We start from the raw sequence: 57,671 nt of genomic DNA on the forward strand, positions 1-57,671 counted from the left end.
GTAAATTTTATGAGAACCATTTCGGTATGAAAATAATCAGGCCGATGATTGCGGAGAAAAACGCAAAAATCAAAACAGCTCCTGACGCAAGATCCTTAGCCTGTCCGGCAAGCGGATGAATCTCTTCCGTAACAAGATCGATAGTCCTTTCAATCGCTGTATTGATCAATTCCAACGCGGTGACCCAGCCGAACATAATGAAGATGATGCACCATTCTATCGCAGATAGACCTGTTACTAAACCCGCTGTCGTTACGACGATAATTGCAAGTACATGGAATCTGAAATTCCGTTCAGTCAAAAAGCCATGCCGTATTCCCTTGAATGCATAATAAAAAGACTTCAAGAAAAGATGCATTCCTTCCTTACCTTTCTAGGCCGAAAGATGCAAGGATCTCCTTTTGCCTTCCGAACATCTTCTGTTCATCTTCCTCTGTCATATGGTCATATCCAAGAAGATGGAGGAATCCATGCAATGCCAGAAATCCGATTTCCCGCTTTTCATCATGACCATATTCAGCGGATTGCCGGGCTGCTGTCTCGATAGAAATGAGAATGTCTCCGAGGACGACCGGCATGCCTTCTTCCTGCACTATGGCGACTTCCCCTTCCGCCATCTCCTCTAGTGCAAATGAAATAACATCTGTTGCTTTGTCTTTGCCTCTATATTCGGCATTTATTTTTCTGATTTCCTCATCTGTCATAAAAGTGACGGACACTTCAGGATGATCAGAAAGCCCCTCCATCTGTGCGGCATGGTTCAATAAACTTTCTACAAGCCGGGTAATGTCTTCGGTAACTTTTCCCGTTTCATCATTAAAGTAAATATCAAGCATTCCTTCGCCTTCCTTCTGATCAGTCCGGATATTCAATCCGGCTATGAAAAATGCCGTTCAATGTTTCGCAGATGACATTTTCAATCGTTTTCAGTTCTTTCATCGACAAATCGCATTCATCGAATTGCCCATCATTCAATTTGGAAGTAATGATTGATCTTACTAATTTGGCGATTTTTTCCGGAGTAGGCTCTTTTAATGAACGCACTGCGGCTTCCACACTATCTGCAATTGAAATGATAGCAATTTCTTTCGTCTGCGGTTTTGGACCAGGATATCGGAAATCATCCTCCACTACATCCTTTCCCATTTCCTTGGCCTTTACATAGAAAAATTTTAAAAAACTTGTTCCATGATGCTGTCTTGCAATATTAATGATTTCAATCGGCATTTTATGCTTGGCAAGCAGGTCAGCACCGTCATTGGCATGGGCAATAATGATATCACGGCTTTTTTCCGGCTGCAATTCATCATGAGGGTTTACAGCTCCATGTTGATTCTCAATGAAGAATCCAGGTCTTTTCGTCTTCCCGATATCATGATAATAGCTGCCTACCCGCGCTAGCAATCCATCTGCCCCTACCGATTCACAAGCGGCATCGGCCAAATTCGCAACCATTACACTGTGGTGGTATGTACCTGGCGTCTCGGTTAGCACTTTTTTCAATAAAGGATGATTCGGATTTGATAACTCAATCAGCCTCATGTCCGAAAGCAACCCGAAAGCAGATTCGAAAAAGGGCATCAACCCGATTGTCATAGCACCTGATATAATTCCAGAAGCCAAAGCGGCAATTAAGTAAAATACCAACTCGGACAGTTCATACGAAGACTGGGTCATCAACAAATAGAATCCAATGAACAGAATATTGGAGGCTGCCACAAAGAGGCTTGTCCGTAAAATATTTGACCTTCTCCCATTATTCCCTAAGACATATATACTGATGATTGCGCTGAACAAAATATATAGTGCGATTTCCATCTGCATGATTGCGGCGAAACCTTCCTGCAGCATGATACCAGCAGTCGAAGCCGTGACGATCGTCAACATGAGTGCAAGTCTTTCATTCGTTAGCAGTTTTGCTAAAAGGGGTGCGAGCGCTGTCGGAAATAGAAAAGCGACCTGCACATCGAACTCTTTGTCAATCAAACTGATAATTTTCATCATAATTACGAGAATGAAGAAGATGGAGTAGATAATCAACAATGATTTCTTTTTCTTGTTATTTTCTTCCTGCCACATAATAAAATGTATAAAAATAATGGCTGATATAAAAACCACATACAGGATAAGACCCGCCAAAGGTTTAGCAGTGGATTGATTTTTCAAAAGTCCGGTCAATTCCAACTGTCTATAAATTTCGGAGTCGATGAATTGTCCTTCCCGAACGATGACTTGTCCTTGCAGGATTCTTGTTGGCTCAACCGCATTTTTTTCTTCTTCGATTCTTTTTTCCGTCAATGTTTGGTTGATTGTTTCTGTTTCGACGACTAATGATCTGCCAAGGGTGATCAGCGTCTGCAGTTCCGCAGGAGGAATCGCTTCAGATAATCGAAGCTTCCTTTCCACTTCATAGCGGACTGTGGACAAATCATCTACCCGAACAGGTTTGGACAGCTCTTCGGTTATGATACTCGCAATCTCACTCTGGATTTTCTGCAAGACCGGTATATCCCTAGTCAACAAACTCTCAATTGCATCATCCGTCAGACGAAGGCCCGGCTCCTCTTCTTCCAATTTTAAAAACTTTTCCCTTATTTCCTTGATTTGCTCCGAACGTGTTTTCACTTTTTTATCCGGATCTTCGATATCGGGGGTGTTATGCTGTTTCTCTTCAATGATGAATTCAAATAAGTTAATGGCAATGGCCGCCCTATTCTTTGCAATATCCTCATTGAACTGATAAAACGGTGTCACTTCGGATTCAATTCTCCGTTTTTCCTGCTCAGTCTTCACAGTGTCTTCGACCGTTTTCAATGACCGAATCGTCTTCGGAGATATTTTGAATTCATGGAGCTCATATGTTTCCTGCTTTACATTGCCGTGCATCAGCGAGAATAACGCGATAGCCGCCAAACCAATGATAAATAATGCATAGTATTTGAATTTCAAGGATTTGAAAAGATTTATGATGAGCGTGAACATAAACACTCCCCCCTTCCCTCTTTATCTGATCATCCCATTTGACATGATGAAAGAGCAGTCACTTTAGGATGACTGCTCACTTTCATATGCTTCGATGATTTTCGCAACAATGGGATGTCGGACGACGTCACCTTGTTCCAAGTATTGAAAATGAATTTCAGAGACATTCTTTAAGATCGCTTCAGAGGCGTTCAACCCTGATTCAACTCCACGCGGCAAATCGATTTGAGTCTTGTCACCGGTAATCACCATCTTTGAACCGAATCCGAGGCGTGTTAAAAACATTTTCATTTGAGCCTTCGTTGTATTCTGAGCTTCATCCAGGATGACAAATGCATCATCAAGCGTACGGCCCCTCATATACGCCAGGGGAGCGATTTCGATCACTCCGCGCTCCATTAGCCGTTCTGTATGCTCCGCGCCTAGAACGTCGTGCAGCGCATCATAGAGCGGTCGTAAATAAGGATCGACCTTCTCTTTCAAATCGCCCGGCAGGAAGCCAAGACTTTCTCCAGCCTCGACGGCAGGTCGCGTTAAAATGATTCGTTTGACAGATCCTGATTTCATTGCCTGTACCGCTAGGACGACTGCGAGATATGTCTTTCCAGTACCGGCTGGTCCTATGCAGAAAACAAGGTCATTCTTTCGAATGGCATGGATATATTCACGTTGCCCGATCGTTTTTGCGCGGATTGCCTTCCCTTTTGCAGTCCTGGCAATCTCCTCGTCGTATAACTCGGCAAAGTATTCGATCGTTCCGTTTTTCACCATTTCAATCGCAGTGGAAATATCACGTAAATTGATATTGATGCCTTTACGGATCACTTTTAACAGCTGCTCTAAGAGAAACTTCCCCGCCACGATATCCTGTTCTTCCCCGGCAAGTGAAATGGTATCTCCCCGGGTAAGGATGGAAATGTTCATGGATTCTTCAATCAATTTCATATTTTGGTCGGAAATGCCTAGAAGCATGACAGCCTCATTCGGCTCTTCGATATGAAGTTGTATCAGTTGTTCGCTCAATAGTTTCAGTCTCCTTGGGATAACGGTCTTTTTATCGCTATATTCTCATTGATTAAAAATAATATTGTCCCCTCAACTGTATCATTTCCAAACGTCAAGTGTAAAATGTTTTCATCTTTAATTATCAGATCGGATTGTGTTTCGGTTACTATTTTGTGTTTCAGCAACGGGATGATGACATCTTGCTCCATGCCTTCCTTCAAATCGAACTGCCCCAGACGGTCTTCCCTGTACCTTTCCGTCTGTATGAAGGATCTCAATTTAGGTATTCTTCCATCTCCCCATACAACAGGTGATCGCCATTGAATCATTACATTCTCCTCCCCAAGCAGATGGTAATCAACTGTTTTAGGGATTTTAAAAGAGTATTCCAACCAAAAATCAGCATACACCGAACCTTCCGCTCCTACAATTGTCTTTTTATTTCCCTGCTCTAGTATGCCTGTAGCCAGTAAATCCCCTTTTTTAACAGTTTGATTGATGCGCGCGACCCTTTCCCCCCTGCTCAATTGAAAACCTGTAATGACGCCTCCAGTCCGCGCCACAAGATCTGAAGGAGGGCCGGTTTTTTCAATCCTGTCATTCAATTTCGGGGAGAGCATCGGGATGACAGTCAATGTACTTCCCGATCTTTTAAATCGCACCCAGGAGAGTGACTGATCATCCACCATGAGCGATCTCCGGATTTCCCCTTCATCCGGAATCAAGTGAAGCGGCCGGAACAAGGTAATTGAGGTCTCCTCCAATTTGTTGCCGATCCGTTCAGATACTTCAGGTACGTCGGTTTCAATTTCGATCTTCCATAGAAATAAGGATGCCAGAAGCGGGATGATGCACGCAATTAGAAAACGGAAGGATGTGAATACCCTCTTTTCAACAGTACCGTCATCTGCCGGCTTGATCGTCACTCTCATTTTGTAACGGCGCCTATGTTTCCTTATGACTTGAATGCCTTTTTTATCGGTGCGAAATCGGATTCCTTTTCCGGATTCCATGATCCCGGACATCTTCACGCCGGAGCCTACAAGGAAGGAAAGGAACCGGGCTGGATCCGTTTTGCCGGTGAGGACGACACTATACCTTTTATGAATCATAGAAATCCTGTCCATTTTTCATCTTTTTGATATTCACTGCTGTTATCGTTTCAAATGAGAATACCGCCAGCTCTTCCGACAACGTTTCGACGATGAGATCCTCCCCCGTCGCCTCGATGACATGGTCCCCACTTCGGATCACAGCATAATCAGGTCCAAGTTTCACTAAGGAATACGGGCCGGTGATCCTGACCGAAGCAAATTCTTCAATCGTAACAGATGAGTTCATTTTAAATAATTTCTTCAAGATAAAACCCCCTATCCAAGCCTATGATTTGGATAGGGGGTCAATGATTATTGTTTTGATTTAGGCGGACCTAAAATTTCAGAGAAGATGATGCCTTTGATCAAGTCTTGTTCACTTGTCGGAATCATCTCGTGATGTTCGACGGGCTCTTTGGTAATCAAACTACCTTGATGGACAGTCAATCGGCCGCGATGCGGCTCCCGCTTTGATTTCCTATCATGCCTATTATCTGTGTGAACCTGAACATCTCTCGTCCTGTCTGTTCTCTCAGTTTGCTTCGGGAGAGAAGGTATTGAAACGGCTGGAGCAGGTTTTCGGTCAGGCGTCTGCCTGCTCGGAGGCTCGTCAATCTCAGTTTGAAATTCTCGTTGGATGTCCTTGTACATCTCCTGGGTCATCTCTTTCAACTTCCGCATCGGGTCAGAAGTGCCCGTCTGCACGGTTGGTTGTCTATTCTGCGTCTTCGGTGCATCTTCCGGTTTTTTTCCTTTGAAGAGCATACTGATGATTCCGAGGACGATAAATATCAGTATTTCCATCTGTGCATCCCCTTTCCGGGAATTATACGCTCAAACGTCACTCTTTTGTCGTATCCGGTTTTTGCTGATCCAAACCTATTTTACTGATGGAATCACGCATTCCCGTGTCAGCCTGGATATTTTTGTAGTTCATATAATCCATGATGCCGATATTGCCTGTACGAAGCGCTTCCGCCATGGCTAGAGGAACTTCCGCCTCCGCCCCGACCACTTTCGCGCGCATCTCTTGGACTTTCGCTTTCATTTCCTGTTCATTCGCAACAGCCATCGCACGGCGTTCTTCCGCTTTCGCCTGCGCAATATTCTTATCAGCCATTGCTTGTTCAGTCTGGAGCTCTGCACCGATGTTTTTACCGATATCAACATCCGCAATATCGATGGACAAGATCTCGAAAGCCGTACCGGAGTCAAGACCTTTCGCCAATACCGTTTGAGAAATCAAATCCGGATTTTCCAAAACTTTAGCATGGTCGACGGATGAACCGATTGTTGAAACGATACCTTCCCCGACACGTGCAACTACTGTTTCCTCACCTGCACCACCGACAAGGCGATCGATGTTTGCACGAACAGTGATTCGTGCCTTCGCCTTCACTTCGATACCGTTCATCGCTACACCCGCGATGAATGGCGTTTCAATGACTTTAGGGTTTACAGACATTTGAACCGCTTCCAGAACGTCACGGCCGGCCAGGTCAATCGCCGCTGCACGTTCAAATGACAATTCAATATTTGCACGATGTGCGGCAATCAATGCGTTGACGACTCGGTCAACGTTACCACCAGCCAAATAGTGGCTTTCAAGCTGGTTAATTGAAACGTTCAATCCTGCTTTATGCGCCTTGATCAACGGATTGACGACCCTGCTCGGGATTACCCGGCGAAGCCGCATACCGATCAACGTAAAGATACTTACACGCACACCTGCCGCCAATGCGGAAATCCATAGTGTAACTGGAACAAGTGTGAAAAATACTGACAAAATAATGATGGCTCCGATGACGAGTATAACTGTGAAAATCATACTTCCAGTGCCTAAACCTAAAAGTGCTTCCATTATTCATTTTCCCCCTTTTCTTCGAATTCCCGAACGACTATCCGGGATCCTTCAACCTTCACAATGATAACATGTTTCCCTCTGTCGATGTAGCTTCCTTGGGAAACGACATCGATTCGCTCACCTTCCATATCAATTGTACCGGAAGGGCGTAAAGGTGTAATTGTAATCGCCTGCTTTCCGAGCAATTCGACCCGGTTGATATTTGACACATAACCGCTCTCCGTGTCTGTCGAATCCATCAAGACGACTTTGTTCAGCAAATGCAATTTCCTTCCGAAAAACTTCATAATGATCACCATCCCACTGACGGCCACTGCAATTGCGATCATGACGGAATACGCCATGAACATCGGATTGCCCCCCGCCAAAATGATACTTACAACGACAGCGACCGCCCCGAATACACCGGCGATCCCACCCGCTACGAAAAATTCAAGTACAATGAGCCCTATGCCTATTATGAACAGAATCAATGTTTCATAACCCGCAAGACCCGCTATTAGATGTCCGTAAAAGAACAGCAGCAACGCCGTAAGAGCCATTATTCCAGGCAAGCCGAAGCCAGGTGAATAAAGCTCCACAACGAGGCCAAGACCTGCAATTGATAACAGGATAGGCACTACAATCGGATGTGTAACGAGCCGTGTGATACCTTCAGCGAACGTTACGTTCGTCTTCACAATTTCAGCGTTTTCCAACCCATTCCTGTTTAGAAGGTCCTGGAATGACGAGACAGTCCCCTCACTGTAACCGACGTCAGGTTCCGCTGCCTCGCTTGCTGTCAAAGTCAATAACCGCCCTTTTCCTGCACGGTATCCCTTCATATCGATAGACGGTTCTGCCATTGCTTCCGCATATTCCGGATTACGGCCATGCGATTCGGCAGCACTTATCATTTCGGCCACCCAAAAACTATGCGCTTTAACGTCAACGGCATTTCCTGTAGTTCCTTCGACTGCTTGAGCTGCACCGATCTTGCCGTTCGGGGACATGTAGATCTTGTCAGCATGCAGAGCGATGTATGCCCCAGCAGAAAGTGCTTTGTAATTGATATAGGCAATGATATCAGGTTCCGTCTCATCCATTAATTTTCCTATTTCTCCTGCTGCGTCTATAAAGCCACCATTTGTATTGATTTCAAGGATGATTGCTTTTGCCCCGGCTTCCTCCGCTTCTTTGAAGGATCGTTTCAAATATGCATACAGACCTTTTTCTACTTCCTTGTTCAATTTCACGTGGTATACTTTTTCAGCGGCTGCATCCGTTTGCATAAAGGGGATTGAAACCGCCGATAAGAATAAAATGAACAGGAGAAACTTCCCAATCATATTACGCATTCATTCATTCACCTCTTTCTTACTAACCATTCTACCTTCTATACGTTTTGTATTGTTAAAAGGTTTCAATTTAAACAGTACAAAAACCGGAAGATCCAAAGGATTTTCCGGTTTCATTCATAAACATACTTATTGTTGTTAAATATAATATGGACAGATATTAGAATTTACGCTTACGAGCAGCCTCAGACTTCTTTTTACGTTTGACACTTGGCTTCTCATAGAACTCACGCTTTCTTACCTCTTGTATTGTACCACTTTTTGATACAGTACGTTTGAAGCGGCGAAGAGCATCTTCAAGCGATTCATTTTTGCGAACGACAGTTTTCGTCATATCTCTTGTCCCTCCCTCCGAGCACACTTCGAAACAAGGCGTTACTCCTTGTACTAAGAAATTATATCGTACTATCCTCGAGTGGTCAATAAAAAACTTTCAAAATATCTATGCGAAATAGGAAATTTTATTCACCCTCCGGCAAGAACCCTATTAATATGCAGAATTGCCTTGCAATCCTTGCATAATTTGCACGCCTGAACTTGCACCGATTCTTGTTGCGCCCGCATCAATCATCTTTTTCATATCCTCGAAGCTGCGGACTCCTCCTGACGCTTTAACACCCATTTCAGGTCCGACGACGCCACGCATCAATTTCACATCATCCTCTGTAGCACCGCCAGTTGAGAAACCTGTTGATGTTTTGACGAAATCAGCACCTGCAGCCCGGGATAGTTCGCAAGCTTTTCTTTTCTCCTGATCAGTCAGTAATGAAGTTTCGATGATTACTTTGACAATCGCTTTGCCTTTCGCCGATTCGACAACAGCAGCGATGTCATTTTTCACAAGTTCGTCATCGCCGCTCCGTAGCGCACCAACATTGATGACCATATCGATTTCGCCAGCTCCGTTTTCAATCGCGTCTTTCGTTTCAAACGCTTTGACTGCGCTAGTGGATGCACCTAGAGGGAAGCCGATGACTGTGCACACTTTTACAGTCGACCCGTTCAACACCTCAGCCGCTGTTTTCACCCATGTCGGGTTGACGCATACCGATGCGAAAGAATAGGTCTTTGCTTCTTCGCAAAGTCGGATGATTTCTTCTTTTGTCGCATCCGCTTTCAGTAATGTATGGTCGATGTATGCTGCATATTGTTGATTCAAAATAATTCCTCCTCCAGTTGTACGTACCTCATTCATCATAGCAAATAAAGATTTTTTCCGCATCAAAAAACAGTTCATCCTAGATTGGATAAACCGTTTTTTTCGATTGCATTATGCAAGAACTTCTTCTGTTTCTTCAACACGGACGAATTGACCTTCATTGTAAGGATAGCCAGCCTTCGTAATTTTCACTTTGACGATTTTACCGACCATCGATTCATCAGCCGGGAAAACGATTTTCAAATAGTTGTCCGTATAACCTTCATACAAACCACTTTCCGGATCAAGCTTGTATTTCTCTTCCGGAATTACTTCAAGCACCTCGTTTTCAAATTCGGCAGCATATTGTTTCGCCAATTGATCATTCAACTCGATCAGTCGGTGGACCCGTTCGTTTTTCACTTCTTCATCAATTTGATCTTCCATTCTGGCTGCAGGTGTCCCAGTACGTTTAGAATACGGGAAAACGTGCAATTCAGAAAAACGGTGGTCCCTGATGAAGTTATACGTGTCCATGAATTCCTCTTCCGTCTCGCCAGGGAAACCGACGATGACATCGGATGTGATGGCAAGATGCGGCAATGCTTCCCGTAGACGATCGAGACGTTCTGCGAAGAACTCCATTGTATATTTCCTTCTCATACGCTTCAATACTGTATTGGATCCTGATTGGATCGGAATGTGCAGATGCCTTACAATCTTTGTAGACTCCCGAAGCACTTCAATGACTTCATCAGTCAGTTGACTGGCTTCAATGGAACTGATCCGCAGTCTTTTCAATCCCTTTACTTGTGTTTCGAGATCACGCAGCAGGCGGGCAAGATTATAGTCTTTCAAATCCTCGCCATATCCACCTGTGTGGATTCCCGTCAGGACGATTTCAAGATACCCTGCATCGACCAATTGTTGAGCCTGTCTGATGACTTCTTCAGGGTCCCTGGAACGCATTAAACCGCGGGCCCATGGGATGATACAGAATGTGCAGAAGTTATTGCACCCTTCCTGTATTTTCAATGATGCTCTGGTGCGGTCCGTAAAAGCAGGTACATCAAGTTCTTCATAGACCCGGTTCTTCATAATGTTGCGGACAGCATTGATCGGCTGACGCTCCACCTTGAATTCATCTATCAGTCCGAGCAATTTCGTACGGTCCTGTGTACCGACGACAATATCGACTCCTGGAATAGCCATGATTTCAGCCGGTGATGTCTGTGCATAACAGCCCGTGACACAGATGACCGCATCCGGATTGCGCCTGATGGCTCTCCGGATGACTTGGCGACTTTTCTTATCGCCGGTATTCGTGACCGTACATGTATTAATAACGTAGACGTCTGCATTTCTCTCAAAATCGGAGCGGTCATATCCGGCGTCTTTGAAAAGCTGCCAGATCGCTTCCGTTTCGTAATGATTCACTTTGCAGCCTAATGTATGAAAAGCGACAGAAGACACTAGCTGCTCACCTCTTTCATTCAAATTCGTATGACATAGCGGACAAAAAATAGAGTGGTGCGGTTTCCGTCCTTACTATACGCGGCCCTAAGGAAACTGATAGGAAATCCGCAGCGCGCATCTCCTCCGCTTCCTCTCTTGTTAATCCGCCTTCAGGACCAAAAACGACTAGTACCGTTTGTTTATGATACACGTTTTTCAGCCTGTCTGCAATCCTGTTCGGATCGGTGCCTTTTGCATCCTCTTCATCTGCGAAAAAGCGGATATCGTAGTTGCGTGACGCCTGCAGCAATTGCTTGAAAGACATCGGGGCTGATACATCCGGGATTATCGACCGGTGGCATTGCTCCGCCGCCTCTTTCGCGATCTTTTTAAGCCTCTCCACTTTTTTGCCGCCTTTTTTCGCATCCCATTTGACAATGGAACGTTTCGCTTCGAATGGAACGATTGATGACATGCCTAGTTCCGTGCCTTTTTGAACGATAAGATCGAGCTTATCGCCTTTAGGCAAGCCGCACGCAATTGTCACCCTTACCGGCATTTCATTCGAAGGAAGCGGTCCATCCATCTTTCTAACAGTCACACCTTCAGGGCCGATGTCTGCAATTTCTGAGATGAATGCTTCACCGTCATTTACAGCAATGACGAGGTCACCCGCCTCCATCCTCATCACCTTGGCGATATGCTTGCCGTCTTCCCCTGCAATGAATGCATTACCGACTTCGTCGAATGGGGTTTCAAGGAAATAGCGCTGCAATCGTTACACGCTCCTTTTTTGAGCGATAATTGCCACCCATTCTTCCATTAAAACAGATTCGATAATTTCAAAGCCTTTGCTCTGGAGATCTTCTTTCACAAGGTCCCGCTTTTGGGCAATGATTCCCGATACGATGAACAGCCCATCTTCAGGCAAAATGCTGTATGCATCACCGGAAAACGTCATGATCACTTCCGCCAGGATGTTCGCAACAATTATGGATGCAGGTTCGTTAATGGATTCTAGCAAATTGCCATGTGTCACTTCAACGACACCGTCCACCTTATTCAAACTGATATTTTCCTTTGCTGCCTGCACGGCGACTTCATCCAAATCGAGTGCATGCACATGCGACGCCCCTAAAAGTGCCGCCCCGATAGACAACACTCCCGATCCCGTCCCGACGTCAATGACTGTGTCGCCCTTCTTCACATACTTTTCCAATGCTTGAAGGCACATGACGGTCGTGGGGTGGGTCCCTGTTCCAAAAGCCATGCCAGGGTCAAGTTCAATGATCAGTTCATCGGAATCCACTGGTTCGTATGTTTCCCATGTAGGAACGATCGTGAATCGACCTGAGATCTTTACGGGATGGTAGTATTTCTTCCAAGCCGTCGCCCAATCCTCTTCATCCACTTCGTTCGTCTGAACTTGATTAAGTCCGACATCCAAGCCGTACTCAGCCAGTTCGTTGACGGATTCACTTATTTCCTTCACCGTTTCAATCAAAAAGCTATTGACCGGCAGATAGGCTTTCACGATGACCCCTTCCGCAGGGAAGTCTTCTTTCTTAAGCTCGTAAATTTCGCCGAAACGATCTTCATGAATACGGTCAGGCTCTTCGGAATCCTCAATGATGACTCCACTCGCCCCCGCTTCATGCAAAATATTGGCAACGGCTTCTGTCGCCTCATGTGATGTATGGATGGAGATTTCAGACCATTTCAACTACGTTCATCCCTTTCAGTCGCCTTTTATTGTTCTTTTAATTTTATCAAAAAGTGAGCTAGAATACTCATCCGGCGAGTTCCCTTCGATTGAGGCAAATTCACGGAGAAGCTCTTTTTGTTTTTCTGTCATTTTTTTAGGAGTGATGGCCTTGATGATGACGTGTTGATCACCCACTCCATGTCCATGGACATTTTTGACGCCTTTTCCGCGGAGTCGGAAATTTGTTCCCGTTTGTGTCCCCGCAGGAATTTTCAATTTCACATTCCCTGTAACGGTAGGCACTTCAATTTCGTCACCAAGTGCCAACTGCGGGAAAGTGATTGGCACTTCCAAATAAATATCGTCGCCTTCACGGACAAAGCGGTCATGATCTCTTACTCTGAAGACGATGTACAAGTCTCCTGAAGGACCGCCGTTGATGCCTGCTTCCCCTTGGCCTGTAACACGTAACTGCTGACCATCATCCACTCCTGCAGGAATTGTGACCTTGATTTTCTTCCGTTTTGTCACACGGCCAGCGCCATGGCAAGTTTCGCATTTTTCAGGGATGATCTTACCGGTTCCTTGACAATGCGGACATGTCCGGCGATTCACCATCTGTCCAAGCGGTGTGTTTTGAGTGATTGAAATTTGTCCCGAGCCGCCGCAATGCGAACATGTATTGACCGGTGTACCTTTTTTGGCACCGGTTCCACTGCACGTATCACATGTCTCTTCCCTCGGCAATTCGATTTCTGTCTCTTTCCCGAAAACAGCTTCCATGAAATCAATTGTCATGGAGTACTGAAGATCATCGCCCTTCCTCGGGGCATTCGGATCGCGTCTCCTCGCACCACCACCGAAGAACGTACTGAATATATCTTCAAAACCGAAACCGTCGGCAGAACCGCCGCCAAATCCGCCAAAGCCCTGGTTTGGATCGGCATGGCCGAATTGGTCGTAATTCGCACGTTTCTTCTCATCGCTCAGCGTTTCGAAAGCTTCTGTCACTTCTTTGAATTTGTCTTCCGCTCCCGCTTCCTTGTTTAAATCGGGATGGTATTGTTTCGATAATTTCCGGTAGGCTTTTCTAATTTCCTCTTTGCTCGCCGTTTTCGGCACACCGAGTACTTCATAATAATCTCGCTTGCTCATTATTCCACTCTCCCATGAATCATTGACATCTCATTGTAACACGCACAGAAAAAAAGTGACAAAAGTGCAGTTGGCTATAATTATCGATCACGTAACAAAAGAAAAAGTCAAAGCCGGAATATCGGACTTTGACTTTTCCGTCAATCGATCGTTCAATTAGTTTTTCTTGTCATCTTCGACTTCTTCAAAGTCGGCATCGACTACGCCATCATCCTGCGCTTGGCCGCCAGCTTCAGCTGAGCCACCTTGCGCTTGAGATTCAGCAGCCGCTTGTTCATATAATTTCATTGTCATTTGCTGAACAATTTCTTCTAAAGCTTCTTTCTTAGTACGCATATCATCCAAGTTTCCAGCTTCAATCGCCGATTTCAATTCTTCTTTTGCATCTTCGACTTTTTTCACTTCATCATCGGAAACTTTGCCTTCAAGGTCTTTCAATGTCTTTTCAGCCATGAAGACGAGCTGATCAGCGTCATTTTTCAAGTCCGCTTCTTCTTTACGGCGTTTATCCTCTTCAGCATTCGCTTCAGCATCTTTCACCATGCGATCGATCTCATCGTCGGAAAGGCCTGAGCTTGATTGGATTGTGATGTTTTGCTCTTTTTGCGTTCCAAGGTCTTTCGCTTTTACCGTTACGATACCGTTCTTATCAATATCGAATGTAACTTCGATTTGAGGGATGCCACGTGGAGCCGGCGGAATATCCGTCAATTGGAAACGGCCAAGCGTTTTGTTGTCTGAAGCCATCGGGCGCTCACCTTGCAGCACATGGATGTCAACGGCAGGCTGGTTGTCTGCAGCAGTAGAGAACACTTGTGACTTGCTTGTAGGGATTGTCGTATTTCTTTCAATCAATTTTGTAAATACGCTTCCCATCGTCTCGATTCCTAGGGAAAGAGGCGTTACGTCAAGCAAGACGACATCTTTCACGTCTCCGCGGATGATTGAACCTTGAACAGCGGCTCCCATCGCTACGACTTCGTCAGGGTTTACTCCCTTGAATGGCTCTTTGCCTGTTTCTTTCTTGATAGCTTCCTGTACAGCAGGGATACGAGTGGATCCACCAACTAGGATCACCCGGTCAATTTCAGATGGAGATAGGTCTGCATCTTTCATCGCCTGGCGCGTCGGTACCATAGAACGTTCTACTAGATGCGCTGTAAGCTCATCAAACTTCGCTCGGGATAGGGAAATTTCCAAGTGAAGCGGACCAGCTTCTCCCGCAGTGATGAACGGCAATGAGATTTGAGTTGATGTTACGCCTGAAAGGTCTTTCTTCGCTTTTTCTGCAGCATCTTTCAAACGTTGCATCGCCATTTTGTCTTTAGAAAGGTCGATTGCGTTCTCTTTGCGGAATTCTTGTACTAAGTAATCGATGACGACATCGTCGAAGTCGTCTCCGCCCAATTTATTGTCGCCTGCTGTCGCACGCACTTGGAACACGCCATCGCCGAGCTCAAGGATTGAAACGTCGAATGTACCGCCGCCAAGGTCGTATACTAGAATTGTTTCATCTTCGTCTGTTTTATCCAGACCATAAGCCAATGCGGCAGCTGTAGGCTCGTTGATGATCCGTTCAACTTCAAGACCAGCAATTGTTCCTGCATCCTTCGTCGCTTGACGTTGTGCATCATTGAAATAAGCAGGTACTGTAATGACCGCTTTTGTCACCTTTTCACCTAAGTATTCTTCCGCATAGCCTTTCATGTATTGAAGGATCATTGCAGATACTTCTTGCGGAGTGTATTCCTTATCTTCAACTTTCACTTTATAATCGGATCCCATATGTCTCTTAACGGACATGATCGTATTTGGATTTGTAATGGATTGGCGCTTCGCCACTTCCCCGACTTGACGCTCGCCGTTTTTAAATGCAACTACGGATGGAGTTGTACGGTTGCCTTCCGGGTTAGGAATGACTTTAGCTTCTCCACCTTCATATACTGCTACAACTGAGTTTGTTGTACCCAAGTCGATACCGATAATTTTGCTCATTTGAATTCCTCCTAATTAAGTACGTCTACAATTAATCTATATACTTATTCGTTTACTTTGACCATAGTAGGACGAAGTACACGATCTTTCAACATATACCCTTTTTGAAGCTCCTCAAGCACGATGCCTGACGTCTTTTCGGGATCATTCCCTGTCATGACGGCCTGATGGAAATTAGGGTCGAATTCCTTGTCCAACGCCTCAATTTCGACCAACCCTTCGCCTTTCAGCGCTTCAAACAGGTTGCGGTAGATCATATCCATTCCGGTCATGATCGATTGCGCTTCCTCATTTTTGACTTCGACTGCAAGGGCGCGTTCGAAGTTATCCAATACAGGCAAGATAGCCGTCAACAAACTTTGTGCTTTGTATTTGACAAGCGCTTCCTGATCGAGCGCATTCCTTCTCTTTGCATTTTCAAAGTCCGCCAGAACGCGTAGAAGTTTGTTTTCCTCTTCCTGTAATTTGGACTCCAGCTCGCTGATCCTCTCATCCTTCTGATTTTGCTCAAGTGTGGCTTCTTCAGAAGTTATGTCCTCTTCAACAGTCCCATGAGGATCCATTTCCGCTTCCTTGCTAGCTAAAGCTTCCAATTCTTCTTTTTCAATTTCTTCCTTTTTATCCGTCACTCGTCTTTCCTCCTATCCAATCCGATGGCCGTTTTCAGTAATGCTTCTGATAAGTTTTCACTAAGGATGTCAAGCATCGTAATGACCCTGCCATAATCCATCCGTTTTGGTCCGATGATCGCTATTGAACCGGCCATATTGCCGCCAGCTGAGTAATTGGCCGTAATTACACTGCAATCTTCCATCGCATTATGTTTGTTTTCTGATCCGATCCGGACATGAATGCCTTTTGAGGCGTCTTGGAAAAAGTCAAACGCCGGCGCTCCGTTTTCCATCAGTTCAAAAAACATCTTCATTTTTTGCAGGTCGTTGAATTCCGGCTGTTTCATCATATTCATTTTGCCGCCGAAATACAGGCGTTCTTCAGGTTTGATTGTAATGGCTCTTTGAAAAGAGGCAAACAGTTCCCCAGCATGATGGACATGCTGTTCGAAAACCGTCTTCGTTTCGTCGGCAAGCTTGTTCTGCAGGAAGCTCAATGGCGTTCCGACAAGCCTTTCATTTAAAATATTGACCATCTTTTCAATATCCGAAGCATGCATGCCTGGCGGTACATCGAAAACCCGGTTCTCCACATGTCCATTATCGGTTACAATGATTGCTACCGCTTTCGTGTCATCCAGCGGCACGATTGAAAACCGTTTCACTGAATGCATGGACATGTCAGGCCCTAAAAGTATAGATGTATAGTTCGTCAATTCGGATATGATTTTTGCGGAATTCCGTATCAGTTCCTCCGTCTCCATCACCCGATCCTGAAAAATGGAGCGCAATTGCATGCTGTCCGCCAACGTCAGCTTTTCGGGAGTCAGCAGATGATCGACATAAAAACGGTACCCTTTTTCAGAAGGCACTCTGCCTGATGAAGTATGGGTTTTTTCGAGATAACCCAATTCCTCCAAGTCGGCCATGTCATTCCGTATGGTCGCGGGACTGTATGGAGCTTCCGGTTTTTTAGATAACTGCCTTGATCCGACAGGCTGTGCGGATTCGATGAAATCGTTAACCGTCAGTTGCAGAATTAGCAATTGTCTGTTTGTCAACATAATCATCACTCCTGTTAGCACTCTTTAACAGCGAGTGCTAATACTACTCATAATTTAACAAATCGATTTGCCAGTGTCAATGAATTACCCCTCGTTCATTTGAGAAATTGCTGGAAGACTTCGTTGCCTCGGAAAACACCTTTCCGTGTCAGTTTAATACTACCCTCTGATTCGGAAATCAGTCCTTTTCCGGACAATTCTTCAAGAACAACACCATACACTTCCGTCAGAGTTTTCCCGAACTTGGATTCGAATGAATGAAGGGATACCCCTTCCGATTTCCGCAAGCCTAAAAACATTTCTTCTTCCATCGCTTCGGTAATTGTCACTTCATTCGTTTCCATTACAGGTCGCAATCCTGAACCCATGGAATCCATATACTTTCTGAGCGGACCGAAATTTGCATACCTTCGTCCCTTCAAGTATCCATGGGCGCCCGCACCAATGCCTGCGTATTCGTCATTGTCCCAATAAATGAGATTATGGATTGATTCATTTCCAGGCAGCGCAAAATTGCTTATTTCATATTGCCGTCTTCCCGCTTCAGCCATACGGTCCATGAGCATGGAAAACATCTCCGCCTCGATGTCCTCGCCAGGCAACGGCAGCCTGCCCTTATTCATTAAATTATAAAAAACAGTTTTAGGCTCAACGATAAGCGAGTAGCCAGAGTAATGAGGCAGCTCAAACGATAAAGCTTTATCGAGAGTTTCTTTCCATTGTTTGACCGTCTGCTCCGGCAACCCATAGATCAGATCGATACTTATGTTATCAAAACCTATTTCACGTGCGGCCCGGATAACTCTTGCCGGAGTTTCTGCGCTGTGCGTCCTCCCGATCCTCTTCAATAGTTGCTCGTCGAATGACTGGACGCCTATGCTCAGACGGCCTACTCCGCCGCTTTTCAGGACGGAGAGCTTTCCTCGGGTCAATTCATCTGGATTTGCTTCCGTCGAAAATTCCCGCAGCTCACGGACATTGACATGTTGATGGATGATTTCAAGCAATCGGTCCAGTTGCCTTTCGGATAATGAAGTCGGTGTGCCTCCGCCGAGGAAGACAGTTTCAAGCCCATTGAATGAATGTCCTTCATTTGCCATAATGGCAAGCTCGTTACCGATCGATTCGATATATTCATCAACAGGTTGATTTTTAAAGAACACCTTATTGAAATCGCAGTAATGGCAAATCTGGTGGCAGAAAGGAATATGAATATACATGCCTCGCATTTGGTTGTGTCCCCTTTCTAGTCAGCAATATCAGTCGTGCAAAAAGGAGCCCAGAGCGGACTCCTTTTGCATGATATCACTCTTCATCAAGCTTCGGGCGCCTGAGACTCGCAGGCGTCCTTCGCTTTAGTCTTCATCCAGCTCCGGACGCCAGAGACTCGGGGTCATAAGTCAAAGCTGCTCTGTGGCAAAAACCGCCACTCCGCATCTTCGCCTTATGCCCGTCGTCTCTAGCAGGCGTCCTTCGCTTTAGTCCTCATCCATTTTCAAAACGGCCATGAATGCTTCTTGCGGGACTTCGACGGATCCGACTTGCTTCATCCGCTTCTTCCCTTCTTTTTGCTTCTCAAGCAATTTACGTTTACGCGAGATGTCACCGCCGTAACATTTGGCAAGAACGTTTTTACCAATCGACTTGATTGTTGAACGCGCTACGATCTTTTGACCGATGGCAGCTTGGACAGGCACTTCAAACTGTTGACGCGGAATAAGATTTTTCAGCTTTTCAACAATTGCTTTGCCGCGCTCGTAGCTGAAGTCGCGATGGACGATAAAGCTTAATGCGTCGACTTGCTCGCCATTTAACAGGATGTCCATTTTAACAAGCTTCGAGGTTTTATAGCCGATCAGTTCATAGTCGAATGACGCATAACCTTTCGTGCTTGATTTCAATTGATCGAAAAAGTCATAGACAATTTCTGCCAGCGGCAATTCGTAAATGATATTTACCCGCGACGCATCCAAATAATCCATCGTTTTGAAGTTTCCTCGCTTTTGCTGGCATAATTCCATGACAGAGCCAACATAATCATTCGGCACCATAATCGAAGCTTTTACATAAGGTTCTTCAACATGGTCGATTTTTTGTGCATCAGGCATCATGGAAGGATTGTCAACTTTCAATTCTTTTCCGTCAGTTGTAACAACGTTATAAATAACACTCGGTGCAGTTGTGATCAAGTCAATTTTGAATTCACGTTCAATACGCTCCTGAATGATCTCCATATGGAGCAGTCCTAGGAAACCGCATCGATATCCGAATCCCAAAGCTTGCGACGTCTCCGCTTCATATTCCAAAGCTGAATCGTTCAGCTCAAGCTTCTCGAGCGCTTCACGCAAGTCGACATATTTGGATGAATCAATCGGGTACAGACCACAGAATACCATCGGGTTTAATCTTCGGTAACCAGGGAGCGGTTCGCTTGCCGGGTTTTTCGCATTCGTAATCGTATCCCCGACTCGCGTGTCACCTACATTTTTAATCGCTGCCGAGAGGAAGCCGACATCTCCGACTGATAGTTCATCGCGCATGGAAATATTCGGCGTGAACACACCCGTCTCGATGACTTCGAATTCTTTGCCTGTTGCCATCATGCGGATTTTATCCCCAGGCTTAACAGTTCCTTCGACAATTCGGATATTGACGATGACACCTTTATATTGATCATAATGCGAGTCGAAGATCAATGCTTTCAGCGGCGCCTGTGGGTCGCCAGTCGGTGCAGGCACTTTCTCGACAATTTGTTCAAGGATCTCTTCGATGCCGATGCCGGATTTAGCCGAAGCATGCACTGCTTCGGAAGCATCCAATCCGATAACGTCTTCAATTTCCTGTTTCACTTTATCCGGATCTGCAGCTGGCAAATCAATTTTATTGATAATAGGCAAGATTTCAAGATCATTGTCCAACGCCAAATAAACGTTTGCCAACGTTTGCGCTTCGATACCTTGGGCCGCATCGACAACAAGCAACGCCCCCTCACATGCGGCGAGGCTCCTGGACACTTCGTACGTAAAGTCTACGTGCCCCGGTGTATCAATGAGGTGGAAAGTGTACTCTTCACCATTCTTCGCGGTATACGATAATTGCACTGCATTCAATTTAATTGTGATTCCACGTTCGCGTTCCAAATCCATAGAATCCAGTGTCTGTGATTTCATTTCACGCGAGCTTACCGTTTCCGTCTTTTCCAATAGACGATCGGCCAACGTCGATTTCCCGTGATCAATATGGGCAATAATCGAGAAGTTTCTTATGTTTTTTTGACGTGCCAATCTTTCATCATGATTCATCTGTCAGTTCACTCCTATATAAGCTATTTGCATTATAGCAAATAACTGATAAACATGTTACATTTTCTTATTCCCATAAACTAAATGCCGAAAGCTTTCGTATGACTTATCAATTCTAACAGATTGAAGCGTTTTGATAAAGATTGGATGGATATCCGGCTGAATATAAATAAGCTCCATGACAAATTTGCCATGAAGCTTATCTCTATCACTTTTCTTCTGCTTCACCCATGTTGCTCAACAACTCGCTGATGGATTCTGCAATTACGCCAACAGTACGGTTCAATTCATCCTCTGAATTGCCGATTCCGCCAAGTTCAATAAGGATGATATTCGGATGCAAGTCTTGATTATACTTTCCATCCACGCCCGCTCCGCCTTTAGATATGACATTCCTCGTAATGCCGGGAATCCTTTTCTCCATTTCCATTTTGACTTTATTCGTCATTACTTCATTCTTTTTATAAGATGGATTATCCAATCCAAGTACGAATGCAACTTTCGCGTACCTTTCCCCTTCATGTACAATCGTTGTCTTGTCGGGACCTACAGCATCGCGATGTATGTCTATAATTAAATCATAGTTATTTTCGGTAAGCTGCTTTTTGACAAAAGGCCTAATATCATTATAAGCACGTCCGTGCGGCACAATCTTTTTCAGCGTGTCAGTTTTCACACCGTTCAATTCAAGTAACCCTTTGAGTTTATCTCCCATCTTCATCACATTTTCGGTCTGATGGTTAACCATGATTTTTCCATCTACCGCTTTTGTGATCGGTTTATACGCTTCCGTTGCATGGGTGAAATAAATCAGGACTTTCCCGGCTGCCGTTTGAAGCTCTTCAATGACTTTGGGTTCTTCACGTTCAGTTTCAGGTTCACGTTCAGCTTCCACTTTCTCTTCCTCAACGATGTTGGAAGCGTAGACGATTATTGCGTTTTCCTTGATGATTTTCGAATTAAGGATTTTTGATTCTTCCGGTATGAATTGGATGATTACCGGGAAAAGGAAAAGAACGAATACGATTACAAGCCACATTTGCATATTTTTCTTCAAGCGACATCCCCCCGTCTTCAACTATATGCGCGGGGAGATGGGTCAATGACTTGTTTTTATGTCCTCAATCCAGTCACTGATCGAGTCTGTTAATGTCTCCGCATAAAGGGCGGTCCAGGAGTCGATCTCTTTTGGGGAAATGAATGTATTCAAATCGTGATTCGATAAAACTTCTTCAAATAATTGCACTCGTTCTTCATGAGGCCACGACGTCCAATCGCCAAAGATGGGAATTAACTTTGTCCGATCTGCATCCTTATTAGGAGTATGCAACCAATTCCCAACAGACAGCCTTGAGGATGGATGGCTTTCCTCCTCAATTTTCGAGGCAATATAACCGAAAAGCGTATTAATAGCATCCGCTATCAAAACCGGTCCGTCCACGACTGTCGGGATGCCGATTGCGATAACCGGAATTCCCAACGTTTCTCTCGATAGCTCTTTGCGGCTATTTCCAACACCTGATCCTGGATGTATGCCTGTGTCGGTCATTTGGATTGTTTTGCATAATCTTGAACTGTCCCTGGCGGCCAATGCATCGATGACGATCAACAGATCCGGTTTGATTTCGTTAACCAATGCCTTGACAAAATTGGCAGTTTCAAGCCCCGTCTGGATTGTCACTCCTGGTGCATATACGAATACCTCGCTGCCGTCGTCCGAATAATAGAGCGGCACGATTTCCTTCAGACGATCCATTGTCAGCGGACCGACTGCGTCAGGAGTCACTTCCCGGTTCCCCAAGCCTACGAATAAAATTTTCCCGGTTTTCAGATCCGTTATGCCTTCCGTCATTTCAGTCAGTTTGGACTTGAGCATTTCAGCCATCTCCTGAAGGCCTTCACGATCTGTATGCATGAGCGTCGGATTCGTAAGCGTCAAATAGGTGCCTTTTTTCTTGCCGATCCTCTTCTCGCCCTCGGCATTGATTTTGACCGATGTCACAATCACTCTGCCTTTTCGTTGCTCATCAAATTGTATGCCTTCCGAATCCTTTAGTTTCTGCTTCTCTTTTTCTGTCCGATGGCGAACCATTTCTTCGTTTTCCACGAGGAGGTCCGTTCGGAAAAAATCGTATTTATCCATTGTCATCACCTCAACATGCAGTTTGCACGTTGTGTCAAGGAAATATTCTTTGCATATTTTTATTGCGTTAAAGCTAGGTTTTTGCTAAAATGTTAATGTTGTAAAGAGATATCCGAAAGCTATTATGGAAACACTCTTGCCTTACCTGAAATTGGAGGTGAATGGAATGCCAAACATCAAAGGTGCAATCAAGCGCGTTAAACAAAGTGCCGCAGCAAATGAGCAAAACTCGCAATACAAAGCTGCAATGCGTACTGCTGTACGTAAAGCTGACACTGCGCTCATCAATAAAGAAGAGAACGCTTCTGAACTTTTGAAAGACGCAGTCAAAAAATTGGATACAGCTGCTCGTAAAGGTCTTATCCACAAAAATACAGCTGCTCGTCAAAAAGCACGTCTTACAAAAAAAGCTCAATAAGTATCAAAAGCGGAGGTTTGCAGTTAACTGCGAGCCGAAGTCTGAAAGTAAAAAAGGCTGTCACTTGTGTCGTTCAAACGACAAAGTGGACAGCCTTTTCTATTAAAAAAATGCTTTGACCCGGATTTCCCCTTCAGGCGGACGCTTTCCGGGGGGGTGGGCGGTGAGCCAATCGAACAGCGAAGGGTTCGATTTGCCGTATTTCTGCGTCTTTTGCAGAAATTAAGGCAGCCTACAAGGTGCTCGCAACGCTGCGCTTTTGCTCGCAAACGCCGTTCTTCGTGACGGCGTTCGCTAATCCCCCAGGAGTCGCCGCCTTACGCTTCAATCCTAGCAATAATCTTTGAGTCACTATAATTTATTCAAACCTTCAATGGTTCCATGAAGAAGATTTCTAATACCCTTTCTCTTTTGCCGCTTGTTGATTTCAATTGATGGTCAATCTTTGCCAGTTTTTGCAAAATGAGCAGTAGCCTTTCCATTTTGGGAATGCTTCGATTCTCCATTATCAGCTTGACCCTGTATGGGTGGACATTCAACGTTTTTGCGATTTGCTGTTGTTGATATCCTTTTTTCACTAGTGATGATACGTGGATCATCAAGCGGATCTGACCGGCAATGAGGGATGTGAGCATGATGGGCTCTTCGCCATTCCGTAACAGGTCATGATAAATGGAAATTGTCCCTTTCACATTTCCAGTCATATAGGCATCCGTCAGACGGAAAACATCCATTTCAGGCAGACGGGGTACGAGTATTTCAATGATTTCTCGCGTCACTTCACCAGTACCATTCATATACATACCGATTTTGGCGATTTCATTGGATAAGGTTAAGAGGCTGTCCCCAGCCATCTCTACGAGGAGTTGCGCAGTTTCAGGGCTGATCTTTATGCCATTCGTTCCTGCTTCATTTTGGATCCATGTTGTTAAATCACGGCCCGTTAATGGCATTGCCTCCACTACTACAGCATTTTGCTGCATGACCTTCACTATTTTCTTCCGTCCATCCAGCTTTTCATAGGGCGCAACAAACAGGACGACGGCAGTCGGTGATGGACTTGCCAGCCACGCTTCGAGCAATGTGATCTTATGTACGACTTTCTCTTTCGTTTTATCGGATGCTTTGAGAAAAGAGGCATTATTGGCAACGATCAATTTCCTATCTTCTAAGAAAGGAAGTGTATCCGCCTCTTCAAGAACGGCTTCAACCGGCGTTTCGTCCAAATCGAAACGGACGACCGAAGTTTCATCGATATCCGGCAATGCCTTCTGAATGCGTTTAATTGTCGTATCAATCAAATGCTGTTCTACACCTGTCAATAAATAAACAGGTTCTATTGTTCCTTCATTTATCTTTTTCCATATCGCGTTGACCACTTGCTTCCCTCCAGTCACTCACATTGTCCTATTATACATTATGGAATCATGACTATGAACAATTTGTGTCGATTGTCATAAACCCGGCATATTAAATCGTTTGATATAGATTTTTTTTTCGTTATCATCTATACTATAAAGGAATTAGGAGGTGTAGCAATGAATGAGTTTGAACATGACGTACAGTCTAAACGCAATGATTTAATCGACTCTGGTGTCGGTTTCATTGTAGCTTTCGTTGCCTTTTCTGCAATTTTCGTTATTGCTACAATCGTAGACTTCGTCGCGCACTAATAGCACTCCTGAAAGACGGCTTGTTCAGTCCCCAAGCGGAATGGACAAGGCCGTCTTTTCATTTGCCGTCGTCAAAACGTCATATCCACCGTCTCTTTTCACGGTAACGGATATCGAACCGTACTCCGCAGTCGCCATCGTCGGCAGCCTATATTTTTCAAATGTCTTGACGACTTCTTCATGCGGGTGACCGTACCGATTAACTTTCTTATATGAGAAAATTGTCAGCTCCGGCTGCAAAGTCCTGATGAATTGATCCGAGCTGGAAGTGCGGCTGCCGTGGTGTCCGGCTTTAAGGATCAAAGTCCCCCACTCCAAATCCTTATAACTCTTCAGCAGCTTTCTCTCTCCTTCGATCCCTAAATCACCCGTGAACAGAAACATCGGCCCATCAGTTTCCATGAATAGGACGAGGGAGCTGTCATTTCCTTTATAAGCTCCGGCACTTGGCGCCATATAATAAAATGCAGCCGACTTGTCCGACCAAGTTGCCCCTTCAGTCATTGCAAAAATCGGTATCCGCTTATCTTTAGCTCTCTGCATGACTTCTTCCATCGTCTTTTCCTGCTCGCTGCCAGGGGAAATATGGATCTCATCCACTCCGATCTCTTCCAGTACTTCGTCCGCCCCTTCCATATGATCACTGTCCGCATGAGTTAAAATCAATTTTTCTATTTTCGCAATGCCCTGCCCTTTCAAAAACGGGACCACGATGCTTCTGCCCACTTCGAATTCCTTTTCAGGTGTACGCCAATTGGGCTCTCCAAAATTCACGGTCCCACCTGTATCCATAACGTAAACGCCACGCCGATGCGGAAGTTGGATGACGATGGAATCCCCTTGCCCGACATCCAGGTACGTTACCTTTAGTTTGGAATCTGCATAGGGAGCTATATGAATAATAAGCGCAGGGATCAGTACGAAAGGAATGGCACGAGAAGCCTTCCTTCCCCTTTCAAGCATAATTAGGAATAGGAGGGTACCACCAACGGCAAGCGCAGATGGAATCGCCGCTGGCCGACCTGGCACCCATAGTTGATAAGGCATTGAAGCCAAGTATTCTGTCAAGGCTTCTATCCAGCCTCTTAACGGAACATAAAATGAAAAAACGATCCCTACAATCAGAGGGGAAACGTACGTCAGCACTACTAAAACGATGTTCATCGGCAAAATGATAAAAGAATACAAGGGTACATAGAATAGATTCACAATGAAAGACGATATGGACACCTCATAGAAATGATATAAAAGGACAGGATACAACGCCAATTGAGTTATCGATGTCACCAGGAAAGAAACTTTGAGGGCAGATCTACTCCCCGTGAGAATTCTTGTTGAGTAAATCAATGAGAATGCAGCCAAATAGGAGAGTTGAAATCCAGGCTGGAACACGACGAATGGCTGCAACATGATGAAGCCGGACGCACTCATGGCGAGTGCATCATCCATTCTCATCCGGAATCGCCCCGTTGCGGTAAGTAAGAGTAAAATCGTCACGGATACCGCCCGCCAAACGGATGGCGCACCACCCGCCATTACTGCGTATATAGGCAAAAGGGCGATCAGTAAATTGTCGATTGTCTCAATCCGCACTAACAATCTGATGAGAAGGCTTCGAAATAGAAACGTCAATAAGCCAACATGTAAGCCTGATATTGCAAACAAATGAGTTATCCCAAGAGTCCTGTACCTTGAAGCCACTTCTTCATCCATGCCACTCCGGTCCCCGATGAGCAGTGCTTGCGCTTCTGGTATGAGTGATTCGGGGAAGGTTTCCTGGATATGATGTTTCACCTTCCATCTTTGTCGGGATAAGATAGTCTGCAATCCGGAGTTAACTTCATAGCCTATCAACCTTTCGGACTCGAACATGCCGACGGCGCCATTCATCTTTACATACCGCTTCATATTGAAGGCGTATTGATGTGAAGGGGCGGGAAGTTCCTGGAAGGCACCTTCCAAAGTGAATCGGTATGAAGGGATGTGCAAGTGCTGAAACTGCAATTTCTGAGCCTCGCTGTCGAATTTCAGCAAGGCATAGACGATATCGCCGGCGTCAGTCCTGGCAAAGCCTTTCATTTTACCGCCATCGATTTTAACTTGATCTGTCCATGTCAGGTTTAGGACGGCAAGTTGCCCGCCCGCTTTAAGTTCAGGTAGATGCAATGAAATGAAAAAATAGGAGAGTAATGACGCCGCCACCGCAAGTATCGGAGTGACGGCTTCTTTTCTAAGGAGAAAGATGGGGACAAGCAATAGATTGAGGAGTAAAACGTGAACCGGACCGTATGCAGCAAAAGCGGATACGGCAACCGGCATGCAAATATAAATAATACGGACTTTGCCGATCATTTCCCGAATAGGTCATCCACCCTTCTTTTGAATGGGAGAAGCTCTTCAGTCGGCGCGCCTAACGATTCCATTTCCACAAGCAAGTCATTGATCAGCTGCAGTTTCCCTTCCTTCGTGAAATCCACTTTCCTTTCATCGAAAGGGACGTGTCTGACTTCAACTCCTGATTGCTTGAAGAGCTCAATGGCGTAGTTGTCGTTCTTATAATCCGAAGCATAATTGACTATCTTTATTCCGGACTGGATTATCGCCTTTGAACATTGCAAACAAGGGAAATGGGTTACATACAAAGTAGATCCTTCCACAGGGCTTCCGTATTTCGCGCATTGAAGCAATGCATTCATCTCCGCGTGAATTGTACGGACACAATGATTCCCGACGACATAACATCCATGATCGATGCAATGGTCCCCGCCCGAAATCGAACCGTTATAGCCTCCTGCAATGATCCTGTTGTCCCTGACAATCGTCGCTCCGACTGTCAGTCTCGTGCATGTGCTCCTGACCGCAAGCAAATGGCATTGCGCCATGAAAAACTGATCCCATGTAATCCGCTCCATATGTATGCCTCCAAACAGTGTCATTTATTTTACCGTAATGAAAGACGCTAGCTTATCAAACGTTTTTTGTCCGATTCCGGACACTTCCATTATGGCATCGGGAGAACTGAACGGTCCATGCTCTTCCCGGTATTGAAGAATGGCAGCAGCCTTTGACGGTCCGATACCCGGAATCGTCATCAGCTCCTGCACATCAGCAGTATTGATATTCACTTTTCCGTCATCCTTCACGCTTTCGCCTGTCTGGGGCGGAAATGAGCCTGATGGAGTGGGGAAATCGATTTCTTCGCCTTCCCTCGGGACGTAGATGAAAAATTCATCTGGCAGCTTCATCGCGTGGTTCAACATACGCGAGTCTGCATCGGCTAAATAGCCTCCCGCCGCGTGAATGGCGTCGATCAGACGATCTCCTTCCATAAGTGAATAGACGCCCGGATAATTCACGGCGCCTCGTATGTCAACCATGATTGGCATCACGGCCGCATCAATACGTGCAATAGGCTGCTCTTCTTTAGGTTGCTCTTGTAAAACATCAATAATTGGGGATTGTCCGCCTTCGACTGTCAGTTGACTGCCGGCCTGTCCTCGGGGAAAGAACAGAATTGCGGAAAGTACAGCGATTGCTGCGATAGGGGTGATGATCTTACGCCATTTTTTGGATACAATCGATAGAAACAGCTTTCCCACCCTTTCTACGAGGCATCCATATGGAGTCATCTCCCACTATATATGATAACTTCGAAGAATGGAAGCTTCATTTGCGCACTTGAAAAAATATTCTTTCACTTTCTTCGTGCGGCGGCTCGTCTTCCCAATCGGCAAAAATGCGTTCAATCGTAAAACCGGCTTCCCTCAATACATCCACGTATTCAAAAACAGTAAATGTCCTTTGTTTATGCCTTTCATTAAAACGGCGATAAAGTCCGCTTTCCTCTTTGACAAAAAAGCTGAGTTCCGATAGCACGGAATGCTCTTCGTCTCCTTCTTCCGTATGCCAAATATACGCGATACGGTCGTTATCAAAAGTGAATGGCCCATCCATGAAGATGATATCCGTCTTGAAAGTGGAATGCACATCAAAAATGAGCACTCCACCGCTGTTCAAGACTGAATGGATTCCTTTAAATGTAGCAAGGACGCTTTCGATGTCTGGTAAATAGTTCAACGAATCGATTGCAATGACTGCCGCATCAAACTGCTCTCCGCCCTCTATTTCCTGCATGGGCATTTCCTGAAACTCGATATTCAAGGAATGGTCATTCGAACGTTTTTCCGCAATCATGAGCATGTCCTTTGAAAGATCGATTCCAGTAACAAACGCACCGGATTTCGCTAACTTGACGGATAGCTGCCCCGTCCCGCAGCCGACGTCGATGATCTTCTTCCCTTCAATCCCATCTGTAGCTATGGATATCAAATCCACGTATGCATCGTAAGGGATATCGGTCATCAATTCATCATAGACGAGAGCGAAATCCGAATAGGCTTTCTTATTGCCCATTATCCATCTTCAGCAATGGAGCATCTCCCCATAACTTCTCCAAGTTATAATAGCCGCGCTCATCTTTGTGGAATACATGGACGACGACATCGCCCAAATCGACGAGAACCCATCTCCCATTGTCAAGGCCTTCAACCCTTTTGACTTCATATTCGTATTCAGCAGCCTTATCGGCAACTTCCCTCGCAATCGCTTGCACTTGTCGCTCGGAGTTTGCATGACAGATAATGAATTGGTCCGCAATAAGGGATACTCCCTCCATATTCATTACGACAATATCTTGCCCCTTTTTATCATCTACGGCATTATAAGCTGTTTCAAGTAATGTTGGCATTTTTTCACGTTTCCTTTCGTAGTTGGGTCGTTCAAATTCTTTGCACGTGTTCATTATAGCACTCAAAGGAGTCTGGAAATACGCCAGCCTGCCTATTGATAAGATAAAGCACGGAATGGACGATGCAAGCCCTCATCGCCTCGTCCAAATGAAGATTGGCAGCGTTGCGCAGCTCGGCGATGCCTGGAAAGTCCCTGCCCGGCTCAATAAGATCAGCGATGTAAATGAGTTTCTCCAGATCGGACATACCTGCTCTGCCTGTTGTATGATAGCGGATTGCATTGAGGATATCCTGATCTTCTACGCCAAAATCTTTCTTAGCGATGATACGTCCAGCGGCTGCGTGCCAAAGTTCATGATGGAAGGAAAGCAGTTTTACGTCTTCTCCATTCTCTTCGATCATTCTCCGCATATCCGAAGGCTCCATAAACTTCGCGATGTCATGGAACAATGCCGCCTGTTCCGCTTTATGCGCCGGAATGCCGAAACGCGCAGCCAATTCCTTTGCTGTTTCCGTAACTCTCAGAACATGCTCATAGCGTTTTCTTGGTAATCTCTTTTCAAGCTCCATTTTCAACGTTGCGGATTCCATAAAGCTCCTCCTGTCGGATAAATTCCCCGATATCTTCAGGTACAAGGAATTGGATTGTGCCGCCCGTCTGCAGCCGGTTTCGGATCAACGTCGAAGACAAGTCGATTTCAGGTATCTGGACCATCGTAATCGGATAGCGCGTTTTACCTTCAGTACCCGGCCTGCCCACCCCGACAAACTTCACAATTTTCATCAGTTCATCGATTTTATACCAATTAGGCAGCATATCGATCATATCGCCGCCGATAATAAAGTGGAAATCCACATCCGGCTCCTGTTCCTTCAATGCTTTTATGGTATCGACTGTATAGGAGATCCCGCCTCTGTCAACTTCAAACGAAGAGGCATTCAGTCCGGGTATTCCTGAAACGGCAATCTCCACCATTCTTAACCGCTGCTCCGGCGTTGCATCCGACGGGTCCGCTTTATGGGGCGGAGCCGAGGTGGGCATCAGCCGAACTTCATCCAATTGCAATGCATGCTTCACTTCATTCGCCATAATCAGATGGCCTATATGAGGCGGGTTGAACGTGCCGCCTAACAATCCGACCTTTTTCATGTTTTCCTCCTTATGGGAGAACGATCCGTTTTTTCTCCGTGGATTCTTTGTAAAGGACAAGGATTTTCCCGATTACTTGAGCGACCTCAATTCCTGCTTCTTGCAGTTTTTCAGCAATCGTATTCTTATCTTCCTCACAATTTTGAAGAATACTTACCTTAATCAACTCACGGGCTTCGAGCGCCTCTTCAATTTGTTTGATGATCGCTTCAGTCAAACCGCCCTTTCCGATTTGGAAAATCGGTTGTAGGTGATGCGCTTCGCTTCGTAAATAACTTTTCTGTTTGCCTGTTAACATTTATTTTCCTCCAAGTTGTGTTGTAATTGATTGTATCATTTTCTTCGTATCCGGGTAGATGCCTGTCCAAAGCTCAAAGGCCAATGCTCCTTGGTGAACAAACATACCGACCCCATTCATCGTCTTGCCTCCTGCTTCGCGAGCACATCGCAGAAATACGGTTTCCAGCGGATTGTAGATGATGTCAGCAACCGTTGCACCTTCAGAAATCCCGGATGGCTCGAGCGGAAATCCACTTTGGGCAAAATTCATTCCGAGAGAAGTCGTTTGAATGATCAAATCGTATTTGCCAATTGTAAGTTGCGCTTCTTCCAGTGACAGTGCTGAACTTCCCGGAAGGCTTTCGGACAAATGCCTGGCATTCTCGACTGTCCGGTTCGTTATGTCAATCGGACCGTAACCTGCCGATTGAAGAGCGAATGAAATGCCTGCAGCAGCTCCTCCTGCTCCGATGATCAGCAACTCACCCACGTTCTCCGGATCAGCTCCAAATTCCTGCAAGGAGCGCACAAAACCGCGCCCGTCAGTATTCGTTCCGAATAGAGTACCATCTTCAAGGACCTTCACCGTGTTGACCGCGTTCATCCGTCTAGCTTCCTCGTCAATTTTATCAAGGAAAGGGATGATTGCGCTTTTATGAGGCACGGTGACATTCCAACCACTGCAGCCTAATCGTTTTAAACCAGCAACTGCATCCTCCAAATGATCCGCTTCAACATGGATCGGTATATAGGATGCGTCGATTCCATTTTCCCGAAACCATGCTTCGTGCATGAGGGGAGACTTCGATTGCGCAATCGGGTCACCAATCACCGCATACCATTTTTTCATCAAGCAGCCCTCCTTAAATGAGCGATGGACGGAGTACTACATCAACTCCACGAGGTGCATGTACAGCAACAACGACACCAGGATGCTGTATCGTAATCCAGCCTAATCCTGAAATGACGAGATCCATTTTCGGTTTCTTAATCGAGAATTCATGCCTTACGAACGGCGGCATCTTCTCAAGGGAATCACCGCTTGGCGGGGATAGCATTTCTCCGAGATGGGCGGCGTATAACGAATCGGCATTTTCAAGCTTTGTCCGGTGGATCGGAATTTCATTGGAAACATGGATTGTAAATGATGAACGATCGCCTGACAGAAAATCGAATCTAGCCAGACCGCCGATGAATAAAGTCTGTTCCGCATTCAATTGGAACACTTTCGGCTTCAGTTCCTTTTTCGGCGTGATCGCTTTCAAATCCTTCGCATCCAGGTGATGAGCGATCTGATGGTTGTTAATGATGCCCGGTGTATCGTAGATGGCCTTTCCATCGTCGAGTGGGATTTCAACTAGATCTAATGTCGTTCCCGGGAAATGGGAAGTGGTGATCACTTCTCCCATGCCGGTCGCATTCTTTATGATCCGGTTGATGAATGTGGATTTTCCGACATTCGTGCACCCGACAACATAGACGTCTTTCCCTTTTCTATAGGTATCAATGGCATTTAGCGCCTCTTCCATGCCATGCCCTTTGTATGCAGAAATGAGCAAGACATCTATCGGCTTTAACCCAAGCTTCGCTGACTCCGTCTTCATCCAATTGATCATTCGGTTTCGGTTGATCGATTTAGGAAGAATATCGGACTTATTGCCAATCAGAAGAATGTCTTTTTTACCGACAAAACGCTGCAAGCCGTTGATCCAGCTGCCGTTGAAATCAAATATATCCACGACTTTGATGATTAATCCGTCTTTTTCGCCGATGCCATTCAATATCGCTAGGAAATCGTCGCCAGATAAGGAGACGGGCTGTAATTCATTGTAATTCCGCAAGCGGAAGCAGCGGCGGCAAATGACTTCCTCCTTCTCCAAAGAAGCCGCAGGAGCATACCCTTCCTTTTTCGGATCTTCTGATTGAATTTCAATTCCACAACCTATACATGTAAGTCGCTCCAAGCTTATTCCTCCCATTTAATCAATCCTTGTCTTTTCAGTTTAGCCATAATCCTTCTTTCAATCATTCGATTGAATTTCGTGACAAATCCATCGGAGCTCGCGACGGGCACTACTAAAATTGTATGGAGGCCGAAACGGTTGCCGCCCAAAATATCTGTCATCAGCTGATCGCCGACCATGACAGCCTCTTCCTTCTTCAAGCCCATCAATGCAAGGGCATTTTTGAAATTCTTTGCCAACGGCTTCCTGGCATCGCAAATGAACGGCGTGCCAATCGGACCGCAGAAAGATTCCACCCGGCTTTGATTATTATTCGAGAGGATTGTCACTTGGAGACCGGCTTCCTGCATCATTCGTACCCATTCCCTAATTTCAGGCGTCGCTTCCGGACGATCCCATTCCACTAGCGTATTATCCAAGTCTGTGATAATTCCTTTGATCCCCTTTTCCTTTAAGGCTTCGGGTGAAATTTGATAGATGTCTTTTACATATTCATCTGGCAAGAAAATTTTATACAAGTTATCCACTCCGTTATTTCACTAATAGTATTCCGATTATACCATATTGGCATCCATTGGTACGGAATGGACCAAGCCGGAAATCTGTTCGATTTCCTTGTACACTTTACTGAATGTAAACAAGCATTCATCGCATATGCTGTCATATAACGACACAGGAGGTGGACCAATGAGCGGGTTTGTCATGGCCCTTGTCCAACTGTGGGTCGAAGTTCCTGCTATGGTCGGCTATATCAGGGGGCAGGCATTCCGTCGGCCGCTTTCAAAAGCGGAAGAGGCTGATTGCTTGCAACGGCTGGCAGAAGGTGATGAAAGTGCGAGAGATGAACTCATTGAAAGGAATATGCGCCTTGTCGCTCATGTCGTAAAAAAATTCCATCCAAAACACGAACAACTTGACGACTACATTTCCATTGGTACAATCGGGCTTATGAAAGCCGTGAACAGTTTCACGCTTGATCGTAAGACGAAACTTGCGACGTATGCAGCCCGCTGTATCGAAAATGAAATACTGATGTACCTGCGAACACAAAAGAAAGTGCAGAAGGATGTATCGCTCTTCGATCCGATTGGAACGGATAAGGACGGACAGTCCCTTCAGATAGCAGATCTGTTGCAGACCGACGAGGAAGCACCAATCGAAACCGTACAGCAGAAAGAGCAAAAGGAGAGACTCTACCGCCATCTCGGAAAACTGGATGGAAGAGAGTTGGAAATCATCCAAAGGAGGTATGGGCTGCTCGACGACCAACCGATGACTCAGAAGGAAATTGCGCAGCAGCTCAACATATCAAGAAGCTATGTCTCACGTATCGAAAAGAGAGCGATTGTCAAACTGTACCAGCTATTCAAGCATGAATATAATGAATGAAAAGTGCATAACTGCAAATGAAAAGGCGTTTCCTGACATGGGGCCACGGCCCTAAGAAAGGAAACGCCTCTTTTCATTTCAATATCTGTACTGCTTGCCTTATTAGTCTGCACTAACCTCACGCGCGATTACAACCGCAATGACTGTCGTCGCAAAAAACACACCTGCCATTAGAAAAAACATCCCTATTACCTCCTTCACAGCAATATGCAATCTGCTATCATCTTACCATAATCATTTTAAAATTTCGAGATGGCGCGCATGACAATTTCCGAAGAATGCTTCGCTGCAAGAGGCAAGAATTCATCAAAACTAATTGACGATTTTTTGCCTGCAATATCGGATAATGCACGGATGACGACAAACGGCGTTCCGAATTGATGACATACTTGAGCTACAGCGGCGGCTTCCATTTCAGCAGCGATCATTGCAGGAAATTGCCCTTGTACAAGTTCGACCCGCGCCGCGTCACTCATGAACACATCACCGGAAGCGATCAATCCGACAGCATACTCATGCTCGCCAACCTCCTCGACCGCTTCCTTGGCAATCTGGATGAGTTTTTCATCCGCAGGGAAGGAAGGAGGCATACCTGGAACTTGGCCGATTTCATAGCCGAAGGCCGTTGCATCGACATCATGATGCCTTACTTCATCAGAAATGACAACTGTACCCACTTCAAGTGAGTCATTGAAACCACCGGCAGAACCGGTATTCACGATTGCATCAGGTCGATATTCATGAATAAGCAATGTCGTCGCAATTGCCGCATTCACCTTTCCAATGCCGCTTTTGACCAGAATGACATGATGTTGGCCGATGTTGCCTTCAATAAACTCACAGCCGGCAATCTCCCGGCTAGTTGGGTCCTCAATTTTTTCTCGTAATAGTTCAACTTCTTGTTCCATCGCACCGATGATTGCAATTTTCATTACGAATCCTCCTGTTGAAGTCTCATTTGTTGTTCAATATTCAAAATCCAACGTTTTTAAAACATCCATTCTAGTCGGTTTCCAACCTTTTCCGTCAACCCACTCGATATAGACGCGGAATATTTTTGATCCGTCCTTCGTCGTAACGATACCGATTGACTTCTGTGGTCCGCCGCCATTTTTAACCCTCTTATAGAATAATTGATCCTCAGAGAATCCAGTCGCGTACGCAATGGCTTTTTTCTTTTCATTATAATCTATAGATCCGGCTTCATACTTTGAAACATGCTCACCCGATTGGTCTGTTCCGATCGGCTGCCATGCCGGATTTGTGATTGTTTCCTTAATGATTTCATCAGTACCCGGAACGATTACCACAGTGCCAGGTTCCTCAACTTCCTCAGTGCTGTCCTCGCTGCCTTCCGTTCCTTCCGATTCTGTGCCTGGTGACGAAGACTCGTCCGCGTCGTCTTCTACCGCATCACTATGCTCACTCGACCCCTCTTCATCTTCTACATCTGAAATAGAATCGTTTTCTTCCTGTTTCGCCTCGTCGTCGGATGATCCGGATTCTTCGAGAACCTTTTCTTCAGAAGCGTTCTCTTTCCCTTCATCATCTTTATTCCCAGTTATTATGGAAGCTCCCACAATGAGAATCAGTAAGATGACAAGGCCGATCATACTATTTAAAAGCCGATTGCTGCGGTTACGCATTTTTTTGCGATTGACACGCGAATATCTTGGCTCATTACCTTTCATATAGCCTTCCCCCTATCATCCTGCATTAATGTTGAATGGCCGCCCTCATTTGAAGGCGGCCATTCCAAGTCACTTGATTTCAACAATAACGACCGACATTTCTCCCCCAGGAGTCGTGATTTTCACTTCATCGCCTTTACCTTTGCCGATCAATCCTTTTGCAATCGGTGAATCGTTGGAAATCAACCCTTCAATCGGATTCGCTTCAGCTGAGCCGACAATCGTGTAGGTCTCTTCGTCTCCGTCAGGGAGTTCCTTGAATGTAACCGTTTTACCAAGTTGGACCTCGTCAGTGTTCGCTTCATCCTCTGTAATGATTACGGAGTTGCGGATCATCGATTCCAGTGAGGAAATCTTTCCTTCAACAAACGCCTGGTCCTCCTTAGCGGAATCGTATTCCGAGTTTTCCGATAGGTCACCATAGCTTCGAGCAATTTTAATGCGCTCCACAACTTCTTTCCGTTTTACAGTTTTAAGAAACTCCAGCTCTTCTTCTAATTTTTTCTTACCCGACGCGGTCATCGGGTACTTTTTCTCTGATACCATTATTCAACACTCCTCATATTCCTGTTCATAAAAACACTATGCCGCTCCTGCAAGAGGTATGCGACATAGGCTCATTTATATTGAATTCTGACTTCATCATATTACAAGTTCGTACCAAATTCAAGAATTGTTTTTATTTTCGTGACCATTAGATCGACTGCAACTTCATTGTGACCGCCTTCGGGAATGATTATATCCGCATACCGTTTAGTCGGTTCAATAAATTGATTATGCATCGGACGGACGACGGAGAGGTATTGTTCAATAACCGATTCGATTGTGCGTCCCCTCTCATTAATGTCCCGCATCAGACGTCTGATGATCCGCAGATCCGCATCCGTATCGACAAAGAGTTTGATATCCATCAGATCACGGAGCCTCTCATCCTCCAAAACGAGGATTCCTTCAAGGATGATCACATCTTTAGGTTCGATTGCTATTTTTTGTTCTGATCTAGTATGGAGCGCATAATCATAAACCGGCTTTTCGATTGTCTCCCGATTGAGCAGTTTTCCGATATGGTCTATGAGCAGATCCGTATCAAATGCTAACGGATGATCGTAGTTCGTCAACAATCGATCTTCAAATTTAAGATGTGATTGATCCTTGTAATAAAAATCCTGTTCTATGACAACAACTGAATGTTCCTTGAACACGTCATAAATTCGATGAGTGACACTTGTCTTCCCTGATCCCGAACCACCGGCTATGCCGATGACAAGAGGTTTTCTTTTATCCATTTCTTTTCCTCCCACAAATACAGGGCTGTTGCTCAGTCCCTCTTTTTCACAGCCACCAGGATGCCGTCGCCGACCGGCAGCAATGAGGTTTCATAATTCGGATGCTTTATGACCCATGAAGTGAATTCCTTCAGATTACGGATCATCGTCCGATTCCGCTTTGGCACCTCTTCATCCGGAACCATCACGGCACCATGCATGAACATATTATCGCAATAAATGATGCCGCCTTTTGCCACATGCTCTGAATATTTTTCAAAGAACCGTTTATATTGCCCTTTTGCAGCATCGATGAAAAGGGCATCATACTGCAAGGCTGGAAGTGATTCATCCGATAGAAGAAGGGCATCTCCTTCGATGATCGTTATCCTGTCCCCGAATCCGCTTCGCTTAATATAGTCGACAGCGGATGCATGCCTTTCCTTGTCCCGCTCAATCGTGACGACTGATGCTCCCTTCAAAGCTGATACCATCCGGATAGCAGAATAGCCTATTGCACTCCCGATTTCAAGTATTAGCTTCGGACGTTGTATTCGAAGCAGCCCGATGAATGTTTCCATACCGCTCCTATCCATGATCGGAATCCGGTGTTCTGCGGCGAATTCCTCCATTTCCAGAAGTAACGGATTGTCTTCTTCGCGAAGTTTCAAAATGTAGGACTCAAAGTCTTTCATACATGCACTTCCATTCTTTTGAATCAGTCAATATATTTCGCCCGATTTGCCAAATGCTCCTCGTATGTCTTCGCAAAATGGTTCTTCCCTTCCTTGTCGGCAAGGAAATAGAAATAATCTGTGACAGAAGGATCCACGACCGCTTCAATCGAAGATCTGCCCGCATTTGCAATCGGTCCCGGTGGAAGGCCAGTATGGACATACGTATTATACGGATTATCAACTTTAAGATCTTTAAACAGGACGCGATCCTTATGTTTGCCTAATGCGTATAGAACCGTCGGATCCGTCTGCAACGGCATTCCATCATCCATCCGGTTGTAAAAGACGCTAGCAATCGTTTCGCGATCTGTATTTGAAGTCGCTTCCCTCTCAAGCAGGCTGGCGAAAGTGAGCAGCCAATGGACCGATTTCTCCTTGCTTTCCAAAAAGGCAGAATACGGCGTGATATTTTCCGACGTCGCATTCAGCATTGTCGTCACAACCGTTTCGACTGATGGCTTTTCTTCAAAAAACGGATACGTGGCAGGGAATAAATACCCTTCCAACGGATATCTGACATCCTCTTTCAATATCTCTTCTGTTAGGATGTTCGGGTATCGTCCCATCAGATCGGCAATGGTTTGTTCGTCATTGACATATTCCAAAAACTCTTTCTCAGGTATGCCTATCCGTTTTTCCACAGTTGCTGCAATCTGTTCCAACGTCAACCCTTCCGGAATTGTCATTGTAAATACCGGAGTCCTATACACTTTTCCGGTCTTCAGGCTCTTGATCAATTCGTCAAATGTCATCGCTTTTGTCAAGCCGTAGGAACCTGCCTGAAATTGCGATTCATTATTGAATTTGGCATAATATTTAAAGATCTTGGCGTCTTTGACAAGTCCTTTTTCTTCTAACATTTCCGAGATGGACGTCAAGCCCGAACCAATTGGTATTTCCACTTCAATTACTTCTTCCGAGTTTGGATCGACCGGTTGAAGGGCCTCACTTATGTATTTATAGACTGCCCGGCCTCCGATCAGGCCGCCGATAATCAGAACGAGCGCCACAACAAAAACGATACGCCTGACAATCTTCACTTCTTTTTTCTGTTCCAACATCTTTTCGAACATTCGATCCTTTTTTGAACCATTATTCATCCAACATCACCTCTATCCGAACAAATACTATCTAAAAAAAGTTTCATTGCAGTGAAAAGACGGAATGGCCTGCACCATTCCGTCGTCCGTGCACAATATGGATTATTCTTCGTCTTCTTCCTCTTCAAGGAATGTGTTCAACATTTCTTCGATCATGTCCCACTCTTCGTCAGTCTCGATCGGCAATAGCTCGCCATCTTCGTTATCTTCAGATGGGATGAACGCAGAAGCATGAATTTCCACCTCTTCATCATCGCCCACTTCTTCTTCGCCTAAAATATGATAAAGGACATATGATTTTCCAAAATCCTCTGATTCAAATGTGAAGATTACCTCACATACATGCTCTACACCGTGCTCGTCTACAACTGTCATTGTTTCTTGTCCATGTTCCATTCCAATCACCTCATCTATTTTTTGAATCAAGATACCCTTGGAGTATCATGACTGCCGCCATCTTATCGATGACAGTCTTTCTTTTTTTCCTGCTGACATCCGCTTCGATCAACATGCGTTCCGCCGCCATCGTCGTCAATCGCTCATCCCATAGGATGACAGGAAAACTGAACGCCTCTTCCAACATTTCAGCGAACCTTTCGGACGCCTCTCCTCTCGGACCTACGGAGTTGTTCATGTTCTTCGGAAAACCCACTACGAAAGAGGTAACCGTATATTCAGCTACAAGCTCCTGAATTCTGGACATGCCAAACTGGCCGGCGCTTTCATCGATTTTAATCGTTTCGATGCCTTGGGCTGTCCACCCAAGAGCATCACTGATTGCAATACCGACCGTTTTGGAACCGACGTCCAATCCCATTACCCTCAATTCGTTTGACCCCCGTTTTCACGGATATAAAACTTAACCAATTCTTCGAGAATCTCGTCCCTCTCCAATTTCCTGATGAGATTACGCGCCTCATAATGGCGAGGGATGTAAGCCGGGTCGCCCGATAAGAGGTAACCGACAATTTGGTTGATGGGATTGTAGCCCTTATCTTCCAGTGCTTTGTGCACATGGAGCATGACCTGCTTAACTTCCTGCTCCATCGATTCTTCAGGAAAGTTGAATTTCATCGTCTTGTCGTATGAATTCATAGTCGACACCCCGCTTTCCAATCGTCCGTTAGCAAATCGGATACCTTTCCCACTAACACTATACCCGACTTCCATTTCCACTTAAACGGATTTGACATAATCATACACGGAATGAAGTGCTTCATCAAGTTTAGAAGCATCCTTCGCACCTGCCATCGCCATGTCCGGACGGCCGCCGCCTTTACCACCACAAAGAGATGCTACATGATTGACGATTTTACCAGCATGGAAGTTCCCGTTTTTCAAATCTTCCGTCACTCCTGCCGCCAGTAGAACTTTTCCATCAGCTGCAGCCCCGAGTACAATTACACCTTTGCTCACTTTCTGCTTCAATTCATCAATCATCTGACGCAGGGCATTATTGTCTTTCACCTCGACCTTAGCCGAAAGCACTGTCACATCATCAATCTGCTGGGCAGTCGTGAGGATGTCAGTGAGTTGACTGTTTCCAAGCTTTGCAGAGAGCGATTCATTATCTCGTTGAAGCTCTTTCATTTCAGACAGGTAGGAGCTGACTTTTGTAACGATATCTCTCGGATTGGATTTCAGTAATGCAGCTGCTTCCGTAAGAAGCGCCTCTTCCTTTTTAAAGGAATGATATGCCTCTTGGCCAGTGACTGCTTCAATCCTTCTTGTCCCTGCTCCTATGCCGCCTTCCGATTCGATCTTAAAGAGTCCGATAGTAGACGTTGCCGGCACATGACAGCCGCCGCATAATTCGATTGAATAATCGCCGACTGAAACGACGCGGACGATGTCTCCATATTTCTCACCGAACAAGGCCATAGCACCCATTTCTTTTGCTTCGTTTATCGGTTTCTGTTCGATTTGGACAGGAATATCAGCCCAAATCTTCGCATTAACGATTTCTTCGATTTTTTCCAGTTCCTCCTTCGTCACCTGCCCGAAGTGGGAGAAGTCGAAACGGAGACGGTCAGGGCCGACATATGAACCTGCCTGGTTGACGTGCTCACCGAGGACAGTTTTCAATGCTTGATGAAGCAGATGTGTAGCCGTATGGTTTTTAATTGTCAATTTACGTGATTCTTCATCTACCTTAGCAAATACTTCCGCGTTGTCAGCAATTTCACCCGAACGAACGACCGCAGTATGCAGATGTTGACCATTTGGTGCCTTTTTGACGTCTTTTACATCGATTATGAATGTATCGCTTATGACGGTTCCTTTATCGGCGATCTGCCCGCCGCTTTCCGCATAGAAAGGCGTGCGATCAAGCATGAACTGGATTTCATCACCTTCAGAAGCATGTGCAACCAATTCACCATTATGCAAGAGGGCGACGATCCGCGTGTCGCAGGACAGCTGATCATATCCGATGAATTCGCTTTTTGCATGAATGTTGCCCAACACTTCCGATTGGACGTGCATCGAATCTACGTCGTGACGTGCAGCTCTTGCGCGTTTACGTTGATGATCCATTTCTTCATCGAATCCAGCACGATCAACGGCAACTCCCGCTTCCTCTGCAAATTCCTCTGTCAGTTCAAATGGAAAACCGTACGTATCATATAGTTTGAATGCATCAGCGCCAGATACGAGCGGATTTCCAGCTTCCTTCGCTTTTTCAATGACGCCATTCAAAATCGCCAAACCTTCGTTCAATGTTTCATGGAATCTTTCTTCCTCATTTTTAATGACTTTCATGATGAATGCTTCTTTTTCTTTGACTTCCGGATAGAAGTCTTGCATCACTTCCCCGACGACAGGGACGAGTTCATACATGAAGGGCTTATTGATGCCCAATTGTTTTGCAAAGCGCACAGCACGGCGCAAAAGTCTTCTGAGGACATATCCTCTTCCTTCATTTGAAGGCAATGCCCCATCGCCGATTGCGAACGCAACCGTCCGGATGTGGTCCGCGATCACTTTGAATGCCGTGTCCTTCACATCATCTTTTCCATACGCTTCACCAGATACTTTTTCAACGGAATGGATGATCGGCATGAACAGATCCGTGTCAAAGTTCGTGGGCACTTCCTGGATGACAGAAGCCATCCGTTCAAGGCCCATCCCAGTATCGATATTCTTCTTTGGAAGCGGCGTATACGTATGGTCCGGATTGTGGTTGAACTCGGAGAATACTAAGTTCCAAATCTCCAGATATCGGTCATTTTCCCCGCCTGGATAGAGTTCCGGATCTGAGAAATCGTCGCCGAAAGATGGTCCGCGGTCGTAGAAGATTTCTGAGTTCGGACCGCTTGGACCTTCCCCGATATCCCAGAAGTTGCCTTCCAATCGGATGATGCGCTCTTCCGGAATGCCGATTTTGTCTCGCCAAATTGCGTATGCTTCGTCATCTTCCGGGTGTACAGTAACAGACAGCAACTCGGAGTTGAAGCCGATCCATTTTTCATTCGTCAGGAAATCCCATGCGCGGATGATCGCTTCTTCTTTGAAGTAATCGCCAATTGAGAAGTTCCCGAGCATTTCGAAGAATGTATGGTGGCGTGCAGTTCTTCCTACGTTTTCGATGTCGTTCGTACGAATGGACTTTTGTGCGTTGACGATTCGTGGATTTGTTGGGACGACACGCCCGTCAAAGTATTTTTTCAGTGTCGCGACGCCGCTGTTGATCCAAAGAAGTGACGGATCATCGATTGGCACTAGGGGAGCTGAGGGCTCTTCGCTATGCCCATGTTCTTTGAAGTAGTCAAGAAACATTTTTCTGATTTCAGATGCTGTTAATTTTTTCATTGTTATTCCTCCTTAATAGTCAAGTTGCATTTAATACTGGTTTTCCGCTTCATTCCAAGATAAAGAACTCGCCACTCTACTTAATAAATAAAGCACAAACAAAAAAATCCCCGCCCCTGTACAAGGGACGAAGATTTTTCGTGGTACCACCCTAATTTACCGGCGGAAAGCCGGTATCTCAAGAAGCCATAACGCGGCTAACGGCAAGTGTTAGTTGCTCTCAGGAGTAGCTTTCCGTCAGACGGCCATGGGAATCCTTGCAGCCTTGGGATCCCTTTCTGAACATGGCAGTAAGCGTACTTTCTCCGTCATCGGTTTTTCTATGATACTTTGGATTATAGGGAATTGCCGCTCCCGTGTCAATCCATCGCCTCCGAAAAGTCATAAGGAGTGATGCCTTGCATCCCGATCATCGGGTCGATTCCTAGGATCGTCTCCATCGTCAGCCGATACTCTTTCCGGCTTTGAGGCATCTCGTCGGAGGCTTCGATAGGTTCGTCTTGCTGTTCCCCGCTTTGTGGAACTTTCGCTGTTTCTTCCTGTATTTCGACGGTGGATTCCCTCCGCAAGCGGTCTTTCAATGTCGTCTGCCGCTCAAGTTCATCTGTGCGGTTAATGCCGATTTTGAATTCTTCCGGCTCGCCACATAGAATCAGGAAATTCTTAGCTCTCGTAATTCCCGTATACAAGAGATTTCTCCGGAGCATTTTCCTGTATCCTCGAACAATCGGCATAACGACAATTGGAAATTCACTTCCTTGCGATTTATGGATGGAACAGCAGTAGGCAAGCGTAATTTGGTTCAAGTCATTGCGCTCATATTCAACTTCGATGCCGTCATAGGAGACGATCAGCAGTTCTTTTTTATCGACAGTTTCTTTCGCCTTGATAATGGAGATGACTTCACCCATGTCTCCGTTGAACACATTGCTTTCTGGCTGATTGACAAGTTGCAGCACTTTGTCGCCGATTCGATAGACGACATCCCCAAAGGCGACTTCTTTGCGGTCGGGCCCCGGCGGATTGACCATCTGCTGGATCATCTTATTCAATCCATCGATGCCGGCAGGGCCTTTATACATAGGAGCCAGCACTTGGATGTTTTTAATATGATGCCCTTTTGAAACGGCGTTTTTTACAACCTGTTCCACAACCTCAAGTATTTGGTCCCCACTTGCTTTGATAAAAGACCGATCCGTCGTTTTCCGTGTAACGTCATCAGTCCATTTTGCATTTTTAATCATATGGGCCATCTCAATGATAGTCGAGCCAGCACTTTGGCGGTAGATTTCGGTCAACTCCACGACTGGAATCCTTCCAGAATCAAGCATATCCTTTAAAACTTGACCGGGACCGACAGGCGGGAGTTGGTCTTGATCTCCGACGAATAAAACTTGGATTTCATTATGCAATGCTTTGAGGAGCTGATGGGCAAGCCACGTGTCGACCATAGACATTTCATCGATGATGATGAGCCGCCCTTCCACTTCCCTGCCAACCGCGTCATCCTTTTCTTGTCCATTGAAGCCAAGAAGCCTGTGGATAGTCATTGCCGGCAGTCCTGTCGATTCGGACATCCTTTTCGCCGCTCGCCCTGTAGGAGCTGCTAAAACGATTGGAAAGGTCTCTTCTTTTTCAACATAGTATTTAGGGTCGAGAGAAAGACCATGAAGCTCAGCATACACTTCTACTAACCCGCGGATGACGGTTGTTTTCCCCGTCCCGGGCCCCCCGGTCAAAATCATGGCAGGTGAATGGAGCGCCTTCTCGATTGCCGCCACTTGTGTTTCTGCATAATTGACTCCGAGCCTTTCCTCTGCTTCCCCGATCGCCTTGCGGATTTCAGAAACCGGGAACTTGTCGGAAAGATCATTTTCCATGATCCGTTCCATTTTGGAGGCGATGCCGATTTCCGAAAAATAGAGTGAAGGTAGATAAAGCTTTCTGCCTTCGCCGCACAGCTTACTTTCCTCAACCAATTCCATGAGGCATCTGGAAATTTGGTCGAACGGCACTTCTTCCGTTTGGCTTGATTCCAATAGCCGCTTCACTTCTGGCAAAACCGACTCCGCCTCTAAATAGACATGACCAGCAGATTGGACTCCTTGGTTCAACGTATGGAGGATCGCAGCTTTCACCCGGGAAGGATGTTTACCTGTAATCCCCAAATGTCTACCCAATTCATCCGCGCGTTGGAACCCCACTCCCTCAATGTCCTCGATCAGCCTGTATGGATTCTCTTTTAACAGTTCGATGACTTCTTCACGATAGGTCTGGTAGATCCGCATCGAAAGCTGAGGACCGAAACCCCATTCGTTCAATTGCACCATGCTTCGTTCCAATCCGAGATTGTCCTGAAGCACTGTGACGAGGGTCTCTTTCCTCTCTTCCGAAAGCTTCGGAACGCGATCAAGCACTGACGGGTTCTCCAAAATCTGTTTGATGGCGTCCTTGCCCAACGTTTTTACGATGGTGTCGGCAGTTTTCCTTCCGATTCCCGGAAAAAGATCACCGGATAAGTAATGTACAATTCCCGTTTCAGTTTCAGGCAATTCTTTCGTAAACGTATGGACGTCGAACTGCTTTCCGTAGGTCGCATGATTGACAAGCCTGCCCGTAAGTCTGTAGTCATCTTCATTCGCCAATGGAGGAAAATTCCCCTTAATGACGATCTCCTTATCCTCATAGCCGCTATTCGTTTTAGTTATTTTCATTTTCACGATGGAAAAGAGATTATCAGGATTGTGGAAAATAGTGACGACAGGCCGTCCAACGATGAAAACCGCTTCAATATTTTCTTTTCCCTCAGCCATTCAGATCACCGCCTTGCGTATCTGCCCATTTTGGAAATTAACCTAATTTGATCATGTCGTAAATATATCTTGCTTGCGTATGTTCCGGTTCGATCGTGAAAGCCTTTTCCAGATGGAACAGCGCATCATCCTTCTGATCCGTCGAGACTGCATACAGGACACCTAAATTATAGTGGGCATCTGCATTCTCATCGTCATTCTCCAAGACGAACGACAATTCTTTCCCGGCCTCTTCAAAGAGCTCCATCTCAGCTAATAAAATCCCGAATGCGAGACGGATTTCAAGATCAGCAGGCGCCAACTCCGCAGCCCTTTGGAAATACGGCAATGCGAGCTTTGATTTGTCCGATTGCTTTAAGCTTTTTCCAAGCATGAAAAAGGCATCGGCTTCATTCAGACCTGCACGAATTGCCTTTTCATAAACAATCGCCGCCTCTTCAAACCGTTCGTTGGAATAATAGAGATTGCCGAGGCCATAAAGTGCTGAACCTGCATTTTCATCCAGGCTGATTGCTTTCTGGAAGAAGCGTTCAGCCCTTTCGGTGTCACCGGCAGAGGCGAAGACGTTCCCGAGGTTGATGTAACCGACTGGGTTTTCCGGCTCTTCCTCCGCAGCTTTCATGAAGGCTTCGATAGCTTTTTCGTATGCCCCTTCTTGAAGGGCTTTAATACCAATTTCATTGTATTCCATAGCGTTTCCTCTCATCCTACGTAATCTAGTTGCACTCCATTTTTCACGACTTTATCGATTGTCCCGCCGCCGAGGCATTCTTCACCGTCATAAAAGACGACTGCCTGACCTGGGGTGATTGCCCGGACAGGTTCAGCGAATGTGACGACTGCACCTCCGTCTCCTGTCAACTTAACAGTCACTTTCGTGTCCGGTTGACGATATCGGAATTTCGCTGTGCATTCAAAAGTGTCCGGCATTGTCCGGGCAGTTGCGAAGCTGATATTGATAGCAGTCAAGCTGTCGGAATATAGGGCGTCATGATGGAACCCCTGTCCGACGAGCAATGTGTTCTCGATCAGGTCTTTGCCGATAACAAACCACGGATCGCCTGCACCGCCGATCCCCAACCCATGGCGTTGGCCGATCGTGTAATACATCAAGCCATCATGTTTCCCGACAGTTTTGCCGTCCATCGTTTTCATATCTCCTGGCTGTGCCGGCAAATATTGTCCAAGGAATTCCTTGAAGTTCCTTTCACCGATAAAGCAAATGCCGGTTGAGTCCTTTTTCTTCGCGGTGGCCAGTCCTGCACGCTCAGCAATTTTACGCACTTCCGACTTATCAAGACCGCCGATCGGGAACATGACCTTTTGCAGCTGTTCCTGTGACAGCTGATTGAGGAAATAGGTCTGGTCTTTGTTTTCATCTTTCCCTCTGAGCATGGCGACGCCTTCATCCGTTTCGACGACTTGTGCGTAATGCCCTGTCGCAAGGAAATCCGCTCCGAGGCTCATAGCATGGTCTAGGAATGCATTGAATTTAATTTCCTTATTGCACATAACATCCGGGTTAGGTGTTCTTCCTGCTTTATATTCCTCAAGGAAGTAGGTGAATACTTTATCCCAATACTGCTGTTCAAAATTGACAGCGTAATAGGGAATCCCAATTTCGTTGCATACGCTTATGACGTCCTCGTAATCTTCAGTTGCTGTGCAAACACCGAATTCATCGGTGTCGTCCCAGTTTTTCATGAAGATTCCGATGACATCATATCCTTGCTCCTTCAAAAGAAGAGCAGCGACGGATGAGTCGACTCCTCCCGACATTCCAATGACTACCCGGGTTTCGGATATTGGTTTATTTGCTGTTCTCATACATATTCATCCTTTATCATTTCATTTCACGAGTCGTTTGATGATTTGTGCTGTTTTCGTCGCAGCTTCACGCACCATCTGTTCGTCGAGTCCAAGACCGAAACTGAAACGTACTGAGTTGCGTAATTTAGGTGATTCGCTTCCCCACATCGCCGATAAAACATGAGATGGCTCAAGGGATCCCGCTGTACACGCAGAACCGCTCGATACGGCGATGCCTGCCATATCCATGTTGACGAGCAATGATTCAATTTCGGTTCCAGGGAAGCTGACGTTTACTACATGCGGCAACCGATCGACTACATCCGCATTCACTTCGAAGTCAATTCCTTCTTGACTGAACACTTCCGTCAAGATCGTTTTATAACGATCGTACTTGCGATGATTTTCTTCCATTTCATTTCTAGCTATTTTTATAGCTTCTGCAAAACCTGCGATTGCAGGAACATTTTCAGTTCCTGCCCGCCTCTTGCGCTCCTGTTCCCCCCCGAACTGAAGCGGCGTAGTCTGCAGGCCTTTTCGTTGATAAAGGAAACCGACCCCTTTTGGCCCGTTCAATTTATGGGCTGATGCACTGAGCAGATCGACTTGCAGTTCATTCACATCTAAATCCAGAATTCCGAATGCTTGGACCGCATCCGTATGGAAAACAGCTTGATGGTCCTTCAGGATTTCGCCGATCTCCTTGATTGGCTGGATCGTTCCGACCTCATTGTTGCCATACATCACCGTGACGAGAACAGTTCGATCGGTAAGTGCTTCAGCCACTTGTTCGGCACTTATCTTTCCATTTTCATCGACTGGTAAATAAGTGACATCAAAGCCGTTTTTCTCTAATTCCTTGCAGGAGTTCAAAACGGCATGGTGCTCAATAGCAGTCGTAATAATGTGATTCCCTATTTTTCTCATTGCAGAAGCTGCCCCGAAAACTGCAATATTATCAGCTTCAGTTCCTCCTGATGTGAAAATGATTTCATTCGGTTCGGCACCGATTGCCTCCGCTATTGTTTTACGGGCATCATCGAGCAATTTCCGGGATGTCCGTCCAAAGCTATGGATGCTTGAAGGATTGCCGAAAACCGAATTCATCGCTTTTATATAAACCGCACTCACTTCCGGATGGATGGGTGTCGTAGCGGCATGGTCCAAATATATCGTTTGCATAAGTAGACTCCTTTAAATGAATGGCTTCAAATATAAAACATATATCCATCGAGATCGGTGGATTCATCCGATTCCACCAGATCCTGGATTGTCGTTTTATCCAAAACTTCACGAATGGCGTCGCCGATACGGTTCCATAACGATTGCTGGGGAACCTTGTCGCCATCGATCCCCTCTACGACCTGGATAGGGCCTTCGAGTAATCTGATTACGTCCCCAGCGGTAATTTCGACGGGTGGCTTTGCAAGTTTATAGCCTCCATATGCTCCACGGACGCTTTTTACGATTCCGCTATTACGCAACGCAGGGATAAGCTGCTCCAAATACGCTTCCGACAAATTTTGTTCTTCCGCGATTTTACGTAGCGGCAACGGCCCCTCCCCGTATTTCTTTCCAAGTTCCACAACTACTGTCAGCCCATAGCGGCCTTTCGTTGAAATCCTCATATATAACCAACGTCCTTTTCTCGTCCAATTCACACCGTATTAGTTCATCAATACACTTCAAAATATTATAGCATAACTGCACTCCCGCTTCCTTCAAATGACTTCTGGCTTTGCGTTGTGTATAATAGTGGAACGGATGTACGGGGAGTGATTTGATTGCAAAATGAACCACTGGCATTTCGAATGAGACCGAGAAATATAGATGAAGTTGCCGGACAGCGACATATAATCGGTAAAGAAACTGTACTCTATCGGATGATTAAAAGAGGACATGTTCCTTCCATGCTGCTATACGGCGAGCCTGGAATCGGAAAGACATCAATGGCTTATGCGATTGCCGGTACAAGCGATTTGCCGTTTATCGCATTGAATGCGACAGTTTCAGGGAAGAAGGACGTTGAGGATGTCGTTGCAGAAGCCCGGATTACGGGCAAGGTCATCCTATTCCTTGATGAAATTCATCGTTTCAATAAATTACAGCAAGATACACTATTGCCTCATGTTGAAAAAGGCTCTATTGTACTGATCGGTGCAACGACGGAAAACCCTTTCCACGATGTAAACCCCGCTATCCGATCGAGATGCGGGGAAATTCTACAATTGAACCGCCTGGAGCCCCATGACCTGGTTGAGTTGATCGAACGGGCTTTGCATGACGAAGAACGCGGCCTTGGGAAAATGGCTATCGAGATGAGCGGCGACCAGATCCAGAGAATTGCCGAAGGGGTAAATGGTGATGCACGTAAGGCGCTCACGTTACTGGAATCAATTATCTCGGCTAGTGACGAGGAAGAGGGCAAGGTCGTTGTTGAAGATTGGTTGATCGACAATTTGATTGGAAGGATTGGACTTGTCGGTGATAAAAAAGGATCGCATCATTATAACCTGCTTTCCGCTTTGCAGAAGTCGGTGCGTGGCAGCGATGTGAATGCAGCTATCTTCTATTTGGCGAATCTTCTTGAGACAGGGGACCTGATTGCGGTATCACGCCGACTGCTCGTCATGGCATATGAGGATATCGGATTGGCTGCACCTGAAGTTGGTCCCCACGTACTCGCTGCTACGGAGGCGGCTGTCCGTCTCGGCATGCCGGAAGCTCGCATTCCGCTAGCAAATGCTGTCATTGAGATGTGCCTCGCTTCCAAATCGAATTCGGCCTACAAGGCGGTTGATGCTGCCGTGAAAGCGATCAACGGAGGAAAGACGGGTGATATCCCTCTCCATCTGCGGGACACTCACTATGCAGGGGCGGCTGCCCTCGGGCATGAAGGATACCGTTACCCTCACGACACACCGGTCGGTACATTCGGCGGCTGGGTGAACCAGCAATATTTGCCGGATAAAATTAAACAAGCGGAATTCTATGAGCCGGTCATCGCCGGCGAAGAGAAGAGGCTTGCGGGCATTTATGAACGGTTGAAGGAATTCAAGAGAAATAAATAGACCCGTCAGCGGTCCCTACTAGAAAGCACCTCCCCGTTGAATACAGGGAGGTGCTTTACTTTCCTATTAAAGGATATACTGATCAATCTTAAGTACAAGCTCGGCAATTTCAGGTTTGCTCACTTGATCGTTCGCTCCGACGCTGATGCCTTTGTGCTTCAGTTCATCTGTAATCAAGGATGAGAAGATGATTACCGGAAGGAGAGCCAGCTCTTTATCCGCTCGGATCCTTTTCGTGAAATGGTGTCCGTCCATTTGAGGCATTTCGATATCGGTGATGACAAGTTGCACTTCATCGGACACCTTTTTACCGGCAGCTGTCAAACTCTCTAAAAACCCTAATGCGTCTTTTCCATTTTCAAAAAACTCGATATTCCCGTATCCCGCTTCGGTTAATGTATCATTCAATAATTTACGGAGCAGCGGCGAATCCTCAGCTACAAGGATTTTCTTATTTGACCTCTCCCTTGCCCCCAGCTTTCTTACTTGTTCGACTTGAATTCCGCTATCCGGGTTAATATCAACGACGATTTTTTCAAAGTCAAGAAGCAGAAGCATATCGTCTTCCCGTTTGATGACCCCGATGACTTGAGAGGCATTGCCGGAATATATATCCGAAGGTTTTTCAATCTGATTCCATGAAACGCGATGAATTTGTGCAACTTCGTGGACGTGGAAGACGACTTCCTGCTTGTTGAATGCTGCAACGATATATTTCCCTTCTTTTTTCCCGATTGTTTCAGGCAGCCCCAGCACTCTTTCCATATTGATCACGGGAAGGACGGCTCCGCGGAGTTGGATAATTCCTTCGACGGACGGGTGCGCATGTGGGATTGTGGTGATTGGTGTAGGCATGATGATTTCTTTCACTTTAATTACGTTGATGCCGTAGCGGTTTTGTCCCATTTGGAATTCGACAATTTCGAGTTCGTTCGTTCCGCTTTCGAGTAAGATTCCGTTCTGTTTTTGCAATGGTTTCAGCCCTTCCGATTCAGCTATTATTATTCAATCTTTTCATGTTTATCCTCTATGACGATTGTACCAGTTGGAGAATGATGGAACAATAGGAAAAGCTGTTTTCCCAATCAACAGGAAAACAGCTAGTTGTCACTTCTTGTCCTTTACTCGTTCGATGTGGATGTCTTTTACGATGTCGTTGAGCACCCAGCTTGCACAGACTAGGCCTGCGACGGAGGGGACGTAGGCATTTGAAGCGGGCGGCATTTTCGCTTTGCGAATTTGCGCCTCAGGTTTGCCGACTGTTTCTACGACGTCTTCTCTGACGACAATTGGACTTTCATCGGAAAATACGACTGGGACGCCTTTTTTAATGCCTTCTTTTCTCAAACGGAGTCTGATCACTTTTGCAATCGGATCGGTATGCGTTTTAGATATGTCGGCTATTTGAAAGCGGGTAGGATCCAGCTTGTTCGCGGCGCCCATGCTTGAGATGATTTTGATGCCTCTCGCTACACATTCTTTAATAAGATGGATTTTGTAGCTGATCGTATCCGATGCGTCGATAACGTAATCAGGTGCATAACTGAAAAATTCTTCGTACGTATCTTCCGTATAGAACATATGAAGTCCGATCACTTCGCAATCCTTGTTTACATCAGCGATGCGCTCTTTCATCACTTCAACTTTAGACTTGCCAATCGTCGATAAGGTTGCCACAAGCTGACGATTGACATTCGTAATATCAACGGTGTCTTTATCGATGAGGATGATCCGACCAACACCGCTTCGGGCACATGCTTCTGCCGCAAACGAACCGACTCCTCCGACGCCTAATATGGCGACAGTCGTGTTGCGCATCAAATCAACGCCTTCTTTACCGATGGCCAGTTCATTCCGGGAAAATTGATGTAACAATGGTCTTCAGCCCTTCCATATATATGAATAAATACAAAACCCCTCAGCACGTGCGCCAGAGGGGAGTATAGTCTACCGAATGTTTGTAATAAGATTAGGAACGAATCCCGAATGTGCCGTCTTTGTAGTATCGTTTTGAACCCGCACTCAGCAGGTGGGTGCTACATCTGTCTTTTCTGAAGTCCCTTACCAGGGCATTCCATCCAATACAGAATGACAGCTCCCTACGATAATTATGTTCGGTCAAAACTGATTTGCAAACAACGTACACTTCAGGATTCGTATTACTTGTATCCTACCACACCGAAGATTCGTTTTCAACGAATTCAATTAAACAAATTATTACGTTTTTATTTCAATAGCTTGACTGTTTTGCTCAGTTCGACCGGACGGAAATTCCTAATTCAGAAAGTTGCGAATTATCCACAGCACTAGGTGCTTCTGTCAGCAGATCGCTTGCGCTTGCAGTCTTTGGAAATGCAATTGTATCACGGAGATTTGTCGAACCTGATAATAACATGACAATCCGGTCCAATCCGAATGCAATTCCACCATGTGGAGGCGTACCGTATTCGAAAGCGTCCAGCAAGAAGCCGAATTGCTCGCGTGCCTCTTCAGCTGAGAAGCCGAGCGCCTTGAACATCTTCTCCTGTACGTCGCGTTGATAGATCCGCAATGATCCCCCGCCCAGCTCAAAGCCATTCAACACGAGGTCATATGCTTGGGCTTTGACGTTGCTAGGATCAGTTTCAAGTCCGTCGACATCCGCAGGCATTGTGAATGGATGGTGGGCTGCATAGTAACGCCCTTCTTCTTCGTCGTATTCGAATAACGGCCACTCAGTTACCCATAGGAAGTTGAATTGCGTTTCGTCGATCAGGTTCAAATCTTTGCCAAGTTTCAATCTTAGTGCACCCAATGCATCCGCAACAACCGATTTCTTATCCGCAACGAATAGGAGGAGGTCACCTGCTTGCGCACCAAGGGAATTCGCCAAAGTCTCTCCCGCTTCACCTTCAAAGAATTTTGCAATCGGTCCTTTCAATCCATCGGCATCCACTTTCAGCCAAGCCAGACCCTTTGCGCCGTAAACTGAAGCGTATTCGCCAAGCGCATCAATATCTTTACGGGAATAATTATCTGCAGCACCTTTAACATTGATCGCTTTCACTTGCCCGCCCGATTCTACAGCGCCGGAAAATACTTTAAAGGAAGAATCCTTAACAATCTCGGACACATCCTGCAGTTCCATAGCAAAACGGGTATCCGGTTTGTCAGAACCGAAACGTCCCATCGCTTCTTCATAAGGCATACGTTTGAAAGGAATTTCGATATCAATTCCTTTAACATCTTTCATCACTTTCTTCATGAGACGCTCATTCAGTTCCATGATGTCTTCAATCGACATGAAACTCATTTCCATATCAATTTGCGTAAATTCAGGTTGGCGGTCAGCGCGCAGGTCTTCATCGCGGAAGCAGCGTGCGATTTGATAATATCTATCAAAGCCTGAAACCATGAGCATTTGTTTGAAAAGTTGAGGAGACTGCGGCAACGCGTAAAATTCCCCGGTATGCACACGGCTCGGTACTAGATAGTCCCTTGCCCCTTCTGGCGTGGATTTCGTCAATATCGGCGTTTCCACTTCTAGGAACCCTTCCCCATCCAGGAAGTTGCGGACAGTCTTTGTAATATCAGAACGCATTTTGAATATGCGTGCCAATGCCGGACGGCGAAGGTCCAAATAACGGTATTTCAATCTGATCTCTTCGTTTACATCGGTTTCATCTTCAAGCATAAATGGAGGAGTTTTTGCCTCATTGATTATTTGGATCTTCTCCACATGCACTTCGATCGAGCCGGTTTTCAATTTCGGGTTTTTTTGCTGTTCTTGACGTTCAACAACTTTTCCAGCCACTTCGATGACATATTCATTGCGTACCGTTTCGGCAATTTCAAGCGCAATTTTTGAGAAATCCGGATTGAAGACGACTTGGACAATCCCTTCGCGATCCCGCAAATCTATGAAAATCAGACCGCCTAAATCCCTTCTTTTCTGTACCCAGCCTTGTAATGTAACCGTCTGGCCAATGACTTCCTCTGTCAATTGTCCGCAATAATGTGTCCGTTGCATATCGTTCATCAACCTTCCTTATTTCAACTGTTCTTTTATTTTTTCAATAATAATTGCATCTTCGATTTTTTCCTGGAAGCCGTCAGCCATATTTTTCAGCTGTACCACGTTCTCTTCCACCTCTTCTTCACCGATGACGATGACCACCTTGGCGCTGAACCGGTCCGCCGATTTCATCTGGGCCTTCATTTTGCGGTCCATATAGTCCATGTCCGCCCGGATGCCTGCATTTCTTAGTTCATTCAATAACTTGAATCCTTTCCGGTGAGCCGCTTCCTCAAGGGTTACGATATAGACATCAAGTTCAGGTTCCTGAGTGAACGCCTTCCCCTCTGCTTCAAGAGCTAGCAGAAGTCGTTCTATGCTCATTCCGAAACCTATGCCGGGCGCGGAAGGACCGCCGATTTCCTCAGCAAGGCCATTGTATCTTCCTCCGCCGCAAAGCGTCGTGATCGCCCCGAAGCCCGATGCCGTGCTCATGATTTCAAAAGCGGTGTGATTGTAATAATCCAGCCCGCGGACCAAGTTCGGATCGAGCTCGTAAGCAATGCCGACTTCATCCAAGTATGCTTTCACCTGTTCAAAATAAGCTGCCGATTGGTCTGTCAAATAATCGGCCAATGAAGGCGCCGACTCCATCAATGGATGATCGCGGTCCACCTTGCAATCGAGGATGCGGAGCGGATTTTTCTCGAGACGCGATTGGCAATCACCGCAAAACTCGCTGATATGCGGAGCGAAGTGTGCAACGAGTGCCTCCCTGTGCGCATTTCTTGATTCACTATCGCCCAAAGAATTCAGTACTAGCTTGATATCCGTCAATCCTGCTCGCTTGTAGACATCCATTGCCAAAGCGATCACTTCGGCATCAATCGCCGGATCCGCACTGCCGATCGCCTCGACGCCGAATTGAACGAATTGACGATAACGGCCAGCTTGCTGACGTTCATAGCGGAACATAGGACCTTGGTAATAAAGTTTCACCGGTTGATCGGGATACCCGAACATTTTGTTCTCGACGAAAGAACGGACGACCGGAGCTGTTCCTTCCGGACGAAGGGTCATTGATCGGTTTCCGCGATCCATGAACGTGTACATTTCTTTTGTCACGATATCGGTAGTATCTCCCACGGTCCGTTGAAATAATTCGGTCTGTTCGAAGATAGGTGTGCGGATTTCCTTGTACCGGTAATTGTCGCAAAGGTCCCGGATAATCGATTCGACTTTCTGCCATTTCCACGACTCGGAAGGCAGGATGTCCTGTGTCCCTCTTGGCACTTTGAAATTCATTTGACTACCCCTTCTTTCATACTGTTCTTAGCCGCAAAAAACAAAAAAAGCCCCCATCCCTTGTTGTAACAAGGGACGAGAGCTTATGTCAGCTTCCGCGGTTCCACCCAAATTGGCACAAAACACATGCCCACTCGTACCCGGATAACGGCCGGTTCCGTCCGCACCTACTGAAAACGATCGTTCAGCACGGAGCCTCGATGGTGTTTTTCACTATATCCGTCTGTAAGGTGGATTTCAGCCACGTCCACCTCTCTCTTGTCAGCCTGCAATACAGTTACTTTCCATGTCTACAGCAAAATGTATTTTTAGATTAAGACTAATCTTAGCCATTCAATGACGAAGTGTCAACCTTTTTCATTTCGATGTGGTTTTTTCTTCTCAAAACTTCTACAATGGAAAAAAGGGAGAGTGATAGTTTGTCGAAATTGATCAAATGGCTTCTAGCTATCATCCTTTTCGCTTCAATTGTTTGCGAGATGCCGATAATTTCTGCGAAAGGCGAAACAATCATCATCAATACGAAATCGCTGAATGTACGTTCAGGTCCAGGGCTTACCTATCCGGTAACCGGCTCAATGAAACAAGGCGAGCGCACCGAAGTTCTGGCAACGTCCGGAGACTGGCATGAAATCAGATTCGGTTCAGGCACAGGTTGGGTCGCATCATGGCTTGTCGTGAGTGAAGAAGCAAAGAAACTATCGCCTAGGACAGCCATATCAAAAGTCAGCGCTTTGAATATCCGGACTGAGCCCTCATTAAGCGCAGCTGTTGTAGGACAAATGAATGCAGGTGAAGCTGCGGTGATGACAGGCCGGCAAGGGGAATGGGCTTCCATTGTCCTAAATGGCGTCGACGGTTGGGTACATACTGATTACATTACTGAAATTCAGCAAAGTGAAAACGGTCAAGCCGGAACAGCAGTTAAGCCAGAAGTACAGAATCCCGAGCAGTTCACGGTTTCTGTCGATGCGCTGAATGTGAGGAAAGCACCGGGCTTATCGTCCAAGAAGGTCGGCTTGATCCGAAAAGGAGAGTCCTACGCGATCGAAGAAGTTGATGGCAATTGGGTCCGCTTGGCATTAGGAAAGAAATCGTCCGGCTGGGTCTATTCTTTCCATGGAACACTTAGTGCGAAAAGTACCGCGGGCAAAACTGAGGTAGCAGCAGACAACAAAGTGACCGTGCTCACGAACGGCACGAATCTCCGATCTGCGGCAACGACCTCTTCAGCCATTGTAACGAGAGCTAATGCCGGAGAGAAATTGCCAGTGAGCGGTGAAGAAGGCGAGTGGTATAAGGTCTCACTTCCTTCTGGGGAAACGGCTTTCATCGCCAAATGGGTCGTTTCAACAGGTGACCTAGCGCAAGTGGAACACACGCCCGAAAAGAAGAAAAAGGCCAGAGTGCCGGGCACTTTAAAAGGACTTACAATAGTTGTAGATGCAGGACACGGAGGAAATGACCGTGGAACGACTGGAATGCAAGGTACAGACGAGAAGCTGCTGACATTGATGACTGCTGAGTTGTTATCCGCCAAACTGAAGGCCGCAGGTGCGAATGTCGTCATGACGCGCGAATCCGACACGTATATTTCACTGCGCA

At 45.9% G+C, this 57,671-nt stretch carries 58 protein-coding genes, 1 other RNA gene and 1 other annotated feature (1 of these 60 running past the window's edge); of the genes, 5 read left to right on the plus strand and 54 right to left on the minus strand.

The annotated features are described in order from the left end of the window. Positions 1–7 precede the first annotated feature (7 nt). From M3193_RS04485 to gpr, 22 genes are all read right to left on the minus strand, one after another. On the minus strand, positions 8–346 hold the full coding sequence (locus M3193_RS04485; protein WP_353056364.1) for a diacylglycerol kinase family protein: 339 nt from the start codon (positions 344–346) through the stop codon (positions 8–10). A gap of 19 nt (positions 347–365) precedes the next feature. Further along, positions 366–836, minus strand: coding sequence for an rRNA maturation RNase YbeY (ybeY, locus tag M3193_RS04490; RefSeq protein WP_251624590.1), 471 nt, complete (start codon positions 834–836; stop codon positions 366–368). A 19-nt stretch (positions 837–855) separates the two neighbouring features. Continuing rightward, positions 856–2,982, minus strand: a complete 2,127-nt coding sequence (locus tag M3193_RS04495; RefSeq protein ID WP_251624592.1) for an HD family phosphohydrolase — start codon at positions 2,980–2,982, stop codon at positions 856–858. Positions 2,983–3,045: 63 nt separating this feature from the next. Next, a complete protein-coding gene (locus M3193_RS04500) occupies positions 3,046–4,005 on the minus strand; it encodes a PhoH family protein (RefSeq protein ID WP_251624594.1) in 960 nt (319 codons plus the stop codon). Positions 4,006–4,010: 5 nt separating this feature from the next. Beyond that, positions 4,011–5,099 carry a sporulation protein YqfD gene (locus tag M3193_RS04505; RefSeq protein WP_251624596.1) on the minus strand — a complete coding sequence of 363 codons (1,089 nt, stop codon included), beginning with the start codon at positions 5,097–5,099 and terminating at the stop codon, positions 4,011–4,013. After that, positions 5,089–5,346, minus strand: a complete 258-nt coding sequence (locus M3193_RS04510; protein WP_251624598.1) for a hypothetical protein — start codon at positions 5,344–5,346, stop codon at positions 5,089–5,091. The genes M3193_RS04505 and M3193_RS04510 overlap by 11 nt, the downstream gene beginning before the upstream one ends. 47 nt (positions 5,347–5,393) lie before the next feature. Next, positions 5,394–5,885 (minus strand): hypothetical protein, encoded by a 492-nt coding sequence (locus M3193_RS04515; RefSeq protein ID WP_251624600.1) that lies wholly within the window; start codon positions 5,883–5,885, stop codon positions 5,394–5,396. Between the two features lie 37 nt (positions 5,886–5,922). Further along, positions 5,923–6,909 carry a flotillin-like protein FloA gene (gene floA, locus M3193_RS04520; protein WP_251627213.1) on the minus strand — a complete coding sequence of 329 codons (987 nt, stop codon included), beginning with the start codon at positions 6,907–6,909 and terminating at the stop codon, positions 5,923–5,925. Positions 6,910–6,941: 32 nt separating this feature from the next. Further along, entirely contained in the window at positions 6,942–8,282 is a 1,341-nt protein-coding gene (locus M3193_RS04525; protein ID WP_251624602.1) for an NfeD family protein, read from the minus strand. 160 nt (positions 8,283–8,442) lie between these two features. Continuing rightward, complete coding sequence (gene rpsU / locus M3193_RS04530) at positions 8,443–8,616, minus strand: 30S ribosomal protein S21 (RefSeq protein WP_009496905.1); 174 nt, start codon at positions 8,614–8,616, stop codon at positions 8,443–8,445. Positions 8,617–8,769: 153 nt separating this feature from the next. Beyond that, complete coding sequence (gene deoC, locus M3193_RS04535) at positions 8,770–9,441, minus strand: deoxyribose-phosphate aldolase (RefSeq protein ID WP_251624604.1); 672 nt, start codon at positions 9,439–9,441, stop codon at positions 8,770–8,772. Between the two features lie 111 nt (positions 9,442–9,552). Further along, a complete protein-coding gene (gene mtaB / locus M3193_RS04540) occupies positions 9,553–10,893 on the minus strand; it encodes a tRNA (N(6)-L-threonylcarbamoyladenosine(37)-C(2))-methylthiotransferase MtaB (protein WP_251624606.1) in 1,341 nt (446 codons plus the stop codon). A gap of 16 nt (positions 10,894–10,909) precedes the next feature. Continuing rightward, the gene (locus tag M3193_RS04545) at positions 10,910–11,650 is read right to left on the minus strand and encodes a 16S rRNA (uracil(1498)-N(3))-methyltransferase (protein WP_251624608.1); all 741 of its coding nucleotides are present in this window, start codon (positions 11,648–11,650) and stop codon (positions 10,910–10,912) included. Between the two features lie 3 nt (positions 11,651–11,653). Further along, positions 11,654–12,598 carry a 50S ribosomal protein L11 methyltransferase gene (prmA, locus tag M3193_RS04550; RefSeq protein WP_251624610.1) on the minus strand — a complete coding sequence of 315 codons (945 nt, stop codon included), beginning with the start codon at positions 12,596–12,598 and terminating at the stop codon, positions 11,654–11,656. 15 nt (positions 12,599–12,613) lie between these two features. Then, entirely contained in the window at positions 12,614–13,735 is a 1,122-nt protein-coding gene (gene dnaJ / locus M3193_RS04555) for a molecular chaperone DnaJ (RefSeq protein ID WP_251624613.1), read from the minus strand. A 156-nt stretch (positions 13,736–13,891) separates the two neighbouring features. Continuing rightward, positions 13,892–15,730, minus strand: a complete 1,839-nt coding sequence (dnaK, locus tag M3193_RS04560; protein WP_251624615.1) for a molecular chaperone DnaK — start codon at positions 15,728–15,730, stop codon at positions 13,892–13,894. Positions 15,731–15,774: 44 nt separating this feature from the next. Next, complete coding sequence (grpE, locus tag M3193_RS04565; RefSeq protein ID WP_251624617.1) at positions 15,775–16,359, minus strand: nucleotide exchange factor GrpE; 585 nt, start codon at positions 16,357–16,359, stop codon at positions 15,775–15,777. Then, the gene (gene hrcA, locus M3193_RS04570) at positions 16,356–17,405 is read right to left on the minus strand and encodes a heat-inducible transcriptional repressor HrcA (protein ID WP_251624619.1); all 1,050 of its coding nucleotides are present in this window, start codon (positions 17,403–17,405) and stop codon (positions 16,356–16,358) included. The genes grpE and hrcA overlap by 4 nt, the downstream gene beginning before the upstream one ends. A gap of 95 nt (positions 17,406–17,500) precedes the next feature. After that, the gene (gene hemW, locus M3193_RS04575; protein ID WP_251624620.1) at positions 17,501–18,634 is read right to left on the minus strand and encodes a radical SAM family heme chaperone HemW; all 1,134 of its coding nucleotides are present in this window, start codon (positions 18,632–18,634) and stop codon (positions 17,501–17,503) included. A 249-nt stretch (positions 18,635–18,883) separates the two neighbouring features. Beyond that, complete coding sequence (gene lepA / locus M3193_RS04580; RefSeq protein ID WP_251624622.1) at positions 18,884–20,707, minus strand: translation elongation factor 4; 1,824 nt, start codon at positions 20,705–20,707, stop codon at positions 18,884–18,886. Between the two features lie 208 nt (positions 20,708–20,915). Next, positions 20,916–21,764: a stage II sporulation protein P gene (gene spoIIP / locus M3193_RS04585; RefSeq protein ID WP_251624624.1), complete on the minus strand. Its 849-nt coding sequence runs from the start codon at positions 21,762–21,764 to the stop codon at positions 20,916–20,918. Between the two features lie 42 nt (positions 21,765–21,806). Then, positions 21,807–22,850, minus strand: a complete 1,044-nt coding sequence (gene gpr, locus M3193_RS04590; protein WP_251624626.1) for a GPR endopeptidase — start codon at positions 22,848–22,850, stop codon at positions 21,807–21,809. A gap of 166 nt (positions 22,851–23,016) precedes the next feature. Here gpr and rpsT point away from each other — a divergent pair, with 166 nt between their 5' ends. Next, positions 23,017–23,268: a 30S ribosomal protein S20 gene (gene rpsT, locus M3193_RS04595; protein ID WP_251624628.1), complete on the plus strand. Its 252-nt coding sequence runs from the start codon at positions 23,017–23,019 to the stop codon at positions 23,266–23,268. Positions 23,269–23,630: 362 nt separating this feature from the next. On the opposite strand, the gene holA is transcribed toward rpsT, so the two are convergent. Next, a complete protein-coding gene (gene holA / locus M3193_RS04600) occupies positions 23,631–24,647 on the minus strand; it encodes a DNA polymerase III subunit delta (RefSeq protein ID WP_251624630.1) in 1,017 nt (338 codons plus the stop codon). Between the two features lie 159 nt (positions 24,648–24,806). On the opposite strand from holA, the gene M3193_RS04605 reads away from it, so the two are divergent. After that, complete coding sequence (locus M3193_RS04605) at positions 24,807–24,941, plus strand: YqzM family protein (protein WP_251624632.1); 135 nt, start codon at positions 24,807–24,809, stop codon at positions 24,939–24,941. Between the two features lie 24 nt (positions 24,942–24,965). On the opposite strand, the gene M3193_RS04610 is transcribed toward M3193_RS04605, so the two are convergent. Genes M3193_RS04610 through M3193_RS04660 form a run of 11 tightly spaced genes read right to left on the minus strand, consistent with a single transcriptional unit; the run spans position 24,966 to position 33,600 of the window. Then, positions 24,966–27,293: a DNA internalization-related competence protein ComEC/Rec2 gene (locus tag M3193_RS04610; protein ID WP_251624634.1), complete on the minus strand. Its 2,328-nt coding sequence runs from the start codon at positions 27,291–27,293 to the stop codon at positions 24,966–24,968. Next, on the minus strand, positions 27,290–27,853 hold the full coding sequence (locus tag M3193_RS04615; RefSeq protein WP_251624636.1) for a ComE operon protein 2: 564 nt from the start codon (positions 27,851–27,853) through the stop codon (positions 27,290–27,292). The genes M3193_RS04610 and M3193_RS04615 overlap by 4 nt, the downstream gene beginning before the upstream one ends. A 24-nt stretch (positions 27,854–27,877) precedes the next feature. After that, positions 27,878–28,570, minus strand: coding sequence for a helix-hairpin-helix domain-containing protein (locus M3193_RS04620; protein WP_251624638.1), 693 nt, complete (start codon positions 28,568–28,570; stop codon positions 27,878–27,880). Between the two features lie 37 nt (positions 28,571–28,607). Next, on the minus strand, positions 28,608–29,354 hold the full coding sequence (locus M3193_RS04625) for a class I SAM-dependent DNA methyltransferase (RefSeq protein WP_251624640.1): 747 nt from the start codon (positions 29,352–29,354) through the stop codon (positions 28,608–28,610). Then, entirely contained in the window at positions 29,344–29,688 is a 345-nt protein-coding gene (gene rsfS, locus M3193_RS04630) for a ribosome silencing factor (protein WP_251624642.1), read from the minus strand. Before rsfS ends, M3193_RS04625 begins: the two co-directional genes overlap by 11 nt. A 31-nt stretch (positions 29,689–29,719) precedes the next feature. After that, positions 29,720–30,280: a bis(5'-nucleosyl)-tetraphosphatase (symmetrical) YqeK gene (gene yqeK, locus M3193_RS04635; RefSeq protein ID WP_251624644.1), complete on the minus strand. Its 561-nt coding sequence runs from the start codon at positions 30,278–30,280 to the stop codon at positions 29,720–29,722. Further along, positions 30,249–30,839 carry a nicotinate-nucleotide adenylyltransferase gene (locus M3193_RS04640; protein ID WP_251624646.1) on the minus strand — a complete coding sequence of 197 codons (591 nt, stop codon included), beginning with the start codon at positions 30,837–30,839 and terminating at the stop codon, positions 30,249–30,251. The genes yqeK and M3193_RS04640 overlap by 32 nt, the downstream gene beginning before the upstream one ends. 10 nt (positions 30,840–30,849) lie before the next feature. Further along, positions 30,850–31,137, minus strand: coding sequence for a ribosome assembly RNA-binding protein YhbY (yhbY, locus tag M3193_RS04645; RefSeq protein WP_251624648.1), 288 nt, complete (start codon positions 31,135–31,137; stop codon positions 30,850–30,852). Beyond that, positions 31,138–31,968, minus strand: coding sequence for a shikimate dehydrogenase (aroE, locus tag M3193_RS04650; protein ID WP_251624650.1), 831 nt, complete (start codon positions 31,966–31,968; stop codon positions 31,138–31,140). Positions 31,969–31,981: 13 nt separating this feature from the next. Then, on the minus strand, positions 31,982–33,097 hold the full coding sequence (gene yqeH, locus M3193_RS04655; protein WP_251624652.1) for a ribosome biogenesis GTPase YqeH: 1,116 nt from the start codon (positions 33,095–33,097) through the stop codon (positions 31,982–31,984). Continuing rightward, positions 33,085–33,600 (minus strand): YqeG family HAD IIIA-type phosphatase, encoded by a 516-nt coding sequence (locus tag M3193_RS04660; RefSeq protein ID WP_251624654.1) that lies wholly within the window; start codon positions 33,598–33,600, stop codon positions 33,085–33,087. The genes yqeH and M3193_RS04660 overlap by 13 nt, the downstream gene beginning before the upstream one ends. 169 nt (positions 33,601–33,769) lie before the next feature. On the opposite strand from M3193_RS04660, the gene sigK reads away from it, so the two are divergent. Then, a complete protein-coding gene (sigK, locus tag M3193_RS04665; RefSeq protein WP_251624656.1) occupies positions 33,770–34,471 on the plus strand; it encodes an RNA polymerase sporulation sigma factor SigK in 702 nt (233 codons plus the stop codon). A gap of 239 nt (positions 34,472–34,710) precedes the next feature. On the opposite strand, the gene mtnN is transcribed toward sigK, so the two are convergent. The 15 genes from mtnN to cymR all read right to left on the minus strand — a co-directional run bounded on the left by mtnN (position 34,711) and on the right by cymR (position 49,324). Beyond that, positions 34,711–35,403, minus strand: a complete 693-nt coding sequence (gene mtnN, locus M3193_RS04670) for a 5'-methylthioadenosine/S-adenosylhomocysteine nucleosidase (RefSeq protein WP_251624658.1) — start codon at positions 35,401–35,403, stop codon at positions 34,711–34,713. A 33-nt stretch (positions 35,404–35,436) separates the two neighbouring features. Continuing rightward, positions 35,437–36,162 (minus strand): YrrS family protein, encoded by a 726-nt coding sequence (locus M3193_RS04675; protein ID WP_251624660.1) that lies wholly within the window; start codon positions 36,160–36,162, stop codon positions 35,437–35,439. 69 nt (positions 36,163–36,231) lie between these two features. Further along, the gene (gene greA / locus M3193_RS04680; protein ID WP_251624662.1) at positions 36,232–36,708 is read right to left on the minus strand and encodes a transcription elongation factor GreA; all 477 of its coding nucleotides are present in this window, start codon (positions 36,706–36,708) and stop codon (positions 36,232–36,234) included. A gap of 101 nt (positions 36,709–36,809) precedes the next feature. Further along, positions 36,810–37,448, minus strand: coding sequence for a uridine kinase (gene udk, locus M3193_RS04685; protein ID WP_251624664.1), 639 nt, complete (start codon positions 37,446–37,448; stop codon positions 36,810–36,812). A 32-nt stretch (positions 37,449–37,480) separates the two neighbouring features. Beyond that, positions 37,481–38,122 (minus strand): O-methyltransferase, encoded by a 642-nt coding sequence (locus M3193_RS04690; protein WP_251624666.1) that lies wholly within the window; start codon positions 38,120–38,122, stop codon positions 37,481–37,483. Positions 38,123–38,145: 23 nt separating this feature from the next. Beyond that, complete coding sequence (gene mltG / locus M3193_RS04695; RefSeq protein WP_251624668.1) at positions 38,146–39,264, minus strand: endolytic transglycosylase MltG; 1,119 nt, start codon at positions 39,262–39,264, stop codon at positions 38,146–38,148. 102 nt (positions 39,265–39,366) lie between these two features. Further along, positions 39,367–39,660 carry a DUF1292 domain-containing protein gene (locus tag M3193_RS04700; RefSeq protein WP_251624669.1) on the minus strand — a complete coding sequence of 98 codons (294 nt, stop codon included), beginning with the start codon at positions 39,658–39,660 and terminating at the stop codon, positions 39,367–39,369. 10 nt (positions 39,661–39,670) lie between these two features. Beyond that, a complete protein-coding gene (gene ruvX, locus M3193_RS04705; RefSeq protein ID WP_251624671.1) occupies positions 39,671–40,090 on the minus strand; it encodes a Holliday junction resolvase RuvX in 420 nt (139 codons plus the stop codon). Beyond that, on the minus strand, positions 40,087–40,359 hold the full coding sequence (locus tag M3193_RS04710) for an IreB family regulatory phosphoprotein (RefSeq protein WP_251624673.1): 273 nt from the start codon (positions 40,357–40,359) through the stop codon (positions 40,087–40,089). Before M3193_RS04710 ends, ruvX begins: the two co-directional genes overlap by 4 nt. 81 nt (positions 40,360–40,440) lie before the next feature. After that, positions 40,441–43,074 (minus strand): alanine--tRNA ligase, encoded by a 2,634-nt coding sequence (alaS, locus tag M3193_RS04715; RefSeq protein ID WP_251624675.1) that lies wholly within the window; start codon positions 43,072–43,074, stop codon positions 40,441–40,443. Between the two features lie 359 nt (positions 43,075–43,433). Next, positions 43,434–45,887: an SF1B family DNA helicase RecD2 gene (recD2, locus tag M3193_RS04720; RefSeq protein ID WP_251624677.1), complete on the minus strand. Its 2,454-nt coding sequence runs from the start codon at positions 45,885–45,887 to the stop codon at positions 43,434–43,436. A gap of 37 nt (positions 45,888–45,924) precedes the next feature. Continuing rightward, positions 45,925–46,578: a tetratricopeptide repeat protein gene (locus M3193_RS04725; RefSeq protein WP_251624679.1), complete on the minus strand. Its 654-nt coding sequence runs from the start codon at positions 46,576–46,578 to the stop codon at positions 45,925–45,927. Positions 46,579–46,589: 11 nt separating this feature from the next. Then, positions 46,590–47,714, minus strand: coding sequence for a tRNA 2-thiouridine(34) synthase MnmA (gene mnmA / locus M3193_RS04730; RefSeq protein WP_251624680.1), 1,125 nt, complete (start codon positions 47,712–47,714; stop codon positions 46,590–46,592). A gap of 21 nt (positions 47,715–47,735) precedes the next feature. Next, complete coding sequence (locus M3193_RS04735) at positions 47,736–48,878, minus strand: cysteine desulfurase family protein (RefSeq protein ID WP_251624682.1); 1,143 nt, start codon at positions 48,876–48,878, stop codon at positions 47,736–47,738. 26 nt (positions 48,879–48,904) lie between these two features. Next, positions 48,905–49,324, minus strand: coding sequence for a cysteine metabolism transcriptional regulator CymR (gene cymR / locus M3193_RS04740; RefSeq protein ID WP_251624684.1), 420 nt, complete (start codon positions 49,322–49,324; stop codon positions 48,905–48,907). A 156-nt stretch (positions 49,325–49,480) separates the two neighbouring features. Here cymR and M3193_RS04745 point away from each other — a divergent pair, with 156 nt between their 5' ends. Next, the gene (locus M3193_RS04745; protein WP_251624685.1) at positions 49,481–50,767 is read left to right on the plus strand and encodes a replication-associated recombination protein A; all 1,287 of its coding nucleotides are present in this window, start codon (positions 49,481–49,483) and stop codon (positions 50,765–50,767) included. A gap of 66 nt (positions 50,768–50,833) precedes the next feature. On the opposite strand, the gene M3193_RS04750 is transcribed toward M3193_RS04745, so the two are convergent. The 5 genes from M3193_RS04750 to hisS all read right to left on the minus strand — a co-directional run bounded on the left by M3193_RS04750 (position 50,834) and on the right by hisS (position 56,066). Then, positions 50,834–51,739, minus strand: a complete 906-nt coding sequence (locus M3193_RS04750) for a chemotaxis protein (RefSeq protein WP_251624687.1) — start codon at positions 51,737–51,739, stop codon at positions 50,834–50,836. A 135-nt stretch (positions 51,740–51,874) separates the two neighbouring features. Next, the gene (locus M3193_RS04755) at positions 51,875–52,642 is read right to left on the minus strand and encodes a tRNA threonylcarbamoyladenosine dehydratase (RefSeq protein WP_251624689.1); all 768 of its coding nucleotides are present in this window, start codon (positions 52,640–52,642) and stop codon (positions 51,875–51,877) included. A 100-nt stretch (positions 52,643–52,742) separates the two neighbouring features. Continuing rightward, positions 52,743–52,924: non-coding RNA, 6S RNA (ssrS, locus tag M3193_RS04760), on the minus strand. Positions 52,925–53,018: 94 nt separating this feature from the next. After that, on the minus strand, positions 53,019–54,776 hold the full coding sequence (gene aspS / locus M3193_RS04765) for an aspartate--tRNA ligase (RefSeq protein WP_251627214.1): 1,758 nt from the start codon (positions 54,774–54,776) through the stop codon (positions 53,019–53,021). An 18-nt stretch (positions 54,777–54,794) separates the two neighbouring features. Beyond that, a complete protein-coding gene (hisS, locus tag M3193_RS04770; protein WP_251624691.1) occupies positions 54,795–56,066 on the minus strand; it encodes a histidine--tRNA ligase in 1,272 nt (423 codons plus the stop codon). Positions 56,067–56,134: 68 nt separating this feature from the next. Continuing rightward, positions 56,135–56,368: a binding site (T-box leader), on the minus strand. Between the two features lie 117 nt (positions 56,369–56,485). Here hisS and M3193_RS04775 point away from each other — a divergent pair. After that, positions 56,486–57,671, plus strand: the 5' portion of a protein-coding gene (locus tag M3193_RS04775; protein ID WP_251624693.1) for an N-acetylmuramoyl-L-alanine amidase. 353 nt of this gene lie beyond the right edge of the window; only the first 1,186 of its 1,539 coding nucleotides appear in the window; its start codon is at positions 56,486–56,488; its stop codon lies off the right edge, out of view.

It is taken from the genome of Sporosarcina luteola (assembly GCF_023715585.1).
Taxonomy (GTDB): Bacteria; Bacillota; Bacilli; order Bacillales_A; family Planococcaceae; genus Sporosarcina; species Sporosarcina luteola_D.

Bases quoted from the DNA above. Each gene is read 5' to 3' on its own strand.
- ybeY (WP_251624590.1), bottom strand. From the start codon at position 836: ATGCTTGATATTTACTTTAATGATGAAACGGGAAAAGTTACCGAAGAC.
- M3193_RS04495 (WP_251624592.1), bottom strand. From the start codon at position 2,982: ATGTTCACGCTCATCATAAATCTTTTCAAATCCTTGAAATTCAAATAC.
- M3193_RS04505 (WP_251624596.1), bottom strand. From the start codon at position 5,099: ATGATTCATAAAAGGTATAGTGTCGTCCTCACCGGCAAAACGGATCCA.
- M3193_RS04515 (WP_251624600.1), bottom strand. From the start codon at position 5,885: ATGGAAATACTGATATTTATCGTCCTCGGAATCATCAGTATGCTCTTC.
- floA (WP_251627213.1), bottom strand. From the start codon at position 6,909: ATGATTTTCACAGTTATACTCGTCATCGGAGCCATCATTATTTTGTCA.
- M3193_RS04525 (WP_251624602.1), bottom strand. From the start codon at position 8,282: ATGCGTAATATGATTGGGAAGTTTCTCCTGTTCATTTTATTCTTATCG.
- rpsU (WP_009496905.1), bottom strand. From the start codon at position 8,616: ATGACGAAAACTGTCGTTCGCAAAAATGAATCGCTTGAAGATGCTCTT.
- dnaJ (WP_251624613.1), bottom strand. From the start codon at position 13,735: ATGAGCAAGCGAGATTATTATGAAGTACTCGGTGTGCCGAAAACGGCG.
- dnaK (WP_251624615.1), bottom strand. From the start codon at position 15,730: ATGAGCAAAATTATCGGTATCGACTTGGGTACAACAAACTCAGTTGTA.
- hrcA (WP_251624619.1), bottom strand. From the start codon at position 17,405: ATGTTGACAAACAGACAATTGCTAATTCTGCAACTGACGGTTAACGAT.
- hemW (WP_251624620.1), bottom strand. From the start codon at position 18,634: ATGCGAGGCATGTATATTCATATTCCTTTCTGCCACCAGATTTGCCAT.
- lepA (WP_251624622.1), bottom strand. From the start codon at position 20,707: ATGAATCATGATGAAAGATTGGCACGTCAAAAAAACATAAGAAACTTC.
- gpr (WP_251624626.1), bottom strand. From the start codon at position 22,850: ATGGATAAATACGATTTTTTCCGAACGGACCTCCTCGTGGAAAACGAA.
- rpsT (WP_251624628.1), top strand. From the start codon at position 23,017: ATGCCAAACATCAAAGGTGCAATCAAGCGCGTTAAACAAAGTGCCGCA.
- M3193_RS04605 (WP_251624632.1), top strand. From the start codon at position 24,807: ATGAATGAGTTTGAACATGACGTACAGTCTAAACGCAATGATTTAATC.
- M3193_RS04610 (WP_251624634.1), bottom strand. From the start codon at position 27,293: ATGATCGGCAAAGTCCGTATTATTTATATTTGCATGCCGGTTGCCGTA.
- M3193_RS04615 (WP_251624636.1), bottom strand. From the start codon at position 27,853: ATGGAGCGGATTACATGGGATCAGTTTTTCATGGCGCAATGCCATTTG.
- M3193_RS04620 (WP_251624638.1), bottom strand. From the start codon at position 28,570: ATGACTCCATATGGATGCCTCGTAGAAAGGGTGGGAAAGCTGTTTCTA.
- M3193_RS04625 (WP_251624640.1), bottom strand. From the start codon at position 29,354: ATGGGCAATAAGAAAGCCTATTCGGATTTCGCTCTCGTCTATGATGAA.
- rsfS (WP_251624642.1), bottom strand. From the start codon at position 29,688: ATGCCAACATTACTTGAAACAGCTTATAATGCCGTAGATGATAAAAAG.
- yqeK (WP_251624644.1), bottom strand. From the start codon at position 30,280: ATGGAATCCGCAACGTTGAAAATGGAGCTTGAAAAGAGATTACCAAGA.
- M3193_RS04640 (WP_251624646.1), bottom strand. From the start codon at position 30,839: ATGAAAAAGGTCGGATTGTTAGGCGGCACGTTCAACCCGCCTCATATA.
- yhbY (WP_251624648.1), bottom strand. From the start codon at position 31,137: ATGTTAACAGGCAAACAGAAAAGTTATTTACGAAGCGAAGCGCATCAC.
- aroE (WP_251624650.1), bottom strand. From the start codon at position 31,968: ATGAAAAAATGGTATGCGGTGATTGGTGACCCGATTGCGCAATCGAAG.
- yqeH (WP_251624652.1), bottom strand. From the start codon at position 33,097: ATGGGAGGAATAAGCTTGGAGCGACTTACATGTATAGGTTGTGGAATT.
- sigK (WP_251624656.1), top strand. From the start codon at position 33,770: ATGAGCGGGTTTGTCATGGCCCTTGTCCAACTGTGGGTCGAAGTTCCT.
- mtnN (WP_251624658.1), bottom strand. From the start codon at position 35,403: ATGAAAATTGCAATCATCGGTGCGATGGAACAAGAAGTTGAACTATTA.
- M3193_RS04675 (WP_251624660.1), bottom strand. From the start codon at position 36,162: ATGAAAGGTAATGAGCCAAGATATTCGCGTGTCAATCGCAAAAAAATG.
- greA (WP_251624662.1), bottom strand. From the start codon at position 36,708: ATGGTATCAGAGAAAAAGTACCCGATGACCGCGTCGGGTAAGAAAAAA.
- udk (WP_251624664.1), bottom strand. From the start codon at position 37,448: ATGGATAAAAGAAAACCTCTTGTCATCGGCATAGCCGGTGGTTCGGGA.
- M3193_RS04690 (WP_251624666.1), bottom strand. From the start codon at position 38,122: ATGAAAGACTTTGAGTCCTACATTTTGAAACTTCGCGAAGAAGACAAT.
- mltG (WP_251624668.1), bottom strand. From the start codon at position 39,264: ATGAATAATGGTTCAAAAAAGGATCGAATGTTCGAAAAGATGTTGGAA.
- M3193_RS04700 (WP_251624669.1), bottom strand. From the start codon at position 39,660: ATGGAACATGGACAAGAAACAATGACAGTTGTAGACGAGCACGGTGTA.
- M3193_RS04710 (WP_251624673.1), bottom strand. From the start codon at position 40,359: ATGAATTCATACGACAAGACGATGAAATTCAACTTTCCTGAAGAATCG.
- alaS (WP_251624675.1), bottom strand. From the start codon at position 43,074: ATGAAAAAATTAACAGCATCTGAAATCAGAAAAATGTTTCTTGACTAC.
- recD2 (WP_251624677.1), bottom strand. From the start codon at position 45,887: ATGGCTGAGGGAAAAGAAAATATTGAAGCGGTTTTCATCGTTGGACGG.
- M3193_RS04725 (WP_251624679.1), bottom strand. From the start codon at position 46,578: ATGGAATACAATGAAATTGGTATTAAAGCCCTTCAAGAAGGGGCATAC.
- mnmA (WP_251624680.1), bottom strand. From the start codon at position 47,714: ATGAGAACAGCAAATAAACCAATATCCGAAACCCGGGTAGTCATTGGA.
- M3193_RS04735 (WP_251624682.1), bottom strand. From the start codon at position 48,878: ATGCAAACGATATATTTGGACCATGCCGCTACGACACCCATCCATCCG.
- cymR (WP_251624684.1), bottom strand. From the start codon at position 49,324: ATGAGGATTTCAACGAAAGGCCGCTATGGGCTGACAGTAGTTGTGGAA.
- aspS (WP_251627214.1), bottom strand. From the start codon at position 54,776: ATGCAACGGACACATTATTGCGGACAATTGACAGAGGAAGTCATTGGC.
- hisS (WP_251624691.1), bottom strand. From the start codon at position 56,066: ATGAATTTCAAAGTGCCAAGAGGGACACAGGACATCCTGCCTTCCGAG.